This is a genomic window from Dactylosporangium sp. NPDC049525 (assembly GCF_040676755.1).
Classification (GTDB): domain Bacteria; phylum Actinomycetota; class Actinomycetes; order Mycobacteriales; family Micromonosporaceae; genus Dactylosporangium.
In genome coordinates, this window is the sequence record NZ_JBFAPO010000041.1 from 65,342 (window position 1) to 109,056 (window position 43,715).

At 72.9% G+C, this 43,715-nt stretch carries 34 protein-coding genes, 1 tRNA gene and 1 pseudogene; 17 read left to right on the forward strand and 19 right to left on the reverse strand.

Annotated elements, in window-relative coordinates; translation table 11 throughout:
* The 3 genes and pseudogenes from AB0K00_RS39825 to AB0K00_RS39835 form a co-directional block, all read left to right on the forward strand.
* Positions 1-2,252 (forward strand): annotated as a pseudogene (locus AB0K00_RS39825) (hypothetical protein); the annotation flags it as partial.
* 1,003 nt (positions 2,253-3,255) lie between these two features.
* Positions 3,256-3,942, forward strand: coding sequence for a hypothetical protein (locus tag AB0K00_RS39830; protein WP_363532048.1), 687 nt, complete (start codon positions 3,256-3,258; stop codon positions 3,940-3,942).
* 69 nt (positions 3,943-4,011) lie between these two features.
* Positions 4,012-6,129, forward strand: coding sequence for an MMPL family transporter (locus AB0K00_RS39835; protein WP_363532051.1), 2,118 nt, complete (start codon positions 4,012-4,014; stop codon positions 6,127-6,129).
* A 56-nt stretch (positions 6,130-6,185) separates the two neighbouring features.
* Here the strand turns inward: AB0K00_RS39835 and AB0K00_RS39840 are convergent, their stop codons facing one another.
* From AB0K00_RS39840 to AB0K00_RS39855, 4 genes are all read right to left on the reverse strand, one after another.
* Positions 6,186-7,079 carry a hypothetical protein gene (locus tag AB0K00_RS39840; protein WP_363532054.1) on the reverse strand — a complete coding sequence of 298 codons (894 nt, stop codon included), beginning with the start codon at positions 7,077-7,079 and terminating at the stop codon, positions 6,186-6,188.
* The gene (locus AB0K00_RS39845; protein ID WP_363532141.1) at positions 7,076-7,597 is read right to left on the reverse strand and encodes an NADAR family protein; all 522 of its coding nucleotides are present in this window, start codon (positions 7,595-7,597) and stop codon (positions 7,076-7,078) included. The genes AB0K00_RS39840 and AB0K00_RS39845 overlap by 4 nt, the downstream gene beginning before the upstream one ends.
* A gap of 93 nt (positions 7,598-7,690) precedes the next feature.
* Complete coding sequence (locus AB0K00_RS39850; RefSeq protein ID WP_363532056.1) at positions 7,691-8,848, reverse strand: HAMP domain-containing sensor histidine kinase; 1,158 nt, start codon at positions 8,846-8,848, stop codon at positions 7,691-7,693.
* Positions 8,849-9,005: 157 nt separating this feature from the next.
* Positions 9,006-9,662 carry a response regulator transcription factor gene (locus tag AB0K00_RS39855; RefSeq protein WP_363532059.1) on the reverse strand — a complete coding sequence of 219 codons (657 nt, stop codon included), beginning with the start codon at positions 9,660-9,662 and terminating at the stop codon, positions 9,006-9,008.
* Positions 9,663-9,790: 128 nt separating this feature from the next.
* Here AB0K00_RS39855 and AB0K00_RS39860 point away from each other — a divergent pair, with 128 nt between their 5' ends.
* From AB0K00_RS39860 to AB0K00_RS39875, 4 genes are read left to right on the forward strand one after another with little or no spacing between them, the layout of a single operon-like run.
* The gene (locus AB0K00_RS39860) at positions 9,791-10,390 is read left to right on the forward strand and encodes a hypothetical protein (RefSeq protein ID WP_363532062.1); all 600 of its coding nucleotides are present in this window, start codon (positions 9,791-9,793) and stop codon (positions 10,388-10,390) included.
* Positions 10,387-11,457, forward strand: coding sequence for a peptidoglycan-binding domain-containing protein (locus AB0K00_RS39865; RefSeq protein WP_363532065.1), 1,071 nt, complete (start codon positions 10,387-10,389; stop codon positions 11,455-11,457). The genes AB0K00_RS39860 and AB0K00_RS39865 overlap by 4 nt, the downstream gene beginning before the upstream one ends.
* Positions 11,458-11,507: 50 nt before the next feature.
* Positions 11,508-12,161: an ABC transporter ATP-binding protein gene (locus tag AB0K00_RS39870; RefSeq protein ID WP_363532144.1), complete on the forward strand. Its 654-nt coding sequence runs from the start codon at positions 11,508-11,510 to the stop codon at positions 12,159-12,161.
* The gene (locus AB0K00_RS39875) at positions 12,158-13,360 is read left to right on the forward strand and encodes an ABC transporter permease (protein ID WP_363532068.1); all 1,203 of its coding nucleotides are present in this window, start codon (positions 12,158-12,160) and stop codon (positions 13,358-13,360) included. Before AB0K00_RS39870 ends, AB0K00_RS39875 begins: the two co-directional genes overlap by 4 nt.
* Here AB0K00_RS39875 and AB0K00_RS39880 read toward each other — a convergent pair.
* The 5 genes from AB0K00_RS39880 to AB0K00_RS39900 all read right to left on the reverse strand — a co-directional run bounded on the left by AB0K00_RS39880 (position 13,303) and on the right by AB0K00_RS39900 (position 23,893).
* Positions 13,303-14,520 (reverse strand): glycosyltransferase, encoded by a 1,218-nt coding sequence (locus tag AB0K00_RS39880; RefSeq protein WP_363532070.1) that lies wholly within the window; start codon positions 14,518-14,520, stop codon positions 13,303-13,305. The genes AB0K00_RS39875 and AB0K00_RS39880 overlap by 58 nt on opposite strands.
* Positions 14,521-14,596: 76 nt before the next feature.
* Positions 14,597-17,902, reverse strand: a complete 3,306-nt coding sequence (locus AB0K00_RS39885) for a hypothetical protein (protein ID WP_363532073.1) — start codon at positions 17,900-17,902, stop codon at positions 14,597-14,599.
* Between the two features lie 13 nt (positions 17,903-17,915).
* Positions 17,916-19,208, reverse strand: coding sequence for a DUF1254 domain-containing protein (locus AB0K00_RS39890; RefSeq protein WP_363532076.1), 1,293 nt, complete (start codon positions 19,206-19,208; stop codon positions 17,916-17,918).
* Between the two features lie 86 nt (positions 19,209-19,294).
* Complete coding sequence (hrpB, locus tag AB0K00_RS39895; RefSeq protein WP_363532078.1) at positions 19,295-21,682, reverse strand: ATP-dependent helicase HrpB; 2,388 nt, start codon at positions 21,680-21,682, stop codon at positions 19,295-19,297.
* Positions 21,683-21,856: 174 nt separating this feature from the next.
* Entirely contained in the window at positions 21,857-23,893 is a 2,037-nt protein-coding gene (locus AB0K00_RS39900) for a cell wall-binding repeat-containing protein (RefSeq protein ID WP_363532081.1), read from the reverse strand.
* Between the two features lie 310 nt (positions 23,894-24,203).
* Between AB0K00_RS39900 and AB0K00_RS39905 the strand changes: the two genes are divergently transcribed.
* On the forward strand, positions 24,204-24,869 hold the full coding sequence (locus AB0K00_RS39905; RefSeq protein WP_363532084.1) for a GNAT family N-acetyltransferase: 666 nt from the start codon (positions 24,204-24,206) through the stop codon (positions 24,867-24,869).
* A gap of 12 nt (positions 24,870-24,881) precedes the next feature.
* On the opposite strand, the gene AB0K00_RS39910 is transcribed toward AB0K00_RS39905, so the two are convergent.
* From AB0K00_RS39910 to AB0K00_RS39930, 5 genes are all read right to left on the reverse strand, one after another.
* A complete protein-coding gene (locus tag AB0K00_RS39910; protein WP_363532087.1) occupies positions 24,882-25,841 on the reverse strand; it encodes a tetratricopeptide repeat protein in 960 nt (319 codons plus the stop codon).
* A gap of 92 nt (positions 25,842-25,933) precedes the next feature.
* Positions 25,934-26,482 carry an alpha/beta fold hydrolase gene (locus tag AB0K00_RS39915; protein WP_363532147.1) on the reverse strand — a complete coding sequence of 183 codons (549 nt, stop codon included), beginning with the start codon at positions 26,480-26,482 and terminating at the stop codon, positions 25,934-25,936.
* 268 nt (positions 26,483-26,750) lie between these two features.
* Positions 26,751-26,823: transfer RNA gene (locus AB0K00_RS39920), tRNA-Lys, on the reverse strand.
* A gap of 79 nt (positions 26,824-26,902) precedes the next feature.
* Complete coding sequence (locus AB0K00_RS39925; RefSeq protein ID WP_203853294.1) at positions 26,903-27,040, reverse strand: hypothetical protein; 138 nt, start codon at positions 27,038-27,040, stop codon at positions 26,903-26,905.
* A 50-nt stretch (positions 27,041-27,090) separates the two neighbouring features.
* Positions 27,091-28,119 (reverse strand): LacI family DNA-binding transcriptional regulator, encoded by a 1,029-nt coding sequence (locus AB0K00_RS39930; protein ID WP_363532091.1) that lies wholly within the window; start codon positions 28,117-28,119, stop codon positions 27,091-27,093.
* A 186-nt stretch (positions 28,120-28,305) separates the two neighbouring features.
* On the opposite strand from AB0K00_RS39930, the gene AB0K00_RS39935 reads away from it, so the two are divergent.
* From AB0K00_RS39935 to AB0K00_RS39965, 7 genes are all read left to right on the forward strand, one after another.
* On the forward strand, positions 28,306-29,646 hold the full coding sequence (locus tag AB0K00_RS39935) for an ABC transporter substrate-binding protein (RefSeq protein WP_363532094.1): 1,341 nt from the start codon (positions 28,306-28,308) through the stop codon (positions 29,644-29,646).
* An 82-nt stretch (positions 29,647-29,728) separates the two neighbouring features.
* Positions 29,729-30,727, forward strand: a complete 999-nt coding sequence (locus AB0K00_RS39940) for a sugar ABC transporter permease (protein ID WP_363532096.1) — start codon at positions 29,729-29,731, stop codon at positions 30,725-30,727.
* On the forward strand, positions 30,724-31,656 hold the full coding sequence (locus AB0K00_RS39945; protein WP_363532099.1) for a carbohydrate ABC transporter permease: 933 nt from the start codon (positions 30,724-30,726) through the stop codon (positions 31,654-31,656). Before AB0K00_RS39940 ends, AB0K00_RS39945 begins: the two co-directional genes overlap by 4 nt.
* A gap of 77 nt (positions 31,657-31,733) precedes the next feature.
* Positions 31,734-33,275, forward strand: coding sequence for a glycoside hydrolase family 13 protein (locus AB0K00_RS39950; protein WP_363532102.1), 1,542 nt, complete (start codon positions 31,734-31,736; stop codon positions 33,273-33,275).
* Between the two features lie 22 nt (positions 33,276-33,297).
* Positions 33,298-33,498: a hypothetical protein gene (locus AB0K00_RS39955; protein WP_363532105.1), complete on the forward strand. Its 201-nt coding sequence runs from the start codon at positions 33,298-33,300 to the stop codon at positions 33,496-33,498.
* 103 nt (positions 33,499-33,601) lie between these two features.
* Positions 33,602-33,964 carry a response regulator gene (locus tag AB0K00_RS39960; RefSeq protein WP_363532112.1) on the forward strand — a complete coding sequence of 121 codons (363 nt, stop codon included), beginning with the start codon at positions 33,602-33,604 and terminating at the stop codon, positions 33,962-33,964.
* 175 nt (positions 33,965-34,139) lie between these two features.
* Positions 34,140-35,756: a S8 family serine peptidase gene (locus AB0K00_RS39965; RefSeq protein WP_363532114.1), complete on the forward strand. Its 1,617-nt coding sequence runs from the start codon at positions 34,140-34,142 to the stop codon at positions 35,754-35,756.
* Between the two features lie 141 nt (positions 35,757-35,897).
* Here the strand turns inward: AB0K00_RS39965 and AB0K00_RS39970 are convergent, their stop codons facing one another.
* The 4 genes from AB0K00_RS39970 to AB0K00_RS39985 form a co-directional block, all read right to left on the reverse strand.
* Entirely contained in the window at positions 35,898-36,617 is a 720-nt protein-coding gene (locus AB0K00_RS39970; protein ID WP_363532116.1) for a GAF and ANTAR domain-containing protein, read from the reverse strand.
* Between the two features lie 73 nt (positions 36,618-36,690).
* Positions 36,691-37,839 (reverse strand): SigB/SigF/SigG family RNA polymerase sigma factor, encoded by a 1,149-nt coding sequence (locus AB0K00_RS39975; protein ID WP_363532119.1) that lies wholly within the window; start codon positions 37,837-37,839, stop codon positions 36,691-36,693.
* 153 nt (positions 37,840-37,992) lie between these two features.
* Positions 37,993-38,736, reverse strand: coding sequence for an ATP-binding protein (locus tag AB0K00_RS39980; RefSeq protein WP_363532122.1), 744 nt, complete (start codon positions 38,734-38,736; stop codon positions 37,993-37,995).
* 82 nt (positions 38,737-38,818) lie between these two features.
* Positions 38,819-39,511 carry a phosphoribosyltransferase family protein gene (locus tag AB0K00_RS39985; protein WP_363532125.1) on the reverse strand — a complete coding sequence of 231 codons (693 nt, stop codon included), beginning with the start codon at positions 39,509-39,511 and terminating at the stop codon, positions 38,819-38,821.
* Between the two features lie 294 nt (positions 39,512-39,805).
* Between AB0K00_RS39985 and AB0K00_RS39990 the strand changes: the two genes are divergently transcribed.
* Positions 39,806-40,303 carry a hypothetical protein gene (locus AB0K00_RS39990; RefSeq protein WP_363532127.1) on the forward strand — a complete coding sequence of 166 codons (498 nt, stop codon included), beginning with the start codon at positions 39,806-39,808 and terminating at the stop codon, positions 40,301-40,303.
* On the opposite strand, the gene AB0K00_RS39995 is transcribed toward AB0K00_RS39990, so the two are convergent.
* Positions 40,300-42,543: a bifunctional diguanylate cyclase/phosphodiesterase gene (locus tag AB0K00_RS39995; protein WP_363532130.1), complete on the reverse strand. Its 2,244-nt coding sequence runs from the start codon at positions 42,541-42,543 to the stop codon at positions 40,300-40,302. The genes AB0K00_RS39990 and AB0K00_RS39995 overlap by 4 nt on opposite strands.
* Positions 42,544-42,677: 134 nt before the next feature.
* Here AB0K00_RS39995 and AB0K00_RS40000 point away from each other — a divergent pair, with 134 nt between their 5' ends.
* A complete protein-coding gene (locus tag AB0K00_RS40000) occupies positions 42,678-43,400 on the forward strand; it encodes a sortase (RefSeq protein WP_363532133.1) in 723 nt (240 codons plus the stop codon).
* Positions 43,401-43,715 lie beyond the last annotated feature (315 nt).

Below are 43,715 nucleotides of genomic sequence, written 5' to 3' on the forward strand. Positions count from 1 at the left end.
CCGGGCAAGTCACAGGGCAGGACGCCGGGCACGCCACGGGGCAGGCCGCCTGGCACGCCACAGGACACAGCGCGCGGCCCGTCGCCATCGTTCTGGACGACCTGCACGCTGCCGACGCCGAGACGTTGCTGCTGCTCGCCAGCGTCGCGGAGCTCACCGACGCGCCGGTGCTGCTCGTCGCCGCGTACCGGCCCGCCGACAACCGGGAACGGCTCGCCGAGACCCTGGCCGCGCTCGCCCGCCGGTCACCGGCGAGAGTCCACCTCGACGGGCTCGCCCACGACGACGTGCAGCGGCTCGTCGGCGCCTTCGCCGACGTCGACGCGGGCACGGTCGCCGCCCTCGCCGAGCGCACCGGCGGCAACCCGTTCTACCTGCGCGAATCGGCGCAGCTGCTGGCGTCGGAGGGGGCGCTCGTCGCGACGTCGGAGGTGCCCGAAGGGGTCCGTGACGTGCTGCGCCGCCGGTTGTCGCGGCTGCCGCAGCCGGCCGTGGCGGTGCTGCGCCTCGCCGCCGTGGTGGGCCGGGAGGCCGACGTGGAGACCCTCGTCGAGGCCGCCGACACCGACGAGGGCGCCGTCCTCGACGCGCTCGAGGCGGGGCTGATCGCGGGGCTGCTGACGGAGCCCGCGCCCGGGCGGGTCAGGTTCGTGCACGGCCTGGTGCGGGACACCATGTACACGGACCTGTCGCAGCTGCGCCGCACCCGGATGCACGCCAGGGTCGCCGCGTGCACCCGGCGGCTGCGTCCCGACGACTACCCGGCACTCGCGCACCACTACGCGCGGGCCGCGTCGTCGGACACGGCGGCGCTCGCCGTCGACTACGCGGTGCGGGCGGCCGAGCTGGCGGAGCGGCGGTACGCGTACGACGCCGCGATCGAACTGCTCACCGGTGCCGTGCAGACGGCGGAGACGGTCACCGGGGACCGGGACCAGCTGCGGATCGACCTGCTCGGCCGCCTGCTGCGGGCGCAGGCCAGAGCCGGTGCGGTGGCGCCCGCGCGGCTGACCCGCGACCGGGCCCTGGACATCGCCGTCGCCGCCGGGCGGGAGGAGCTGCTGATCGCGGCGTTCACCGCCTGGAACGTGCCGACCCCGTGGCAGATCCGCACGTACGGGGTGATCGACCACCGGGTCGTCGACCTGCTCACGCGGCTGCTGCGCAAGCCCGACCTCGACCCGGCGACCAGGGTGCGGCTGCTCGACGCGCTCACCAACGAGCTCGACGGCGAGGACGACCCTCGTGGCCCGGCCGCCGGGCTGGAGGCGTACGAGCTGGCCCCGACCGTGCCGGACCCGGCGGTGCGGGCACTCGGGCTGGTCGCCCGGGCCAGGACGGTGCGTTTCGACCTGGACAGCGACGAGCGCGCCGCCGTCGCCGTGCAGTTGCGGGACCTCGCGCGGGCCCACGGCATGGTCGCCTACGAGTGGGTCGCCGAGCAGATCCTGACCAACTGCGCCGCGGTGCGCAACGACGCGGCCGAGGTCCGGACCCGCACCGCCCGGCAGGGGGTGCTCGCCGCCGCGTACCAGCTGCCCGAACCCCAGGCGATCAACCTCAGCTGCCGGGCGACGCTCGCGCACATCGCCGGCGACTACGCCGAGGCGCAGCGGCTCTACGACGAAACCCTGGTCTTCATGCGCCGGCAGGGTTCGCTGCACGGGGACGGGTATCACTTCCTGGCCACCGCGAGCCTGTTCATCAGCCAGAACCGGTTCGGGGAGCTCCTGCCGCAGACCCTCGCGGCGCAGGCCGCCCTGGGCGCGATCGCCGACGACGCCCTCGCGCTGGCGCTGGCCTCGGCGGGGCGGCTCGACGAGGCCCGGGCCGTCCCGATCGGCGTGTACCCGGTGCGCCCCGACTACTTCCAGTCCGCGTTCCTGGCGGTGCGCGGGCTGGCAGTCGTGGCCGTCGGTCGCACCGACCTGGCGCCCGCCGTCATCGCCGCGCTGCTGCCGGTCCGCGCGCAGGTCGCCGGGATGAGCAGCACCTCGGTCGCGGTGCGCCCCGTCGCGTACGTCCTGGGCCGCCTCTACGCGCTGCTGGGCGACCACGACCGGGCGGTGGAGCACTTCGAGCTCGCCCGCCAGGTGGCCACGGCCTGGGGCGCCGCTCACTGGGCCGCGGACGCCGAAGCCGAACTCCCGGATGCCGAGGCCGAATCCCCGGTCGCGGCCGCCGCGCTCCCGGCCTCGGACGCCGAAGCCGGGCCCCCCGAAGAAGCCGGGCTCCCCGAAGCCGGGCGCTGACGCCCGCACCAGACCAGCAGCGCGACCGCCACCGCGGCGAACAGGGCGTTGCCCCACCACCGCACCGGATCGCCGGGCTCCATCAGCCCCGTCAGGGCGAAGCCCAGCCAGGCGTAGGTGAGCAGTACCCCACCGGCAAACGCGATCACATGCGCCTGAGTCCACTGTGGACGCCGGGCGAGGGCGGCGACGACCACGGCGGCCGGCGGCAGCAGCGCCAGCCCGAACCCGAAGCCGGCCCAGGTGTCCGGGCGCATCACGAACACACTCGACACCACGAAACCGCCGGCCGCGACCAGCCACGGCGGCGGCACCCGCCCGGCACCCTCGCGCCGGCGAGCGGGGCGGCGGGTCAGGAACGCGGCCACCACCAGCAGCGCCGCGGCCACCGCCGCACCCGTCAGCTGCGCCGGCGTGGCGAGGAAGCCCTCACTGTCGTGCAACTCCCGGAAGACGATCCAGAGCCCCCAGGTGTACGCCACTGCTGTCACCGCCAGACCGACCCGTCCGAGCCAAGGAGTGGTACGCCGGGCCGGCGTCAGGTGCTCCACCAGCGCGATCGGCACGCCGATGCTCCACACGGCATGCCCGGCCACGAACGACAATGTGTTCGCGGCGCTGATCCCCAGCGCCGGGATCGGCGTCACGGCCTGGAAGTCGTGGCCCTCGAACGTGGGGTTGAACAGCGACTGGTCCGCCAGCCCGGCCTCGATCACCCCGTACGCGGCGCCGAGCAGCAGGATGGCCGGCCAGCCGAAGCCGGTCCGCCGCACCACCTCCCGGATCAGCAGCGCGCCCCCGCCGTACATCGGCACCAGGAACAGCAGCGCGGGCAGGATCCGGATCGACAGGTTGCCCAGCAGAAATTCCCCGACGAACGGCGCCAGGACCAGCAGCCCGGCCACCGGCGCCGCCTTGCGGATGAAAGCTCCCATGCGTTCCAGTGCAGCCGCCCCGGCGAACCGGGCCTAGCGCCGAAAGTCGTTGCGTACCATCACCTTCCGTGTGGGGTCGTGCGGCGGTGGCCGGTCTGGTGCTCGGTGGCCTCGCCTACACCGCCGACTTCTGCCACGGCAACGTCGCGGTCCTGATGCTGCTGGTGTCCAGCAGCGGCCTCGCCTGGGGCGCCGCGGCCCTGGTCGCCGGCTTCGCCGCGGCGGACCGGCGGGCGGCGGCCGGCGCCGCGGTGACCGTCCTCGCCGCCGCCACCGTGGCCTACTACGGCCTCATCGTCGTCGACGGGGACCGTTGGCACGGCGGCACCCTGGAGGACGGCACCCCCGCCGACGCGATGGCGCTGCGTTCGATCATGGCGGCGACCGTCTTCTGGCTCGCCGCGTCGGTCGCCGGGGGCGTGGTCCTCGGCCTGCTCGGTCAGGCGATCCGCCGGTCCCGGCCGCGCGGCGCCGCGCTCGCCGCCGGCGCCGCGTGCGCGCTGCTCGCCGGTCAGGGCGCGCTGCGCCTCATCCAGGCGAGCGCCTACGCCTCGCAGTACCGGGCGGCGATCACGCCGTGGCTGGTCGAGACGGGCGCCGAGGTCGTGCTCGCCGCCGCGCTGAGCGTCGCGCTCCTGCGCCGCGGTGCCTACCCGCGGCAGTGGGGCTGGTACGCGGCGGCGGCGGTCACGCTGCTCGCGGCCGCCCTGTTCGCCTGGGACCAGGTCGAAGCGGTCCGTGCCACCGGCTTCTAGCCGGTTCCAAGTCGGCTGAAAGTGGTGCCGGGGATGGTGTGGCTGCAGACACCCGACTTGGAGGCACACATGTCCCGCTTGCTCGGCCGGCTCGGAGGAGCGGCCGCCGCCCACCCGTGGCGCACCATCGGCGCCTGGCTGATCGTGCTCGTCGCGTTCACCACGCTGTCGGCCGGCTTCGGCGGCACACCCCACGACGACTACAACGTCCCCGGCACCGAGTCGCAGGCCGGCACCGAGTTCCTGCGCGCGCACCTCCCGGCGATGTCCGGCGCCGACGCCCGCGTCGTCGTGCACGGCAAGGCGGCCGTGGACCCGGCGGCCCTCGAACAGCTGCGGGGCCGGCTCGCCGCGATGCCGAGCGCCGGGGACGTCTCGCCGCCGCGCATGTCGGCCGACGGGGACACGGCGCTGATCGCGGTGCGGTACACGATCCCGGTCACCGACTTCGAGGGCACCGCCGGCATGGACGCCCTGCGGGCCGCCGCCGAGCCGCTCGTCCGCGAGGGCCTGCAGGTCGAGTTCGGCGGCCAGGTCGCCGAGAACCTCTCCGCGCCGTCCGGCACCGCCGAGGCGGTCGGCATCGTCGTGGCCCTGCTGATCCTGGTGTTCGCGCTCGGCTCGGTGGTCGCGGCCGGCCTGCCGCTGATCGTGGCGATCGCCGGCCTCGGCGTCGCGACCGCCGTCATCGCCCTGCTCGAGACGGTCACCGACATCAGCGGCACCGCCCCGACGATCGCCACCATGGTCGGGCTCGGCGTCGGCATCGACTACGCGCTGCTGCTCGTCGCCCGGCACGTCGAAGGGCTCCGGGCCGGGCTGGCCCCGCGCGAGGCGGCCGCGGCGGCGAACGCGACCGCGGGCTCGTCCGTCATCGTCGCCGGGCTCACCGTGCTCGTGTCGCTGTTCGGGCTGAAACTGTCGACGCTGCCGGTGTACTCGTCGTTCGGGTACGCGACGTTCGCCGCGGTCGGTGCGGTCATGATCGCCTCGGTCACCCTCGTGCCGGCGCTGTGCGGCCTGGCCGGCCGGCGCGTCCTGCCCCGCGCGGTCCGCAAGGCTGCCGCGACCACCGCGACCGCCGCCGGCCCCGTCGCGCGGCCCGGGTGGACGGCGCGGTGGGCGGCGCTCGTCGGGCGGCGGCCGGTCGTGGCGGCCCTCGCGTCGCTGCTGGTCCTCGCCGCCCTGGCCGCCCCGGTCCTCGGCATGCGCACCTGGCCGCAGGACGCCGGCAGCCAGCCGGCGTCGAACACCATCCGGCAGGCGTACGACCTGACGTCCGCCGAGTTCGGTCCCGGCGCCAACGGGCCCCTCGTCATCGCCGTGGACACGGCGAAGGTGCCCGACGTGGACGGGCTCGTCGCCACGCTGCGCGCCGAGCCGGGCGTCGCACTGGTGGCGCCGGCCGCTCGTACCGGCGACGCCGCCGTCATCCTCGTCGAGCCGGCGACCGGCCCGCAGGACGAGCGGACCACCGCGCTGCTCGATCACCTCCGCGCCGACGTGCTGCCCGACGGTGCCCTCGTCACCGGGCTCGTCGCGGTGTTCGCCGACATCTCCGACCGGCTCGCCGAGCGGCTGTGGGTCGTCGTCGCGTTCGTCGTCGCGCTGTCGCTGCTGCTGCTCACGGTGCTGTTCCGGGCGCCGGTCGTCGCGGTCAAGGCGGCCGTGATGAACCTGCTGTCCGTCGCCGCCGCGTACGGCGTGATGACCGCCGTCTTCCAGACCGACGCCGGTGCGCGGGCGGTCGGGCTGCCGCACGCGGTGCCGGTGTCGAGCTGGGTGCCGATCCTGCTCTTCACCGTCCTGTTCGGACTGTCGATGGACTACGAGGTGTTCCTGCTGTCCCGGGTCCGCGAGGACTGGCTGGAGACCGGCGACGCGCAGGGCAGCGTGGTCCGCGGCCTGGCCTCGACCGGCCGGGTCATCAGCGGCGCGGCGGCCATCATGGTCGCGGTGTTCATCGGCTTCGCCCTCGACCCGGACGTCACGGTCAAGATGACCGGCGTGGGCATGGCCGCCGCCGTCCTCATCGACGCGACCCTGGTCCGGCTGGTCCTCGTCCCGGCGACGATGTCGCTGCTCGGCCGGGCCAACTGGTGGCTGCCCGGCTGGCTGGACCGGCTCCTGCCGCACGTGAAGGTCGAGCCCGAGGGGGAACGGCGGGAGCTGCAGCCGGTCGCCTGAAGCCGTCCCGGCCACCCTCAGCGCAAAAGCCTCAGCGCAAAGCCTCAGTGCAGGCCTCAGCGCAGGCCGAGGGCGGCCAGGACGCGGCCGACGGTGTGTCCGACCGGGCGTAGCACCGAGTCGCGGACCCACCGGCCGGTCGGCGCCACGACCGACTGCCACGTCCACCGCACCGGCGCCACGACGAGGTAGCGCCACAGCAGGACCACGGAGTGGTTCCAGGCCCAGGCGATCGCGTGCCCGACCGGCACGACGACGTGCCGCCAGAACCAGGCGATGAGCAGCCCCGCCGGGCGCAGGCCGTAGTGGACGAAGACGCCGACGACGAAGGCGACCGCGAGCCCGACCGGCCGCAGGACGTACCGCCACACCGCGACCGCCAGCCAGGCGATCGCGAGCCCGAGGGGGCGCACGCCGTAGCGGTACCCGGTCTCGACCAGCCACGCGACGGCGATGCCGATGGGGCGCAGGACGTAGCGGTACAGCGCGACGACCGTCCACCGGATCGCCACACCGAGGGGGACCAGGAGGTAGCGCCACAGGGCGTACAGGACGAACGCGATGCCCTTGCCCAGCAGGATCCAGAACTGTTTCGTGTGCCGGGCCAGCCACACCGTGCCGGCCCACAGCGCCTTGAGCGCAGGCCAGAGCACGTGCTCGGCGAACCACACCAGCGGCACCCAGATGAGGTTGCGCAGCAGCCAGCCGAGCGGCCGGAGGATGACGTAGTCGATCGCGATGCCGATGGGGCGGATGACGTACCGGAAGAGCAGCCGCGGGATCGGCTCCAGCACGTACCGCCGGAACGCGACCAGCAGCTCCCAGACGAGCTTCACCGGCACGACCACGGCGACCGCGACGACCCGTACCGGCCACGCCAGCCAGTCCGGCAGCGGCTCAGGCGAAGGCGAGGGTGCAGACGAAGACTTCCGCAGCGACGGACGCGTCATGCCTGCGTCGCCAGGATCGTGCGGGCCCGCATGAGCGCGAAACCGAGCAGGTTCAGGCCGCGCCAGAGGGCCGGCTCGTCGGCGGAGGCGTCGCGGGCGGACAGCCCGATGCCCCAGATCCGGTCCAGCGGGCTCGCCTCGACCAGGATCCGCTCGCCGGTCCCGACGAGGAACGCGCGCAGGTCCGCGTGCTGGCCGAACTTCGCCACGCTGCCGGCGACCACGATGTCGAAGCGCTCCCGCTTCCAGACCTTGTCGTCGAACCCGCGGACCTCACGGCCGAGGGTCTTCGCGTCGTTCGGATGCCCGGCGGTCAGCACCCGGGCCGCGGTCGCGGTGTCGCCGAACAGCACCGCCTTCGACCACATCATGTAGTGCTCGGCGGAGGCGAACCGCACGCCGTCGACGGTGAACTCGACCGGCCACCACTGGCTCAGGCAGCCGACCCCGATCGAACCGTCCGGCGCCGGCTGGTGTCCCCAGAAGTACAGGAACCGGACCCGGGCGCCGGTGGCCATCAGCTCGATGAGCTCGGCGGTGTTCGCCGGTGGATCGGTCGGTGGATCGGTCGGTGCGGGCATGATCCGAGTCTGCCGGACGGCGGCAAGTCCTTATGTCGGGAATCCGCCGTCGTGCGGTGGTGCGGTGGGCAGGATCACCGTGATGACGAGGCCACCGCCGTCGCGGGGCTCCGCGTGCACCTGCCCGCCATGGGCCCGGGCGACGGCCCGCACGATCGACAGGCCGAGCCCCGAGCCCGGGACACCGGCCGACAGCCGTTCCGGACCGAGCCGCCGGAACGGTTCGAAGAGCCGGGGCACCTCGTACCGTGGCACGACCGGCCCGGTGTTGCTGACGGTCACCCCGACGGTGCCGTCGCGGCGGGTGCCGCAGGTGACGTGGACCCAGCCGCCGTCGGGCAGGTTGTGCCGGACCCCGTTCTCGACCAGGTTGTGCACGAGCCGTTCGAGCAGGACCGCGTTGCCCATCGTCGGGGCCTCCAGCGGCGAGCAGTCCACGGCCGCCTTCCCCGGCGGCAGCTGCGCCGTGACGTGCTCGACGATGTCGGCCAGGTCCACGAACGAGCGGTCCGTCACCTGCCGCTCCGACCGGGCCAGCAGGAGCAGCCCGTCGATGAGCTGCTCGTGGCGGGCGTTGACGGCCAGCAGGGTCCGGCCCAGCTGCCGCAGCTCCGGCGTGGCGTTGTCGGGGTCGATCGCGACCTCGAGCAGCGTCCGGTTCAGCGTCAGCGGGGTCCGCAGCTCGTGGGAGGCGTTGGCGATGAACCGCCGCTGCCCGTCGAACGCCTGGTCGAGCCGGGCGAGCATGACGTCGAACGTGTCGGCGAGCTGCTTCACCTCGTCGTGCGGGCCGGCCAGGGCGATCCGTTCGTGCAGTCCCCGGTCAGGGGCGTCGGCGATCCGCCGGGCGGTCTCGGTGACCTGGTGCAGCGGCTGGAGCAGCCGCCCGGCGATCAGCCAGCCGAGCGCGGTCGCGGCGAGCGCGATGACGCCGAGCGCGATCCCGCCCTGGGTGAGCAGCACCTGCCGGGTGTCGGTGGTGACGTCCTCCCTGAGCTGCCGGACGAACACCCCGTCGTCCGGCGGCGCCGCGATACCCGGCGGCAGGGCGGTGCCGCGGATGAACGCGTTGCCACTCAGCCGCTGGTACACCAGGACATAGCAGACGCCGAGCAGCAGCAGCCCGGCGAGCAGGAACAGCCCGCCGTACACGAGCGTGAGCCGCGCCCGGATGGTCAGCCGGTTCATGCCGCCGCCTCCGCTGCGCTCCGGCGTCTGCCTGAACTCACCCTGCAACACCGATGAACGGTGCCTCCGCTGCGCTCCGGACCGTTCATGCCGCCACCTCCGCTGCGCTCCGGACCGTTCATGCCGCCACCTCCGCTGCGCTCCGGACCGTTCATGCTCATGCGACCTTGTAGCCGACGCCGGGCTCGGTCAGCACGACCTGCGGGTCGCCCAGCTTGCGCCGCAGCTTGAGGATCGTCATGCGCACCGTGTGGGTGAACGGGTCGGCGTGCTCGTCCCATGCCTTCTCCAACAGCTGCTCGGCGGAGACCGCGGCGCCGTCGGCCCGCAGCAGCTCGGTGAGGACCGCGAACTCCTTGCGCGACAGCGGCACGTACCGCCCGTCGCGGAAGACCTCCCGGCGGTGTGGGTCGAGGCGGATCCCGGCGCGTTCCAGCACCGGCGGCGCCGCCGACCGCGCCCGCCGGCCGAGCGCGGCCACCCGCGCCGACAGCTCGCGGAACGCGAACGGCTTCGGCAGGTAGTCGTCGGCGCCGAGGGCGAGCCCGGCGACCCGGTCGTCGATGTCGGCGGCGGCGGTCAGCATCAGCACCCGCGCCGCGCCCTCGCGGACCACCAGGGACCGGCACACGTCGTCGCCGTGCACGACCGGCAGGTCCCGGTCGAGGACGACCACGTCGTAGTCGTTGACGTCGAGGCGCTCCAGGGCCGCGGCGCCGTCGTGGACGACGTCGACCGCGTGCGCGTCGCGCCGCAACCCCTGCGCGACCGTCTCGGCGAGCAGGGGCTCGTCCTCGACCACCAGAATCCGCATACCCCCATGGTGACGCGTGGTGATGTCACCGCGGCGTCAACATTTCCGGATACGGCCGGGTGACGCGCTCCCGGCTTGACTTCGGCGCAGTGGCCGGCGAATGCCCGGCCCGCCAGGAGGAACACACCATGATGCGCGTCAGGACAGCCCTGGTGCTCGGCCTGCTGCTCGTCCTCGGTCCTGCCGTCACCGGGTGCGCCAAGCCCAGCGGCGGCGACGGGGTGGCCAGCGCGGGCGGCACGCCGACGGCGAGCGCCAGCGCCGGCACCGGAGAGAGCCGGCCGGACCCGGTCAAGGACCAGGAGAACTTCCTCAAGTACGCCCAGTGCATGCGCGAGCACGGCGTCGACATGCCGGATCCGCAGATGGACGGCGGCGGGATCGCCATGATGATCCCGGAGGGCACCGACAAGGCCAAGGTCGACGCGGCCAACGGGGAGTGCAAGCAGTTCCTGCCCAACGGGGGCCAGCCGATGAAGGCCGACCCGGAGATGCAGGAGAAGATGCGGCAGTTCGCACAGTGCATGCGGGAGAACGGCCTGCCGGACTTCCCTGACCCGAGCGAGGACGGCGGCATCCGCATCGACGGCAACGCGACCGGCGTGGACCCGCAGTCCGAGGCGTTCAAGAAGGCCGAGGCGGCCTGCAAGGAGTTCCAGCCGCGCGGGCCGGTCTCCGGCGGCGAGGGCAAGACCAGCACGAGGACCGAGAACGGCGGGTCGGCGTGAGCGCGAATCGTCGCAGGCGCGGACGCGCCGGCCGGGTGGCGGTGACGGTCGCGGTGGTCGCGGCCGTCGGTGCCGCCGCCGCGGCCGGGCTCGGCCTGCCGGACCGGGGCAGCGAGGCGGGCACCGGGTCGGCGACACCGCCGAAGACCACGAAGGTGACCCGGCAGACCCTCGTCGACACGAAGACGGAGGACGGCAAGCTCGGCCACGGCACGACGGCCACCGTGTCGGGGCGGCTCGGCGGCACGCTCACCGAACTGCCGGCCGTGGGCGCCACCGTCCAGCGTGGACAGTCGCTGTACCGCGTCGACAACACGCCGGTGGTGCTGCTGTACGGCGGCCTGCCCGCCTACCGGAACCTGGCCCCGGGTGTGGAGGGCGCCGACGTGCGGCAGTTCGAGGAGAACCTCGCCGCGCTCGGCTACAAGGGGTTCACCGTCGACGACGAGTACACCGCGTCGACGGCGACCGCGGTCAAGGCGTGGCAGGGCAAGCTGGGGCTGACCAAGACCGGCGTGGTCGAGCTCGGCCGGGTCGTGTACGCCGCCGGCCCGATCCGCGTCGACGAGCACAAGGCGGCGGTCGGCGACCCGGCCAACGGCGCGCTGCTCACCTGCACGGGGACCGGCCCGGTCGTCACCGCCACCCTCGAGGTCTCCGAGCAGCGCCTCGCACCCGTGGGCGCCGCGGTCACGCTCAAGCTGCCCACCGGCAAGACCGTGCCCGGCAAGGTGGTCAAGGTGGTCACGGTCATCACCCCGGCCCAGAACAACAACCCGGCCGAGACGAACCTGGAGGTCACCGTCGCACCCGACGACGGGGCCGCGTTCGCCGGGCTCGACCAGATCACGGTCGACGTCGGGTTCACCGCCTCGCGCAAGGAGAACGTGCTCACCGTGCCGGTCGCGGCGCTGCTCGCCCTCGCCGAAGGCGGCTACGGGCTGCAGGTCGTCGACGGCGGCGCCAGCCGGGTCGTCGCCGTCGAGCTCGGCATGTTCGCCGCTGGCCGGGTCGAGGTCAGCGGCGGCGGGATCACCGAGGGCATGCTGGTCGGGGTGCCGTCATGACGGCCATGATCGATCTGACGGGCGGCCCCGTGGACGCCGGCCCGGCCGAGGTGGTGGCGCTGGAGGGGGTCAGCAAGTCCTACCCCGGCGGGGTCACCGCGGTCCGGGACGTGTCGCTGTCGATCGACTCGGGGGAGATGGTCGCGATCGTCGGGCCGTCCGGCTCCGGCAAGTCGACCATGCTGCATCTGATCGGCACGCTCGACCGGCCGTCGGCCGGCACCGTGCGCATCGCCGGGCACGAGGTCGCGGCGCTCACCGACCGGCAGCTGTCCGCGCTGCGGGCCACCCGGATCGGGTTCGTCTTCCAGCAGTTCCACCTCGCGCCGGGCCAGAATGCCCTCGACAACGTCGCCGACGGCCTGCTCTACGCCGGGCCGTCGCGGGCGCAGCGGCGGGCCCGGGCGGAGGCGGCCCTGGTCCGGGTCGGCCTCGCGGACCGGCTCGACCACCTGCCGCACGAACTGTCCGGCGGGGAACGGCAACGGGTCGCGATCGCCCGCGCCGTCGTCGGCGAGCCGGCGCTGCTGCTCGCCGACGAGCCGACCGGCAACCTCGACTCGGCGTCCGGCGCCGGCGTGGTCGAGCTCCTGCGGGAGCTGCACGCCGGCGGCACCACCGTCCTGGTCATCACCCACGACCAGGCGATCGCGGCGTCCCTGCCCCGGCAGGTCGTCATGCGCGACGGCGAGGTCGTGGCATGACGACACCATTGCGCCCGGTCCGGCTGTACCTCAGTGACGTGCTGCGGGTCGGCAGTGCCGGGCTGCGGACCCGGCCGATGCGGGTGTTCCTGTCCGCGCTGGGCATCGCGATCGGCATCGCCGCGATGACCGCCGTCGTCGGCATCTCCTCGTCCAGCCGGGCGGAGCTGGACCGGCAGCTCGACGCGCTCGGCACGAACCTGCTCACCGTCGCGCCCGGCAGCGACCTGTTCGGCGGCGACGCGACGCTGCCCGACGAGTCGGTGGCGATGATCTCGCGGATCGGCCCGGTGACCGAGGTCGCCGCGACCGGCAAGGTGAGCGGCGCGAAGGTGTACCGCAGCGACCACATCCCGGCGACGCAGACGGGCGCGATCAGCGTGCAGGCCGCGCACCTCGACCTGCCGCGCACCGTGGGCGCGTCGCTGGCGGACGGGATCTGGCTCAACGCCGCCACGGCCCGCTACCCGGCGGTCGTCCTCGGCGCGGCGGCCGCCCGGCGGCTCGGCGTCGACACGGCCGGCGAGGGCATCCAGGTCTACCTGGACCGCCGCTGGTTCACGGTCGTGGGGGTGCTGCAGCCGGTGCCACTGGCGCCGGAGCTCGACGCCGCCGCCCTCGTCGGCTGGCCGGCGGCCGAGACGTACCTCGGCTTCGACGGGCACCCGACAACCGTGTACACCCGGTCCCAGGACGCGCAGGTGGCGGCGGTCCGCTCGGTCCTCGCCGCGACCGCGAACCCGCAGAACCCCAACGAGGTCAAGGTGTCCCGGCCCTCCGACGCGCTCGCCGCCCGGCAGGCCACCGACAAGACCTTCACCGGGCTGCTGCTCGGCCTCGGCGCGGTCGCGCTGCTCGTCGGCGGGGTCGGGGTGGCCAACACGATGGTCATCTCGGTCCTCGAACGGCGTGCCGAGATCGGCCTGCGGCGGGCGCTCGGCGCCACCCGCGGGCAGATCCTGCTGCAGTTCCTCGCCGAGTCGCTGCTGCTGTCGGCGCTCGGCGGGATCGGCGGGGTGTTCCTGGGGGTCGCGGTGACCAGCGTGTACGCGCTCACCCGGTCCTGGCCGGCGATCGTGCCGCCGTGGGCGACCGCCGGCGGGGTCGTGGCGACCCTCGTGATCGGCGCGATCGCCGGGCTCTACCCGGCGGTGCGGGCCGCGCGGCTCGCGCCGACGGAGGCGCTCGCCACGCCCTGAGCCGCCTGATACACCCGCAGCAGGTGGTCGAGGTAGTGCCGGGTCGAGTACGCCTCGGCGGCGGCCCGGCCGGCCTCGGCCACCTCGCGGTGCAGCAGCGGATCCGTCAGGACCCGCACGAGCGCGGCGGCGAACGAGTCGGCGTCCGGCGCGGCGCTCAGCCGGTGCGTGCCGGCGAGCGCCGCGTCGGCGAGGACCACGGGCAGGCCCTGCGCCTCCGCCTCGACCAGCACCAGGCCCTGCGTGTCGGTGGTCGACGCGAACGCCAGCACGTCGGCCATCCGGTAGTAGGCGGCCATGCTCTCGTAGGGCACCGGCCGGACCAGCCGCAGCGCGTGCGCCACCCCGGCCTGCCGGGCCAGCCGCAGGACCGCCTGGCGCCGCTGCCGCACCCCCAGCATCACCAGCCGCGCGTCCGGCAGGTGCCGCAGCACCCGCGCGAACGACGCGAGCAGCAGCGAAGGGTCCTTCTCCTTCGTGGCCCGCCCGACCGCGAGGACCACCGGCGCCTCGGCCGGCAGGCGCAGCGACCGCCGCAGGTCGTCGCGGCCCAGCGGGCAGTCGGGCAGCGCCACCGACGTCGGCACCGTCCACACCGGGGGGACCCGTTCGAACTCGGCGAAGCTCGCCGCCGTCTTCTCCGACGGCGCGATGATGATCGACGTGCGGTCCAGGAACTCCTGGCCGAGCCGCACCAGCTGGGCCCGCCGCTCGGTGCCGGGCCGGGTCAGCTTCAGGTAGTCCCGGACGGTCCAGCCGACCTCCAGCCGCTGGGCGGCGTGGGCGGCGCCGAACTGGATCTCCATGAAGTGCGCCGAATACGCGAGCAGGTCGGTGTGCCAGGTCATCACGACCGGGATGTCGTGGGCCCGCGCGTACCGCAGCCCGCCGACGCCGACCGGGCCCTGGGTGTGGATGTGCACGACCTCCGGGACCCGCCGCATGCCGGGAAACCGGGGCACGCCGATGCGGACGTTGCGCAGCGGCACCGGGACCGACCGCACCCCGCACGGCTCGGCCCTGCCGCGCAGCAGCGGCGCAGGCTGGTAGACCTGCACGTCGTGCCCGGCACCGCGCAGCAGGGCCACGGTGGTCGCGACCGAGATCGCCACGCCGTCGGAGCGGCCGGCGTGGCTGTCGCAGAAGTGCGCAACTCTCACGCCGGACATGGTGCGGCACACCCGGCGGGTTCGGGGATGGCCCGCGCGAGGTGTACGTCATCTGGAAAGACGTTGTTCATTGATCCAGCGCGACCGCCAGCGCGGCGTCCCGCACCTCCGCGACCGGATGGCGGCGCAGGGCTTCGACGACCGACCGCCAGGCCGCAGGCCAGCGCAGGTCCCTGCCCTTGGTGGTGTACGCGAGCGCGAACAGCCCCTCGGCGAGCCCCTGGCCGGCGGCGAGCGAGACGGCGATCCGGCGGGGGACCTCCGGGTCGGCGACCAGGTGCTCCAGCCGCCGCCGGAGCTGCTCGGCGAGCCGGGCGGTCAGCACCGGGCGGCCCGCGGCCAGCTCGCGCAGCCCGGTCAGGCCGGCGGGGTCGGCGAGGTCGACCGCCTCGAGCAGCAGGGTTGCCGCGGCCGGTACGAATCCGTCCACCGTGGACAATTCGCGCCCGGCGGCGCCGACCGCGTGCCGCCCGGGCGCGTCCGGGGCGGCCTGACCGGACCAGGCGGTGAGCCGCTGGACCAGCATCTCGAGGCGCCGCCGCGCCGCCAGATCCAGCCGGCCGCCGCTGGTGCCGTCGCTGCCGCCGCCGGCCGCGTCGAGCTCCGCCAGGGACCGCACGGCCGCCACCAGGGCCGCCTCGCCGAGATCGGCGGCGACCAGGCTGACCAGAGCCCGCACGACCGCCGGCCAGACGACCCGGTCGTCGAGGTCGGCCAGCCGGGACACCACCGCGCCGGAGACGTCCGCCAGCCACGGCGCCCAGGCCGGCAGCACCGCCCACGCCTGCGCCGCCACCCGCCGGTCCGGGCTCGCGCAGGCGGCCGCGACCAGCGTGGCGTAGTCCGCGCGCGACCCGACCGGAACCAGCCATGGGTCGGCGGCCAGCAGCGCCAGGACGTCGTCGCGCCCGCTGCCGGCGGACGCCGCGCGCAGGATCCGCCACATGCCGGGGTCGTCGGCCCGCTGCCGGGCCGCGGACACGGCCGCGACCCGCACGTCGCGGTGCAGCCCCGGGTCCTGCCACAGCCGCCACAGCACGTCGGCCGCGCCCGGCACCGACCGGGCGGCAAGCAGCCGGACCGCCTCCTTGCGGGCGGTGACCTTGCCCCGCGCCGGATCCAGGGCGGCGAGCAGCACCGACGGCGGCGTGAACCGGCTCACCCGGACGATCGCGGCGACCGCGACCCGGGCCCGGTCGTCACCCGAGCGGGACAGCAGCACCGGCAGCGCCGCGTCGGGCCGGTCGGTCCAGGCGAGCGCGGCGAGCGCCGCCTCCGCGAGGACCACGTCACCCGTGTCCAGCCACTCCAGGACCAGCGGTCCGCCGTGGCCGGGGACCGGTGCCGCGTTGCGCAGCGCGGCCGCGCGGGCCTGGGGTGTCGCCCCGGCGTCGCGCACCACCTCCGCCTGCCGCTCGACGTACGCCCGGTGCTGGTGGGGCAGCCAGCGCCGCAGATGCAGGGCGCGCGGCGGGACCCAGCGCACCCCCGCGGGCACGAACCGCCCGGCCGGCGGCGGCCCGGTCAGCGCCGCGTCGAGCAGGTCGCCGCGGCGGGCACAGACGGCCCGCCACACCGCGGGCAGCGCGATCGCCGACGGGTCCTCGCGCAGCACCGCCTCGACCCGGTCGGCGCGCCGCCGCGGGTCACCGAGCCACAGGTCGACGGCGGTGCGGGTGACGTCGGCGAGGTTGCCGCGCCGGGTCGCCCGCTCCAGCATCGACTGCAGGTCCGGCAGCCGCCACGCCCGCTCGCCGAGCGCCCGGGCGACCGCGAACAGCGGCTCGTACTTCGCCCGTTCGACGCCGCGCAGCACCCAGCCGCGGACCGCCTCGAACGCCTGCGTCTCCTGGCCGCGGCGCAGCCCGTGGTCCAGGTTGCCCAGGTCCGGCACCCGGTCGTCGCCGAGCAGCCGCTGGAACGTGTGCAACGCCCAGCGGACCAGGACCGGCGAGTCGAACCGTTCGCGCAGCACCAGCACGGCGAACTCACTGAGCTGGCGCAGCGCGAACGGTGAGCTGTCCCGGGCCTGCACGACGTCGGTGACGATCTGCTCGAGCGGCTCGACCAGCTCCGGCCGCAGCAGCGCCGGCCGCACCCCGGTGAGGGCCGACAGCGCGTTGCCGCGGACCGGGTCCTGCTCGTTGCGCAGCCGCTGCAGGTGATGCGTCGCGGCGAGGACGGCGGCCGGGTCGTGGCTGCGCGCCGCGCACCGGATCAGCAGCTGCCAGCCGGCGATGCGGTCGGCGGCGCGGGCCTGGCGGGTCGCGGCCAGCAGCGGCGCCTCCGCCTCCGCCCACGGCAGGTGCGCGGTGAACCACAGGGTCAGCGACTCGCTCTGGCGCACCGCTTCGAGGGTCAGTGCCCGCCGCGCCTCCGCCACCCGCAGCCGCGCCGGCAGCACCTCCAGCACCGCCGCGTCCGGCTGCGCCCGGGTACGGTCCACATCGGACATCGCGAGGGTGAACAGCTCCTCCCGGTGCCGCGGCGCGACCTCGTCCAGCAGCCGGGCGAACGCGGCGCTGCGCCCCCGCAACCGGAGGGCCAGGCCGGTCAGGGTCACCGCTGGCAGCCGGCTCAGCCGCGCCAGCACCGCGGTCGGCAGTGTCGCCCCGGCCAGCCACGCCGCCCGCGACGGCGCGGTCAGCAGCGCGAGGACCCGCAGCGGGTCGGCGGCGACGAGCACCCCGTAGGCGTTCACCGGCGCCGGCAGCGACCCGGCCGGCGCGTACCCCTCCAGGAGGTCCAGGACACGGTGCGGCAGCGCGGGCGCCGCTTCGAGGACCCCCGCGCCGTGCCACGCCCACCAGGTGTCGCGAGCGGCGGCGGGCAGCGCCGCCAGCTCCAGCTCGGCCTGGTCGAGGCAGATCCGTGGGAAGTGCCGGCTCAGCGCGATCCGCTCGCCGAGGGCGTGGGTCAGCTGGGGCAGCAGCCTGGCGACCGTCGCCTCGCCGCACGCCGGGAGCAGTGCCGCCGCCTCGTTGTCGCCGAACCTGGCCCGGACCGGGTCGATGAGCGCCTCGGCGAGGTCGGTGCGCCGGCAGGCCCGGATCCGCCGGTACAGCTGGGCCCGGGTGTCGGCGGGTGCGTCGGCGACGAACCGCGCCACCGGCTCCGCCGTGGTGTCGCCCGCGCGGACCCAGGCCAGCAGCGCGCTGCGGCGGATGTGCGGGTCATCGTCGGCGAGCGCGGCGAGGACCCCCTCCCGGTCCCGTCCGACGACCGCCATGAACAGCGCCACGTCCCGGCTGTGCCGGTCACCGGCCCGCAGCTGCGCGAGCGTCGCGCTCAGCGTCCCGTCCGCCGCCCCGGCCAGGGCCCGGGCCGCGAGCAGCCGGCGCCGCGCGGGATAGGGCAGATGGTCACCGTCCATGCCCCATATCTTGCTAGATCTTCACCACCGGGGGCGGCTGAAACTCACCCCGGAGGACCGCCGGCCCCGGCTGGTACATCCGCAGCACCGGCCGGAACTCGCCCTCGGGCGCCGGCAGCCAGTTGGCGACGTCGTCGGGTGGATCGTGCTGGATCCGGATGGTCAGCGCGCCGTCGGGGTCCGGCCGCAGCCCAGGTGTGGCGCCGCCGATCGCGCGCCGGTCGATCTGGTTCGGCACCGGGCGGGAGCCGGGCACGTCGTACATGGCGACCGACCAACCGGCGTCGGCCGGGGGCGGCCCGGGGAAGCGGAGCTCATAGCGGTGTGCCCCGTTCAGCCGTTCGCCGGCGTGGTCCTTGTGCACCGTCGGCGCGACCGCCTCGTAGGCGTGGCTGCCCCACAGTCCCGTGCGCGCCGCGACGGCCCGCATCAGGTGTGCCTCGTCGCGGTCCGGCATCGTCCACTCAGGAGTGTCCAATGTGCCGACCTCGAAGTAGTCGAGGTTGTAGTCGAACAGGTGCAGGTCGTTCGTCCAGCCGTTGACGAGGCCGGCGTGGCGGGTCGTCGCCTCTTCCTCCAGCTGCTCCCGGGCCGCGGCGAGCCCGTCGCGCAGCGTCTCGCGGAACTCCCGCGGCGCGCCGGCGAACGGCGACGTGCCGGGTTCCAGCAGCCCGATGGGGGCGAACCTGCGCTGGTAGCGCCGCTCCGCCGGGGACGGCGGGAACGCGGCGAGCGAGCGCCGCAGCGACTCGAAGAACAGCAGGTCGTCGGGGACACCAGCCTGCGGGCGCGGCAGCCCGTCGAGCGGGACCTGCGGGTACATCGGGTCGATGCGCAGCGCGTCCTGCAGCGCGTGGACCTCGGCGGCGTCGTCCGGGCCACGGCAGGCGAACCGCCCGATCAGCGTCGTCACCATCGTCGGGATCCTGATGACCTGGGCGCCCGGCGCCTCCCGTCCGGCCCAGCCGGGTGGCACGAGCAGGAACTCGCGCTCGCCGGTGCCCGTGGAGCGCCGCCCCACGTAGGCGAAGTTGTCCGTCCACGCGTCGACGAACTGCAGCACGTGATACCGGTCGCCGGTGTCCGGGATGCCGAGCCACAGCGGTCCGCCGGACAGGTCGAGCCGGGCGGTCGAGTACAGCAGATCCGGGTTCATGTTGCGCTGGTCGTCGAAGCGCCGCTGGTGCTTGAACGCGTTGTACGCCCCGCCGTCGCGCTCCACCGCAGCGAGGTTGGTCAGCAGCGGGTAGCCGTACTGGAACGCCTCCGCGGCCAGCGTCGTCAGGTCCATCGCCCTCAGGTCCATGCGTCCCTCCCGGGGTCGGATCGCCTCCTCCTGGACTCCAGCCTGCGCGCCGGCCGGGGCCCGGGTGGGTGAGTCGCCGGGTGGCTTCAGCGGCGTGGGTTGGTCTTTTTCGTCGGTACCGCCGTCGCCGGATCCTCGGGCCACGGGTGCCGTGGGTACCGTCCCCGCAGCTCCGCACGGACCTGCGGATATCCGGTGCGCCAGAACGATGCCAGGTCCCGGGTGACGGCGACGGGCCGGCCGGCGGGGGACAGCAGGTGCAGCAGCACCGCCACCCGGCCGTCGCCGACGCGGGGAGTCTCCAGCCAGCCGAACGCCTCCTGGACCTTGACCGCGAGCACCGGCGCCGCCGGGTCGCTGTAGTCGACCTTCGCGAGCGACCCGCTCGGCACCCGCAGCCGCTCCGGCGCCAGCTCGTCCAGGCGCTGCGCGGCCGGCCACGGCAGCATGGCCCGCAGCGTCCGTTCGGGATCCACTGTGGACGCCTTCGTCACCCCGCTCAGGTCGGTGTGCGCGACGACGTTCTCCTCGCTCACGTCCGGCCACGGCGGGCCGAGCACCCGGTGGCAGAAGTCCATCCGCAGCCGCAGCTGGGTGGCGTCCTTCGACCAGCGCAGCCCCTGCTTGGCGAGCGCCTCACGCAGCGCCCGCTCGACGAGCTCGCGCGGCGGGTTCTTCAGCTCCCGCCGCCGCAACGTGATCGCGCCGAGCTGGTCCCGCCGCTCCGCGCCCTCCGCCGTCACCTCATCCACTGTGGACAGCAGGGCCGCGCCGGCCTCGCGGGCGGTGTCCTCGTCGATCGCGGCGGCGAGCCGGATCCGCGCGGCGGCGTTGCCCGGCTGCCGGTCCGCGACCGCGATCGCCAGCCACGGGTGCCCGGTCAGCGGCGAACCCTGCGGCAGCGCGGCTTCCGTCCCACCAGCCATCAGGTACCCGTTGTTGCGCAGCTTGGCGAGCCGCTCCGGGTACGCCAGCCCGACGAGCAGCCCCGCGACCAGATCGTCGGGCAGCCCTGCCGGTGCGCCTTCGAGCCCTCTGTGCAGCCGGTCGGTCTCCGCCCGCCAGCGGGCGTCGCGGGTGTCGCGCAGGCGCCGCCACGCCGCGGCCAGGTCGTCGCCAGTGGCGAGGGAGTCGTCGGCGAGGATCGCGACCACCTCGGCGGCCTTGCGCGCGCCCACCTTCGGCGCGCCGTCCAGCAGCGCCCTGGCCAGCCGGGGGTGCGCGCCGACGCGGGACATCCGGTGCCCGCGCGGCGTCGCCCGCCCGTCGGCGTCCACGGCGCCGAGTGCGCGCAGCGTCGCCTCCGCGACCCGCATCGCGGCGTCCGGCGGCGGGTCCGGCAGGGCGAGGCCCACCCCGCCCGGATGCCCCCAGCAGGCGAGGGCGAGCGCGAACGAGGTCAGTTCGGCGACGGCGACCTCGGGTTCGGGCTGGGCCGGCAGCCGCTCGTCGTCCAGCTGCGACCAGCAGCGGTACACGACACCGGGCGCCTCCCGCCCGGCCCGCCCGGCGCGCTGGACGGTGGAGGCCTTGGCCGCCCGCACCGTGGCGAGGGAACCCAGACCGCGCGCGTGGTCGGTCCGCGGCACCCGCGCCAGGCCCGAGTCGACCACGACCCGCACCCCCGGCACCGTCAGGCTGCTCTCGGCGACGGCGGTGGCGAGCACCACCCGGCGCCGGTCGCCCTCGCGGATCGCCGTGTCCTGGACCGCCGCCGGCAGCCTGCCGTGCAGCACGTCCGTCGGCAGGTCCGCCAGCCGCCGCTGCACCGAGGTGATCTCGCCCGCGCCCGGCAGGAACACCAGCAGGTCCCCGGACGTCTCCCGCCACGCCCGGCGCACGACCGCGGCGACGTGGTCGAGGAACGCCGGGTCGACCTTCAACCCGTGCGGCGGCCGGACCGGCCGGTCCGGCGGGCACCACACCACCGCCACGTCGTGCAGCGCCCCCTCGGCGGTGACGGTGCGCGCTTCGAGCAGCGCCGCGAACCGTTCCGCGTCCGCCGTCGCCGACGTTGCGAGCAGCCGCAGGTCCGGCCGCAGCGCCTGCCGGCTCTCCACCAGGAACCCGAGTGCCAGGTCCGTGTCGAGATGCCGCTCGTGACACTCGTCGATCATGACGGTGCCGACGCCGGCCAGCTCGGGGTCGGCCAGCAGCCGCTGCACGAGCAGCCCGGTGGTGACGACCTCGACCCTCGTGCCGGGCCCGACCTTGCGGTCGCCGCGGACGCTGTACCCCACGCTCTCGCCGACCCGTTCCCCGCGCAGCTCCGCCATCCGCCGCGCCGCCGCCCGCGCCGCGATCCGCCGGGGCTCCGCCACGACGACCGTGCCCTCGAACGCCTCAGCCAGCGCCAGCGGCACCAGCGTCGTCTTCCCGGTCCCCGGCGGCGCCACGAGCACCGCGCCGCCATCCTTCACGGCCGCGACGACGTCCCCGAGCACCCGCTGTACCGGCAGATTCTGCACGCCCAACTCCTACAGCATCGCCAGCCCCGCCGGGGCGTCGGCACGACTTGTAAGCCTGTGCAGACATGTGGCGCGATGCCGGACGCGGCGCTGGTCTTCGCAAACCTGATGTGGCAGGCGTAGCCGGGAATGCGGCGAGGGCGCCATTCCGGGTGGAAGGGCGCCCTCGTCGGGTTGTGGCTAGCGGTCGGCGGTCGACGGGCGCTGTTGCTTGACGCCCGGGATCTCCTGCTGCTTGGCGGCGGCGAGGCCGCGTTGCAGGGCGTTGGCGCCGGTGAGCGACTTGGCCTTCACGTTCGGGACGGTGAAGTCCTCGGTGTACTGGACGTACTTGTGGTAGCCGGGCACCGAGATGGCGTTGCCGACGGGGGTGATGAGGTTGTCGTTGAGCGCGAGCGGCCCGCCGAGCAGGACCCCGTACTTGACCGTCGAGGAGTTGCGCGACAGGTAGTCGCGGGTCTGCTCGCTGAGGCTGCCCGGCGTGCTGAGCAGCAGCGGGCCGAGGTTGCCACCGATCATGGCGCCACCGGTCAGCGCGTCGTACCAGGTCGTCGCGGTGGCGACCGCGGCGGCGCGAGGGCCGGTGAAGAAGAACTCGGCGACCGCGATGGCGGTCTCGAACTCCGTGGCCCCGAAGACGGGGTAGTAGGAGATCCGGTCCGGCCAGTTCGGCATCTGGTTGGCGTCGTACGCGTTGAGCAGCGCCCGCACGCCAGGGCCGCCGACACCGATCATCGCCGTGCCGGTGTCCGGGTCCGGGTCGAGGCTGTTGAGGTATGCCGCGGTGGCCGCGGGCATGGTGTCGCCGGAGGTCAGCACGATCACGGTGCCGGGGTTCGCGCCGGCCGCGGCGCCCGCGGCGAGGGCGTCGTAGTACTTCAGCGAGGTCGCGATGATCACCGCTGCCGGGTTCGGGGTGATCGCCTTGGCCACGGCGATCGCCGTGTCGAACTCGTTCTGGCCCCACAGCCGGATCGTCTGGTATCCGAGGGCCTTGAGCTGGTTGTCGACGTTCGCCGAAAGGGCCACGGGGCCGCCGAGCAGGTACACGGTGCCGGTGTTGCCGAGGATGCGCTGGATCTCCGCCTGGGTCTGCGGGTGCAGCGAGCCGGTCGGCGTGATCAGCAGCGGCGCCTGCTTGGTGACCGCGAGGGCCGAGCCGCCGAGCGCGTCGAAGTACTGGTCGTCCCGCGACAGCACGACCGCCTTGGCCGGCACACGGAGACCGTCGTCGACGCCCTTGTCGGCGAAGTTGTAGCGCGACGTGGCGACGGCGGTCCCGAGCGCGGTCTGACCCCAGACCCGCTCCACGTAGTTGGGGTTGATCGGCTGGCAGCTGGGCTCGCTGCCGTTGGTGACGACGGTGACGACGTCCTTGGTCTCGACGTCGATCCGCTTGATGTAGGGGACGTTGTTCACGTAGCTGGTGAACAGGATGGCGTCGCCCTCGGGCGTCCACACCGGGTCCCGGTTGACCGTGCTGCCGGTGTTGGCGTCGGTGGTCAGCTGCACCTGGTTGGAGCCGTCGGCGTCGGCGATCCAGATGTGGTCGGTGTCGCCGGCGAGGGTGCTGCGCACGAACGCGAGCTTCGAGCTGTCCGGGGAGAAGTCCGGCGCCCAGCCCTTGTCGATGACCTTGTTGATCGTGGTGAAGTCGTCGATCCGGTAGATGATCGTGTCCCACTGGCCGCCGATGACGCCGTGCTGGAAGACGATCGTCCCGTCGCTGGCCACGGCGGCGCGGCTGTCGCGCAGGCCGTCGTCGGGGACGCTGAACAGCTGCGAGCCGCGGTCCCAGTTGCCGCTCGCGGACGTGATCGCCAGCTTCGAGGCGTACGTGTAGATGACGTACCGGCCGTCGTACGCGTACACCGGCTCCTCGAGACCGCCGCCGCTGTTGCTGAACAGGGTGAAGTTGTCACCGCCGTCCGGGCGGACGGACGCGGGGGCACCCCCGGCCGAGTAGACGTAGCGGCTGCCGTCGGGCGCCCAGCCACCCGCGCCGGGCCCGACGCCCGCGACGAGCACGTGCGCGCCGCTGCCGTCGGCCTCGGCGATGTACACCGAACCGTTCCGCTTGAACGTGATCTTGCCGGACTGGCCCGGCGCCGACGCGTGTGCGGCCCGCTGCCTCGGAATGAGCCCCGGCACCGCCACCGCTGTGGCCGCGGTCGCGGCCCCCAGGATGGCCGAGCGCCGCGTGAGCGCGAACGACAACGTTCCTCCCCATGAAGTATTTCGACCGCCGGGGAGATGCCCCCGTGATCACCGCGAAAGTGTAGGGGCGACCGATGCGTTCCCACAGGCCCGAACGGCTGTACCAGCAGCGGTTTGGGGTGGTTCGCGACGGAAGATCGCAGTGATCCGCGCCGACATCGGGAAGATCACAGCGGGGTGGTCGCACCGTCCGTCACGGCCGGACATGGGAATGTCACGATGCGCCGCCGGAACCGTCCTGGCGGCCGCCGCCGTCGCGGCGGCGGGCCGGTGTCGTCGTGGCCTGGGAGGGGTCGAGTAGCCTCCAGCGGTGCTGGATCTTCGCGAGCTCATCGTCAGCTGGCAGCGCGGCTGGGGCGTGGCCCGGGGCCTCCCCGCCGCCGAGGCCCTCGGCCCGGGCCTGCGGGTGCGCTGCCTGCAGCCCGGCCGCGCCGTCGAATACGTCGCGCTGCACAGCGACCCCGCCGCGCTGCGCGCCCTCGCCGCCCGGGTCGCCGCCGAGGACGAGGTCACCTGGCTGACCGTGCCCACCACCGACCCGGCCGCCGCGGCCGCCGTCCTGGACGCCGCCGGCCTGGTGCTGCTGCGGCGCTCCGAACTGCTGATGACGATCGACCTGAGCGCACATCCCGAGTTCCCGCCGCCGGCGGGATACCGGCTCGAGACCACCGTGGACGCGGCCGTGCTCACCGCGACCGTCCTGGCCGCCTCCGGGGAGGTCGGCGCCCGCGGCACGATGGGCCTGACCGGCCCGGACGCGGTCGCCGACCGGATCGAGACACTGCCCGCGCACCGCCGCCGCGGCCTGGCCAGCACGCTCATGGGCGCCCTGGCGGCGGGTGCCGCCAGGGCGGGCGCCGAGCGGGGCGTCCTCATCGCCAGCGAGGACGGCCAGCCCCTCTACGCGAAGCTCGGCTGGCGCCCCGCCGCCGACGTCCTCATCGCCACCACGCCGGGCAACACCTACCCGGCCTGAGGGCGGCGCCGGTCAGAACGGGTGCGGGTCGAGGACCCGGTGCAGGTACCGGTGCTCCCCGAACGCCTCGACGGCGGGGTGGTTCGGCCCGAGACGCATCTTGAGCCGTTCGCTGATCTCCTCCTCGGCGACCACCGGGCCGCGGCGCACCCGGCGGGCGAGCGCGAGGTTCGCCTGGCCGCGCACGGTGTCCGGATGATCCGGGCCGAGCACCTGCTCGAGCCCGGCGGTGATCTTGGCCATCTGTGTCGCCGCCTGCTGCATCTCGCCGGTCTCGGCCGTGACGATGGCGAGGTTCATTGCCGCCGCGAGTGCGTACGGGTGCTCGTTGCCCAGGACGCCGCTGATCTCCCGGGCCGCCGTCTCGGCGAGGGTCCTGGCCCGGGCACTGTCCTGCTCGGCACGGGCGACGGCGGACATGTTCGTCACGCACACCAGCGTGTGCGGGTGCAGCGGGCCGAGGCTCTTCTCGTACGCTTCCAGCACCCCGGACAACTCGGCCGCCGCCCGGCTCGTGTCACCCATCGACAACAGGTTCAGGCTCCAGCTGAGCCGGCAGGCGAGCGTGTCGGGGCTGTCCGGCCCGATGCTGTCGGTGAGCCGCTCGTAGGCGGTCTGCAGCAGCGGTGCCGCCTCGTCGGCGGACCCGGCGCTGCGCAGCGACACCGCGAGGTTCGTCGAGGCGTTGAGCGCGTACCGCGAGTCGGCGCCGAACGCCTTCGCGTAGTCGTCCGCGACGCCGCGCAGCAGGTTCACCGACCGCTGGTATTCGCCGGCCTCGCGCAGGTCACGGCCGAGGTTGCTGGCGGCCCGCAGGGTGATCGGGTTGCGGTCGTTGTTGGGCACCGCCCGCTGCCGGTCGTAGACCTGCTGGTCGTAGCCTCGGGCGGCGCGGTAGTCGCCGAGCAGGCGGTGGGAGGACGCGAGGTTGTTCAACGCGTTGAGGGTCCGCGGGTGGTCGTTGCCCAGCATCACGGCTCATCGGCTGTAGGTCTCGCGGTCGCGGTCCAGGGACTCGCGGTAGAGGCCGAGCGCGCGCAGGTCCGCCGCCAGCCCGTTCGCGGTCATGAGCGTGTGCGCGTGCGACGGGCCCAGCAGTTCGACCCGACCATCTCGTCGTCCCAGTCGAGGTCGACCGCCTCGGCGGGGGCGAAACTGGCGAGCACCGCGGCGCGCAGGACCCGGTCGGGCAGCAGCGCCGCGCACGCGAGCGGTCCGCCACCCGAGCGTCCCATGATCGCGAACTTCTCGAATCCGAGATGATCGGCGAGCACCGCGACGTCGCGTGCGGCATCGGCGACCGTGCGCCCGGGGCTGCGGGTCGACCGCCCATATCCCGGCCGGCTGTAGGACACGAGCTTGATGCTTGACCGATACAGCACGGCATTGCGCGGACGCGGCCCACTGCTGCTGCCGGGCATGCCGTGGTGCAGAAATATCGGAAACCCGTGCGAATCGCCGGAAATCTCATACGTGAGGATGCGGTCGGCACCAGGAATCTTGACCTCCTGCGGGGTCTGAAATTCCGGGAGAACCTGGATCCTCCTGAGTCGCTCGGGGTCGGACTGGAGCGTTCTCCTCAGCCCAACCAGGGTGCGGCTCCATACGGGCAGTTGTCAGCGGGAGTGGGGCTGTTCCTGCGTACGGCCAAGATCGGTCTCCCGGGAGGTGCCAATTTCTGGCCACCCCGGCGGCCGGTCATGGCCGGAGGGGTGGGCATGCGGTTGGTCAACCTCGGCGCCGGGCGTCAGGTCACGCAGTGTCAGCTTTTCCGGCGACCCGCCGCATCGTTCGCGGGGTCTGCCGGGAACCATCCGGGCGCCGGGTGCACCAACGGCAAGAGGCCTCTGCCGCGAAGCAGAGGCCTCCAAAAATCTCCGGTACGCCGCGTAGGACTTGAACCTACAACCCGCAGATTAAGAGTCTGCTGCTCTGCCAGTTGAGCTAGCGGCGCCTGGCTGAACGGAGGAAACTCTAGCATGCCCTTGCCGGGCCCCAAAAACGAGATACCCCCGTCCGGCCTGTGCGGTGCGTTACTCCTCATCGTCCTCCCAGAAGAAGTCAGTCGGTGTGGGCTGCTCCGGCTCCTGGTCCATCAGGTCCGTGTCGGGGCCGATCAGGTCCTCGAGCTCGTCGTCCGGCTGTTCCCAGGTCACCGGCATCTCGGTCATGGCGCTAACCCCCTGAAGTGCTACCGAAGAAGGTTCCAACGGGCGGCGAGCTACCCGGTGCCGCCGGTCCTAACCGCGACGGGCCAGGTCGAGGCACGCATGACCAGGGTGGTCGGCATGAGGAGCTCTTCGGGGGTCCAGTCACTGACCGTCATGGCGCGGCGGAGCATGCCGGCGGCGAGAACGCCCTGTTCGAAGACGCGCTGGCGCACGGTGGTGAGGTCGAGCAGGGCGCTGAGCTCGTGGTCGTCGAAGCCGATGACGGAGACGTGCCGGCCGGTGCGGCGCAGGGCGCTCAGCGCGCCGAAGGCGAGCTCGTCGGACTCGGCGAAGACGGCTGTGGGCGGGTCGGGCAGGGCGAGGAGGCGGCGCATCGCCTGTTCGCCGCCGTCGAGGCCGTGGGGGACCGACATGACGAGCTCGTCGCAGATGGGCAGGCCGACGTTGCGGAGGGTGTCGATGTAGGCGCGGCGGCGGGCGTGCGCGACGGGCAGGAACATCGTCTGGTCGGCGTACGTGGAGATCATCCCGATCCGCCGGTGGCCGAGGCCGAGGAGGTGTTGGATGGCAGATGTGGCCGCGGCCATGTCGTCGATGCGGACGCAGCCGGCCCCGGGCACGTCGTGGCCGACGGCGACGATCGGCACCCCCAGGCTGCGCAGGTCGGCGATCTCCGGGTCGCTGAACTGCATGGCCACGACGAGGACGGCGTCGACGCGGCGGCGCAGCGGGAGCTGACCGAAGAAGCGCTGGCGGGCGGCGACGTCGCCGAGGTTGTAGAGCAGCAGGTCGAGGTCGTGCTCGCGCAGGACGGACTCGGCACCGGCGACGATCTGGCCGAAGAACCAGCGCGCGGCGTACGGGACGATCACCCCGACCGTGTGGGTGCGGCCGCTGGCGAGGCGGGAGGCGATCGGCGACACGACGTACGAAAGCGACGCCGCGGCCTGCAGCACGCGGTCGCGCGTCTCGTCGGAGACGTTGGGCAGCCCCCGGAGGGTGCGTGACACGGTGGCGGAGGAGACCCCGGCCAGCCGGGCCACGTCCTCCATGCTCACGGGCACGGGAACGTCGGCCACACGGGGAGGCTAGCAACACTCTGTGCAACAGCAATATGTCCACCGTGTTGCTAACTCGTTATCGATCAATCCTGCCGAAGGGCTCGACAAACCGACCTTGCAAACGCTTACATCCGAGGGACACAGCACACCGGTACGTGGGCGGAGCTGTTCGCCCGGACCGGGTCTAGCCAAAGGAGGCTAACCATGGCTGTCCTTTCGAGGCGGCGTCGGGCGTTCGCGCTCGCCGGTGTGGCCGCGCTGGCACTCGTCGCCGCCGCTTGCGGTGACAGTGGTAGTGACACCGGTTCAACCAACGCCGACAAGCCCGAGTGCGCGCCCTACGCGCAATACAAGGTCGACAAGAAGAAGACCGTTTCGATCTACGCGACGATCCGTGACGTCGAGGCCGACAAGCTGCGCTCGTCGTGGAAGCAGTTCGAAGAGTGCACCAACATCAAGATTGACTACGAGGGGTCCGGCGAGTTCGAGACCCAGGTCAAGGTGCGCGCCGACGGCGGTCAGCCGCCGGACATCGCGGTCTTCCCGCAGCCGGGCCTGCTCGCGTCGTTCGCGACCAAGGGCCAGCTCAAGGAGCTGCCCGCCCCGGTGAAGGCCAACCTCGACAAGAACTGGTCGAAGGACTGGGCCAAGTACGCCACCGTCAACGGCAAGGTCTACGGCGTCCCGATGGGTGCCAACGTCAAGTCGCTGGTGTGGTACTCGCCGCAGCTGTTCAAGGAGAAGAACTACAAGGTCCCCACCACGTGGGACGAGATGATCAAGCTCTCCGACGACATCGCGGCGACGGGCATCAAGGCGTGGTGCGCCGGCATCGAGTCCGGTGACGCGACCGGCTGGCCGGCCACCGACTGGATCGAGGACATCGTCCTTCGTGACCAGGGCCCCGACGTCTACGACCAGTGGGTCAACCACACGATCCCGTTCAACGATCCCCGCATCCTCTCGGCCGCCGAGCGGACCGCGTCGATCCTGAAGAACCCGAAGTACGTCGGTAACCCGAAGACCATCGTGACCACCTCCTTCCAGGAGGGTGGCCTGCCGGTCAAGGACAAGAAGTGCGGTCTGCACCGCCAGGCCAACTTCTACTCCAACCAGTGGGCGAAGGGCACGAACGTGGCCGAGGACGGCGACGTGTTCGCGTTCTACTTCCCGGCCGTGGACCCCGCCAAGGGCAAGCCGGTCCTGGTCGGCGGCGAGTTCGTCTCCGCGTTCTCGGACCGCGACGAGGTCGTCAAGGTGCAGACCTACCTCGCCTCCGGCGAGTGGGCCAACAGCAAGGCGAAGCTCGGTGACTGGATCTCGGCCAACAAGAGCCTGGACGCCAACCTGGTCGCCGGCTCGATCGACAAGCTCTCGGTGAAGATCCTGCAGGACCCGGCCACCGTGGCCCGGTTCGACGGCTCGGACCTGATGCCCGCCGCGGTCGGCTCGAAGTCCTTCTGGACCGGTATGACCGACTGGATCAACGGCACCAAGGACACCAAGGCGACGCTGGACTACATCGAAAGCACCTGGCCCAAGTAAGAGAACTTGAGGTCCGGCTCCGGCGCGGTGGTGTGCACAGCGGCACCACCGCGCCGGAGCTGACCGGTCGGAGGACACCCCCATGGAATATGACTTCTCCGAAGACGTCGCCAAGATCTGGCCGGCGCTGCTCTTCATGGGCGGCTTCGTCGCCGTGATCGGCGGTCTCCTGTTCGTGCTCGACATCCTGCCCAGGTGGGGGAAGGGCAAAGAGCGGCTGCAGATGTTCGGCTTTCTCGGCCCGGCACTCGTCCTGCTCGGCGTCGGCCTGATCTACCCGCTGATCCGCACCGTCACGCTGTCGTTCTACAACAACTCCCGCGGCAAGTTCGTCGGAGTGGACAACTACAGCTGGATCGTCACCAACCCCGACACGCTGACCATGCTGCGCAACACCCTGTTCTGGGTGGTGTGCGTGCCGCTGCTGTCCACGGCGTTCGGCCTGATCTACGCGGTGCTGGTCGACAAGGCCCGCGGTGAGGGCATCGCCAAGTCGCTCATCTTCATGCCGATGGCGATCTCACTCGTCGGCGCCACCATCATCTGGAAGTTCGTCTACGCGTTCCGCGAGGCGGACGTCGAGCAGATCGGTCTGCTCAACCAGATCCTGGTCTGGCTGGGCATGGAGCCGCGGCAGTTCCTGACCGAGTCGCCGAGCAACACGTTCTTCATGATCGTCATGATGATCTGGATCCAGGCCGGCTTCGCGATGGTCATCCTGTCCGCCGCGATCAAGGCGATCCCCGCCGAGATCGTCGAGGCGGCCCGGCTCGACGGCGCCAACCCGTGGCAGATGTTCTGGAAGGTGACGATGCCGACGATCCGGCCGGCGGTCGTGGTGGTCACCATCACCATCACCATCGCCACGCTGAAGGTCTTCGACATCGTCCGGACGTCGACCAACGGCAACTTCAAGAGCAGCGTGCTCGCCTTCGAGATGTACAACCAGGCGTTCCGGCTCAGTGACGACCCCAGCGGTGAGGGCCGCGGCGCCGCTCTCGCCGTCGTGCTGTTCCTGCTGGTCGTGCCGGTCGTGCTGTACCAGGTCCGGCAGCTGCGGAAGCGAGCGGAGATCCGATGAGCAACGTTTCGTTCGACAAAGCCGCCCCCGAGACCAGCCCGCTCGTCAAGCCCGAGGCGAGCACCGTGGCCGGCCGGGTCCGCCGCAAGCTCACCTCCCGCACCGCCAGCGTCGTGTCGATCGCCATCGCGATCCTGTGGACGATCCCCACGTTCGGCCTGTTCGTCTCGTCGCTGCGGCCCGAGGCGGACATCAAGAGCACGGGCTGGTGGAAGTTCTTCAGCTCTCCCGAGCTGACCCTGGACAACTACAACGACGTCGTCTTCGGCAGCTCGGGGTCCTCCGGCCAGCTGGCCAGCTACTTCATCAACTCGCTGGTCATCACCGTGCCGGCCGTGCTGTTCTCGGTCAGCCTGGCGGCGATGGCCGCGTATGCGCTGTCCTGGCTGAACTTCCGCGGCCGGGACTGGATCTTCATCGGCGTGTTCACGCTGCAGATCGTGCCGCTGCAGATGGCGCTCATCCCGCTGCTGCAGATCCTGGGTGACTACACCAAGTGGGGCGGCGGCTTCTTCGCCGTGTGGTTCGCGCACACCTGCTTCGGCCTGCCGCTCGGCGTGTTCCTCCTGCACAACTTCATGTCCGAGCTGCCGAAGGACCTGTTCGAGGCGGCCCGGGTCGACGGCGCGGGACCGGCGATGACGTTCCGCCGGATCGTCCTGCCGCTCATCACGCCGGCGCTGGCCTCCCTGACGATCTTCCAGTTCCTGTGGATCTGGAATGATCTTCTGGTGGCCCTGGTGTTCACGTCCGGGCCTGACACCCGGCCGCTGACGGTCCGGCTCGCCGAGCTGGCCGGCACCCGGGGCAACGACTGGCAGCGGCTGACCTCCGGCGCGTTCGTGTCGATGGTCATCCCGATCATCGTGTTCCTGTCACTGCAAAGATATTTCGTTCGCGGCCTGCTGGCCGGTGGAGTCAAGGGGTGAGTTCGCTGGTCTGGTGGCGTGATGCCGTGATCTATCAGGTCTACCCACGCTCGTTCGCGGATGCGGACGGAGATGGCATGGGGGACCTGCGCGGCATCACGTCGCGCCTGGACCACCTGGCCGAGCTGGGTGTCGACGCGCTGTGGATGTCGCCGTTCTACCCCTCGCCGCAGCACGACGCGGGGTATGACGTCGCCGACTACCGTGACGTCGACCCCAGGTTCGGCACCCTGGAGGACTTCGACGCCCTGGTCGCCGCGGCGAAGGCCCGTGGGCTGCGGGTCGTGGTCGACCTCGTGCCCAACCACACCTCCAGCGACCACGTCTGGTTCGCCGAGGCCCTGGCCGCCGGGCCCGGCGGTCACGCCCGGGAGCGCTACCACTTCCGCAAGGGTCTCGGCCCGGACGGGGAGCAGCCGCCCAACGGCTGGCAGAGCGTCTTCGGCGGCCCCGCCTGGACCCGCGTCGCGGACGGCGAGTGGTATCTGCACCTGTTCGACACCAGCCAGCCCGACCTCAACTGGGATCTGGCCGAGGTCCGGGACATGTTCGAGGACGTCCTGCGGTTCTGGCTCGACCGGGGTGTCGACGGTTTCCGGGTCGACGTCGCGCACGGGCTGATCAAGGAGAGCGGCCTGCCCGACTGGACCGAGGCGCAGGTGCCGATCACCAGCCCGGGCGCGGAGCACCGCACCCCGCCGATGTGGGACCAGGACGGCGTGCACGACATCTACCGCTCGTGGCGGCGGGTCCTGGACTCCTACGACGGCGACCGGATGATGGTCGGCGAGGCGTGGGTGTCACCGGCCGAGCGGATGGCCCGCTACATCCGCCCCGACGAGATGCACCAGGCGTTCAACTTCAGCTACCTGATGGCCCCGTGGACCGCCGCCGACCAGCGCGCCGCGATCACCGAGTCGATCGAGGGCGTCGCGCCCGTCGGCGCCGTCTGCACCTGGGTGCTGTCCAACCACGATGTCGTGCGGCACGCCTCGCGCCTCGGGTACGAGCCCGGCCACAGCACCCAGGGTGGCATCGGCGTCGGCGACCCGCAGCCGGACGAGGCGCTCGGCCTGCGGCGGGCCCGCGCCGCCACGATGCTCATGCTGTCGCTGCCCGGCTCCGCCTACCTCTACCAGGGTGAGGAGCTCGGCCTGCCGGAGCACACGACGCTGCCCGACGACGAGCGGCAGGACCCGACCTGGTTCCGCTCCAAGCACGAGGTCCGCGGCCGCGACGGCTGCCGGGTGCCGGTGCCGTGGGCGGCGGCCGCGCCGTCGTTCGGCTTCGGCCCGGGTGCCGCGTCGTGGCTGCCGCAGCCCGCCGACTGGGGGCGCTTCGCCGCCGACGCCGAGCGTGGCGTCCCGGGCTCGACCTTGTCGCTCTACACCGAGGCGCTGCGCCTGCGCCGGACCCACCAGCTGGGCCGGGGCGTCCTGCAGTGGAGCACCGGCGAAGGTGAGGACCTGGTCGACTTCCGCAACGGCGGGATCCGGGTGATCACCAACTTCGGTCCGGTGCCCGCGCCGCTGCCGCCGGGGGAGGTGCTGCTCGCCAGCGGGGACCTCGCCGCCGACGGCAGCCTGCCGCCCGACACGACCGCGTGGATCAGGGCGTGACAGCACCGGATACCTTGACCATATGACCGCACTTTTCGCGTACGTCGTCAGCTACCTCAACCCCTCGGTGCTCGAGATCAGCGGCGAGGTCGCGAAGAAGAAACCCAAGGCGAGCGGGCTCAGTGGCGGCCTCATCGGCGGCTGCTGCTGCGCCGTCGTGGTGGTCATCGCCGCCGTCGTGGTCGTCATCATCGTCATGCGCAGGCGGCGGCCGAGCTCCTGAAACGCCGAGCGCCTGATACAGGGCACGGCGGCAAGTGTTCACGTGGTGGGGTTCCCCGGCCGATGAGACGGTTGTGATCCGTCGGGAAGGGAACCCTGCTGCCATGGCCCGAGTGCTGCTCGTCGACGACGACGTCGACATCCGTGAGACCACCGCGATCCGGCTGCAGATCGGCGGCCACCACGTGATCACCGCCGCCACGCCGCAGGAGGCCCTCGACGTCGCCGCGGGGCAGCCGCACTTCGACGTGGCCGTGCTCGACCTGCACCTGCCCCGGGTCGACGGTGATGAGCTGCTCGACCTCTTCCGCGGCAACCAGGCGACCGCGGACGTGCCCGTGGTGTTCTACAGCGCCAACGCGCCGCACGCCACCTCGGTGCACGGGCTGTCCCTCGCCGACACGAGACTCACCCGCGGCCGTCCCCTCAACAGCCTCCTCGCCACCATCAACTGCCTCTCCCACTGAGCCCACTGGCGAACCCGCTGGCGAAACCAGTGACGAAACCAGTAGCGAAACCACTGACGAAACCGCTGGAGAAGCGCGCAACCGCACGGCAACCCGCGGTGAACCGCCCACGCACCACCCGCTCCCGAACATTGGTGACGCAAGCAACGTCATCACTTCGGGAGGGGCCAGCCAGATGCGAGTCACCCTGCGTGCCACGTTCGTCGCCGCCGCGGCGGTTGCCGGAGTCGTGGTCGCCGGCTCTCCGGCCCTGGCCGCCCCGGCGGAGGGACAGATCCGCGACGCCGGCAAGCCCGGCGCGATCCGCGACCGCTACATCGTCGTGCTCAAGGACACGGTGTCGGCCAGCGACACCGCCGGCAGCGCGAGCCGGCTCGCCGACCGGTTCGGCGGGCGGGTGCAGCGCTCCTTCGGCAGCACGCTGAAGGGCTTCTCGGCGCAGCTGACGGAGCGCGGCGCCAAGCGTCTGGCCGCGAACCCGCTCGTCGACTACGTCCAGCAGGACCGCACCGTCGCGCTCACCGGCAGCCAGGGCGGCGCGCCGTGGGGCCTGGACCGCATCGACCAGGCGAGCCGCCCGCTGAACGGCACCTACACCTACCAGGGCACGGCCTCCAACGTCACCGCGTACGTGCTGGACACCGGGGTACGCCTGACGCACAGCGAGTTCGGCGACCGGGCCCGCTCCGGGTACGACTTCGTCGACAACGACACCGACGCGAGTGACTGCCACGGCCACGGCACCCACGTCGCCGGCACCGTCGGCGGCAGCACCTACGGCGTCGCCAAGGCCGTGAACATCGTCAGCGTCCGGGTACTGGACTGCCAGGGCTCCGGCACGTACTCCGGCATCATCGCCGGCATCGACTGGGTGACCGCGAACGCGCAGAAGCCGGCGGTCGTCAACATGAGCCTCGGCGGTTCCGCCAGCCCGGCGCTGGACCAGGCGGTCCGCAACTCGATCGCCTCCGGCGTCACCTACGCGATCGCGGCCGGCAACGAGAACGTCGACGCCTGCGGCATCTCCCCGGCGCGCACCCCCGAGGCGATCACCGTCGGCGCGACCGACGCCGCCGACAACCGGGCGTCGTTCTCCAACTACGGCTCCTGCGTCGACCTGTTCGGCCCGGGCGTCGCGATCACCTCAGCCAGCAACAGCGGCGACACCGGCACCGCGATCATGAGCGGTACCTCGATGGCGACCCCGCACGTCACCGGCGCCGCGGCGCTCTACCTCTCGGCGTTCCCGTCGGCGACCCCGGCGCAGGTGCAGAGCGGGCTGCTGGCCACGTCGGTGCCGGACGTCGTCGCCGGTGCCGGCGCCGGCTCGCCGAACCGGCTGCTGTCCACCGCCGCGATCACCGGGGCGGCGCCGGTCACCCAGCCGGTCACCCAGCCCGTCGGCCAGCCGGCCACGATCGTGGCCGCGCCCGCCGCGGTGGCGCCGTGCAACGTGCGCACCAACGCCGCCGACGCCACCATCCGCGACCGTGGCACCGTCACCACCGCGGTCGTGGTCAGCGGCTGTGCCGGGAAGGCGTCGTCGAAGGCCCGCGTCGAGGTGCACGTCGTGCATGCCAAGAAGGGCGACCTGGTGGTCGAGCTGATCGCGCCGAACGGCTCGGTCAAGCGTCTCAAGGCCGCCAGCTCGAAGGACAAGGCGAAGAACCTCAACGCCGCCTACACCGTCAATCTGAGCAGCCGCCTGAAGAACGGCACCTGGAAGCTGCGGGTGCGCGACTCGTACAAGGGAAACACCGGCTACCTGGACAGCTGGACCCTGACGGTCTGACCGGTTGCGAAGCTCGGCCGCACCGGTGTCGCCAAGGATGGCGGGCCGGTGCGGCCGCATGTCCGCGTCAGGGCACGATCACGCGCCCCCCTGCCCGGGTTACCGGGTTAGGGGAAGTACACGGCGCTCGCCCGCCGCGGCCTAGGCCACGGTCGCGCGGCGTTCGACCGTCTCGACGAGCCGCTGGGCGACCGTGGTCAGCGGCAGTCCGAGCCGGGTCGCGGTGCCGTGGAGCACCTCGAGCGCCGCCTCCGACGAGCAGGCCCGCTGCACCATCATGATCCCGATGGCCCGGTTGACGGTCTCGCCGCCCACCAGGGCCTCCGTCAGCTCCGCGTGCAGGTCCGCCTGCCGGCCCCGGTCGAGGACCGCGGCGAGCAGCAGCCCGGCGTGCTCGGCGATCAGCATCGCCGTGAGGCCGGCGTCGGGAGTGAAGCGTCCGGGCTGCGCGGCGTACACCGTCAACGCCCCGATGACCTGCTCGTCGATGTCGACCGGGACGGTTAGCACGCCGTGCACCCCGGCCTCCAGGGCGTGCTCGCGCCAGCCCGGCCAGCGTTCGTCCGACGAGAGGTCGGCGCTGACGATGAGGTCCCGGGTGCGGATGGCCTCCATCGACGGGCCGGTGCCGCTGTGGTACTGGCTGTCGTGCAGCGTCGCCGGCAGCTCGGGTGACGCGGCGGCGGTCGACGGTCCGCCCGCCCGCACCAGGGTTACCGCGCACCACGACGCCCCGTCCACCAGGTCGGCAGCGGTCTCGACGAGGTCCTCCAGGGCCTCGTCGAGGTCGTCGCTGGCGATCAGGCGGGCGGTGAGCTGTCGTAGTACAGCGGCGATCTCCACCGTGTGGAGGTCCGTCACAATTCCCCCTTCAGCCACGCCGACGACGGTGCCGGCGGAGCACCGGGGGTCTCCTACCCGGCGGCCCGCGATATCAACCGTCGAGCAGCGCCCTTCGCAGCCCCTCCAGGGTCCGCGACAGCAACCGCGACACGTGCATCTGGGAGATGCCCAGGTCTGCGGCGATCTGGGCCTGGGTGCGGTTGCCATAGAACCGCAGCGACAGGATCCGCCGCTCCCGCTCCGGCAGCCGCGCGATCAGCGGCTTGACCGCCTGGCGGAACTCGACGCCGTCGATGTCACGGTCGTCGTCGCCGAGCACGTCGGCGAGGGTGCCGGCGTCGTCGTCCCCGCCGAGCGGCGCGAACAGCGACACCGGCCGGTACGCCGAGGACGCCACGAGGGCCTCCAGGATCTGGTCCTCGGCGACGCCCAGGTGCTCGGCGACGTCGCGCGGCGTGGGGGAGCGCCCCAGCCGCTGCCCGAGCGTGTCCCGCACCCGGTTGATCTCGATCCGCAGCTCCTGGAGCCGGCGGGGCACGTGCACCCCCCAGCCCTTGTCCCGGAAGTACCGTTTGAGCTCACCGACGATCGTCGGCGTCGCGTACCCGCCGAAGTCGGTGCCGTAGTCGGGGTCGAAGCCGTCGATGGCCTTCATCAACCCCAGCGCGGCGACCTGGCTGAGGTCGGCCGGCGACTCACCCATCCCGTGGAACCGGCGGGCCAGCCGGTCGGCCAGGGGCAGGCTGTGTTCGATCGCCCGCTGCCGCAGCGCGCCCCGCCGGGCGTCCTTGACGTCCATCGTGGCGGCCTGGCGCAGCAGCTCGTTGACGGTCGTCCACTGGCTCGGCGGTTCGGACTCGTCCGGTGCCGGTGGCGGAGCGCCGACCGGAGGATCGTCGTAGGCGCGCAGGCGTTTCGCCGCCCCGATGATCTCCAGGACGTCCAGCACCAGGTCGGACGCGCCCGGGGTCCGCAGTCCGCCACCGCGCTCCTGCGCCTCGAGCTGGGCCCGGAGCAGGGTGTCGGCGGCGGCGCAGTCGAGCAGCCGCAGCCGGGACAGGTCCACGGTCAGGTTGACCTGTCCGGCGTCGAGTCGTTGGCTGAGCGCGAGTCGCAGGTCGAGGCTCGCCGCGTGGTCGAGCACTCCGGAAGGGCGCAGGATCTCCTCGTCCCCTTGGCGCCAGGATTCCAGTGAAAGTGCCGAATCGAATCGGTCTTTGTATATGGGCATTGTCTCCATGGTGGAGACTCCCCCCTATCCCATCGCGTTGCGCAGCAAGCGATTCGCGGTTGAGCGTGCGGTCGTGGAACCGGGCGGAATTGCTTTCCCGGTCACTGTACGCACGGGGGAATTGCCAATGAATATGTGAAAGGGTGAGGTCGTGGGTGACCTTTACTGAGCGCGCAGGGTCGCCCAGACGACTTTTCCGTCGGGCACCGGGGTGCAACCCCACCGGTGTGTGAGCGCCTCGACCACCAGCAGGCCGCGGCCGCTCTCGGCGAGGGTGTCACCGGTCGCGCCGAGGACCGGGAGCTTGGGGCTGCCGTCGCGCACCGACAGGTGCAGCTGCCGGTGGCGCAGCGCGACCCGGACCTCCAGGTCGGTCCGCGCGTGCCGCACCCCGTTGCTGACCAGTTCGGTGATGATGAGCTCGGCGAGGTCGGCGATCCGCGCCACGCCCCACGCCCGGCAGGCCCGGTCCACCAGGTGCCGCGCCGCCGCGGTCGCGTCGACCATCGGCTGCAGCCTCGCCCGCATCCCCTGCGGCTCGCCGCCGGGCGCGCCGGCGCCACCGTGCGCGATCGCCGCGTCGGTGGTCGCGAAGAGGGGGATCTGCCGTGCGACCGCCATGCGGTCCAGCGCGGAGCGCAGCAGCGCGGGGGCGGCCGCCACGCTCACCGAGCTGCCGGGCCAGGCCGCGGCGTGTTGGGCGAGGGCCGGGAGCACGGTCAGCGCCACGTCGTCGTGGGCCCGCAGCTCCGCGACGTCGAGCACGATGAGCGCCGGCTCGTCGGCGAGACATTCCAGGACGGTGGTGCGCAGCACCGGCGCGGTGCTCACGCCGAGACTGCCGGCGACGTGCACCACGGTCGCATCTCCGCGGACCTCGACGGTCGCGGCAAGACTCGCCCTCATGAGGTGACGCTCTACCCGCCACCGGTGGGTTAAACCCCGGGGGCGGGCAGAGCGTCCTTGTAGTGGTCCTCGGCGGGCCGGATCAGACCGGCGTGGGCACCTTGGCGGTGCCCCAAGCCATCGCGCAGATGTCGGCGACGTGCACGTCGGTGACCGGGGTGAAATCGGTGTAGTACAGGCCGAGGGCGTGGAACTCCCGGGGGGAGTGGATGTCGATGACCGCGTTGACGTCGCCGCTGAGCAGGTCCACCGACTCCGCCGCGCACACCGGCGCCGCGAACACGATGTGCGCCGGCTTGCCGGTCTGCAGCGCCCGGATCGCCGCGCGTGCGGTGACCCCGGTCGCCAGCCCGTCGTCGACGAGGATGACCACCCGTCCGGTCACGTCCGGCGCGGGCCGGGTCCCGCGGTAGCGCTCCTGCCGCCGCCGTAGCTCCACCCGCTCCCGCTGGACCGCGGGTGCGAGGTCGCTGGTGGTCAACCCGACGCACGCGAGGGCGCTGCGGTCGAACACCGGCGGGCCGTTCTCCGCGATCGCGCCGACACCCTGATCGGACTGCCACGGCAACCCGATCTTCCGGGCGATCATGAGGTCGAAGTCGGCTCGGATGGCCTCGGCCACCGCGTGCCCGACGGGGACCCCACCCCTGGGCAGTGCGAGGACCAATGGCGCGTGGGTCATGTCAAGCTGCCGCAGGTGTGCCGCGACCGCGGTGCCGAGCATGCGTCCCGCGGCCGTCCGGTCCGCGAACCGCTCGTCCTCAGGCGGCCACATGGCCGTAGGCTTCCACTCGGGCGACCCGGAGGCCGGCCAACATGATCCGCATCAAGCGGACACCCCCTTCGATCGGCGCGGTGGGGCCACCGCCACGCAGGGCCTTGTCCCCTCTTGGCCGCTCTGCCGCGACCGCCACGCCCGGTGCGAAGACTACGCCTGTTGAGCTGCGAAAACCTCGGCTTGGCATACTTCGATCGGGGTGAACCCGGCATGTCGGAAATGCTATTGCTTTCCCGTTCTGACAGTGGCTCCCGTACTGACGGCGGCGCGGCGACCCGGCAGAATGCAGGGGTGGACACGCCGGAGCAGCGGGACGCGGCGCTCGCCGTGTTCGACATCGACGGGGTCGTGGCGGACGTCCGGCACCGGCTGCGGCACCTCGACCGGCGCCCCAAGGACTGGGCCCGGTTCTTCGCCGCCGCCGACAAGGACCCCGTGCTGCCCGAGGGCGTGCAGCTCGCGCTGCGGCAGTCGGCCGAGCACGTCCTGGTCTGGCTCACCGGCCGCCCCGAGCACCTGCGTCCGGTCACCGACGCGTGGCTGCGCCGGGCCGGGCTGCCCGCGGATCTGCTGTTCATGCGGCCCGCGACGGACCGCCGACCGGCGAAGGACTTCAAGGCGGGCATGCTGGCGCGGCTGGCCCGGGAGTCGTCGATCGCGATCGTCGTCGACGACGACCCGGAGGTGGTCGCGAAGCTGCGCAAGCTCGGCCACCCCGTGCGACTCGCGGACTGGGTCCCGCACTCCTCGACCCTGCAGGCCGCTCAGGAGCAGGACGGCCGGACCTAGCTCGCCACCGTCGACAGCTGGGCGGACAGCAGGGTCCGCAGGGCGTCGGCGGGCATCGGGCGGGCGAACAGGAACCCCTGGGCGTATCCGCAGTCCAGTTCCCGCAGGGCGGCCGCCTGCTCCTCGGTCTCGACGCCCTCGGCGACCGGCTGCAGGTGCATGCTGCGGGCGAGCTCGACCACGGCGCGGAAGAGCGCCTTCTCCTGGCGTTCGGCGACCCGGGACACGAACGACCGGTCGATCTTCAGTACGTCGATGGGCAGGGTGCGCAGGTACGCCAGCGACGAGTAGCCGGTGCCGAAGTCGTCGATGGCGATCCGGATGCCGTGGGCGCGCAGCCGGGCGAGCCGCCGGCTGACCGCCTCGGTCTCCTCGACGGTCGCGGTCACCAGGACCGTCTCGGTGATCTCCAGGACGAGCGCGGCGCCGGGCAGGCCGGTGCGCTTGAGGGTGGCGAGGACGTCGTCGGCGAACTGCGGGTTGCGCAGCTGGCGGCCGGAGACGTTGACGGTGACGGAGATGCCGTGCGAGGCGTGCCAGGCGCGCGCGTCGGTGCAGGCGCGCTCCAGGACCCAGGCGCCGAGCCGGCCGATCAGCCCGGTCTCCTCGGCGACGGGCACGAACCGTGCAGGCGACACCGCCGCACCGTCAGGGGTGGTGTAGCGCAGCAGCGCCTCGACCGCCCTGACGCTGCCGGTGTGGATGTCGACGACCGGCTGGTAGTGCACGGCGAAACCGGACTCGGCGTCGACCGAGGCGCGCAGCTGGTCGGCGAGGACGGCGTGCGCGACGTGGGCGGCGCGCAGCCGCGGATCGTAACGTTCGGCGCGGTTGCGGCCGGCCTCCTTGGCCGCGTACAGGGCCAGGTCGGCGCTCTGCAACGCCTCGCCGGTGCTCGCCGGCGCGCCGGAGTAGACGCCGACGCTGGCGGTGAGGCGCAGCTCGCGGCCGTCGACGAGGTAGGGCACGGCCAGGGCGGCGACGCACTGCGCGGCGAGGCCGTCCAGGCCGTCGAGGTGGGCGGCGACCAGCGCGAACTCGTCGCCGCCGAGCCGGGCGAGCAGGTCCCCGGGCCCGGCGATGCCGTGCAGGCGGGCGGTGGCCTGCAGCAGCAGCTCGTCGCCGGCGGGGTGGCCGAGGGTGTCGTTGACGTCCTTGAACCCGTCGAGGTCCACGATGAGCAGCCCGATGCCGGGCGCCGGGTGCCCGCCGGCGGCGGAGGCGGCAAGGGCGTCGATGTCGGCCTGGAGCCGGACGCGGAACTCCTCCCGGTTCGCCAGCCCCGTCAGTACGTCGTGCTGGGCGCGGAACGTCAGCTCCCGCTGCAGTGAGGTCCGCTCCCGCAGGGCCCGGCCGAGGCGCAGCACCATCGTCACCATGAGCGCGGCGGTGAGGGCGGTCGGCACGACGGCGTGCGCCCACGACCCGGCGCCGCGGTGGATGCCGATGTCGGCGATGAGGACGGCCGGGCCGAGCATGGCCAGGGCGATGAACGCCGCGATGGGGGTGGCGCTCTCGTCGGTGGTGCGGGGGCGTTCACCGATGTCGCGGATGCCTGGGTGCAGGCACGCCGCGGCGAGCAGGAAGCTCCACATGAGCCACCCCGCCGAGGTCGCCGAGCTGACGACGGTGCCGCCGCGGCCCCAGGCGTACATGATCACGTAGCTGGCGTCGGACAGGACCATCGCCGCGGTCGAGGCGACGAGCAGGCCGGCCGCGACGCCGGGGCGGACCGCGAACGCGACCCGCAGCAGCATCGACACGACCAGCAGGTCGCACACGGCGACGGCGGTGACGCCGGCGGCGGTCGGCTGGTCGAGACCGGCCCGGGACAGCAGCGGGTTCAGCACGAACGCCCACGCCAGCTGTGCCATGCCGATCACGGCGATGGCGGCGTCGAGCAGCCGGGTCGAGGACCACGGCCGCAGCTGCCGGGCGAGCCGCCACAGCGCGATGCCGGTCAGCGGGTACGCCAGCATGTAGCCGGCCTCCGCGTTCTGCGACAGGCCGGGCACGGCGGTCTGGACCGCGGCGGTGGCGGTCGAGACGCCGACGCCGGCGACCAGCAGCCAGTACACGGCGGCGGGACCCGGCCGGTTCCGGCGCAGCCCGACCACCGCCGCGACGACGCAGGCCGCCTGCACCGCGACCCAGAACACGCCGTAGCCGTTCGGGTTCACGGCGGCGGCCACGGCGGACGCCACGGCGGCGCACGTCAAGAACCACAGCCAGATCCTCACTGTTCTATTCAGCGGGACCCGGGGTGCCGGCCGGTTGCGCGCCGTGGTGCGAACGGGATCGCCGGCGTCCGCCGCTCGGCTGAATGGCGACCGAAGCTCCTTCTGCCCAATTTTCAGAGCCTATAGTCCATTTTGTGGGTACCGGCAGAGGTGGCGACCGGACGACCCGGCTGCTGCTGCTCGCCGCCGTCCTGCTGCTTGCCTCCGGCGTGACCGCGGGCGGCGTGACGGCATGGAGTTGGTGGGGCCGGGTCCGCGCCGTCCAGGCCGCACAGGAGCGGCTGGCCGCCCAGTGGGCCGAGGACAGCCGGCGCGCCGGCACCGATGCCACCGCCGCCGCCGAGGCGGCGGGACGCAGGCCCCCGGCGCCGATGCCGTTCGCCGCGGGCCGGCAGGACACCGCCGAGCCCGGCGCCGGCGACGACGGCGGGCCGATCGCGCTGCTGCACGTACCGACGCTGCGGTTGCGGCTCTACGTGGTCGAAGGGTCCGACGAGCAGCGGCTGATGCTCGGCCCCGGGCACATCCCCGGCACCGCCGCGTTCGGCGAGACCGGCAACGCCGGCATCGCCGGGCACCGTTATCCGGGCGTCTTCTGGGACCTCGGCGAACTCGAGATCAGCGCGCCGGTCGTGGTGGAGACCCGGGACACCTGGCTCGTCTACCGGGTCGTCGACGCGAGCGTGGTCCAGCCGGAGCAGAACGAGGTCCTCGCCCCGCCGGCCCCCGGCGCCGGGCCGCTGCTCACGCTGGTCACCTGCGAGCCGAAGCTCAGCACCGCGCGCCGCCTGATCCGGCAGGCCACCCTGGTCCGCCGGGATCCCGTCGAGGGACCGCGCCCGCCCGAGCTCGGCTGACGCGCCACCAGGCGATCGCAACCGTGCGTGACTGGTCGCTTACCAGAACGCAACAAATCTCCTTGACCGGCCCCCCGATGTGCCGATTGTCCAGTGAGTTTGCCGCCGTGGGCCGCCGCAGAACGCTCCGGCGCGCAGACCCGACGCGTGGTTTGTCCCGGTGAGGGCTGAAGGGAGCCTGGCCGTGAGCGACTTGGGTGACATCGTTCAGGAGTTTCTTGTGGAGTCGCACGAGAACCTGGACCAGTTGGACCGGGACCTGGTGGCATTGGAGGCCGCGCCGGGATCGCGCGAGCTGCTGTCGTCGATCTTCCG

What these genes read in the sequence shown, in the direction of transcription:
- AB0K00_RS39925 (WP_203853294.1), bottom strand. Translation starts at nt 27,040, where the DNA reads ATGACCGAGATGCCGGTGACCTGGGAACAGCCGGACGACGAGCTCGAG.
- AB0K00_RS39840 (WP_363532054.1), bottom strand. Translation starts at nt 7,079, where the DNA reads ATGACGCGTCCGTCGCTGCGGAAGTCTTCGTCTGCACCCTCGCCTTCG.
- AB0K00_RS39940 (WP_363532096.1), top strand. Translation starts at nt 29,729, where the DNA reads ATGGAATATGACTTCTCCGAAGACGTCGCCAAGATCTGGCCGGCGCTG.
- AB0K00_RS39980 (WP_363532122.1), bottom strand. Translation starts at nt 38,736, where the DNA reads ATGAGGGCGAGTCTTGCCGCGACCGTCGAGGTCCGCGGAGATGCGACC.
- AB0K00_RS39955 (WP_363532105.1), top strand. Translation starts at nt 33,298, where the DNA reads ATGACCGCACTTTTCGCGTACGTCGTCAGCTACCTCAACCCCTCGGTG.
- AB0K00_RS39850 (WP_363532056.1), bottom strand. Translation starts at nt 8,848, where the DNA reads ATGAACCGGCTGACCATCCGGGCGCGGCTCACGCTCGTGTACGGCGGG.
- AB0K00_RS39945 (WP_363532099.1), top strand. Translation starts at nt 30,724, where the DNA reads ATGAGCAACGTTTCGTTCGACAAAGCCGCCCCCGAGACCAGCCCGCTC.
- AB0K00_RS39935 (WP_363532094.1), top strand. Translation starts at nt 28,306, where the DNA reads ATGGCTGTCCTTTCGAGGCGGCGTCGGGCGTTCGCGCTCGCCGGTGTG.
- AB0K00_RS39910 (WP_363532087.1), bottom strand. Translation starts at nt 25,841, where the DNA reads ATGCTGGGCAACGACCACCCGCGGACCCTCAACGCGTTGAACAACCTC.
- AB0K00_RS39855 (WP_363532059.1), bottom strand. Translation starts at nt 9,662, where the DNA reads ATGCGGATTCTGGTGGTCGAGGACGAGCCCCTGCTCGCCGAGACGGTC.
- AB0K00_RS39860 (WP_363532062.1), top strand. Translation starts at nt 9,791, where the DNA reads ATGATGCGCGTCAGGACAGCCCTGGTGCTCGGCCTGCTGCTCGTCCTC.
- AB0K00_RS39835 (WP_363532051.1), top strand. Translation starts at nt 4,012, where the DNA reads ATGTCCCGCTTGCTCGGCCGGCTCGGAGGAGCGGCCGCCGCCCACCCG.
- AB0K00_RS39950 (WP_363532102.1), top strand. Translation starts at nt 31,734, where the DNA reads ATGGGGGACCTGCGCGGCATCACGTCGCGCCTGGACCACCTGGCCGAG.
- AB0K00_RS39960 (WP_363532112.1), top strand. Translation starts at nt 33,602, where the DNA reads ATGGCCCGAGTGCTGCTCGTCGACGACGACGTCGACATCCGTGAGACC.
- AB0K00_RS39875 (WP_363532068.1), top strand. Translation starts at nt 12,158, where the DNA reads ATGACGACACCATTGCGCCCGGTCCGGCTGTACCTCAGTGACGTGCTG.
- AB0K00_RS39890 (WP_363532076.1), bottom strand. Translation starts at nt 19,208, where the DNA reads ATGGACCTGAGGGCGATGGACCTGACGACGCTGGCCGCGGAGGCGTTC.
- AB0K00_RS39965 (WP_363532114.1), top strand. Translation starts at nt 34,140, where the DNA reads ATGCGAGTCACCCTGCGTGCCACGTTCGTCGCCGCCGCGGCGGTTGCC.
- AB0K00_RS39845 (WP_363532141.1), bottom strand. Translation starts at nt 7,597, where the DNA reads ATGGCCACCGGCGCCCGGGTCCGGTTCCTGTACTTCTGGGGACACCAG.
- AB0K00_RS39975 (WP_363532119.1), bottom strand. Translation starts at nt 37,839, where the DNA reads ATGGAGACAATGCCCATATACAAAGACCGATTCGATTCGGCACTTTCA.
- AB0K00_RS39885 (WP_363532073.1), bottom strand. Translation starts at nt 17,902, where the DNA reads ATGGACGGTGACCATCTGCCCTATCCCGCGCGGCGCCGGCTGCTCGCG.
- AB0K00_RS39985 (WP_363532125.1), bottom strand. Translation starts at nt 39,511, where the DNA reads ATGTGGCCGCCTGAGGACGAGCGGTTCGCGGACCGGACGGCCGCGGGA.